The 56,537-nt window shown below is 66.9% G+C and carries 52 protein-coding genes and 3 tRNA genes (2 of these 55 only partly in view); 39 read left to right on the forward strand and 16 right to left on the reverse strand.

Annotated elements, in window-relative coordinates; all coding sequences use genetic code 11:
- The 3 genes from ACSFA2_RS15410 to mfd all read right to left on the reverse strand — a co-directional run.
- On the reverse strand, positions 1–956 hold the 5' portion of the coding sequence (locus ACSFA2_RS15410; protein WP_435456183.1) for a tripartite tricarboxylate transporter substrate binding protein. Its footprint begins 16 nt before the window's first position; 956 of the gene's 972 nt are visible here — the first part of the coding sequence; it begins with the start codon at positions 954–956; its stop codon lies beyond the left edge, outside the window.
- A 152-nt stretch (positions 957–1,108) separates the two neighbouring features.
- The gene (gene serB / locus ACSFA2_RS15415) at positions 1,109–1,819 is read right to left on the reverse strand and encodes a phosphoserine phosphatase SerB (RefSeq protein WP_435456184.1); all 711 of its coding nucleotides are present in this window, start codon (positions 1,817–1,819) and stop codon (positions 1,109–1,111) included.
- A complete protein-coding gene (gene mfd / locus ACSFA2_RS15420) occupies positions 1,816–5,298 on the reverse strand; it encodes a transcription-repair coupling factor (protein WP_435456185.1) in 3,483 nt (1,160 codons plus the stop codon). Before mfd ends, serB begins: the two co-directional genes overlap by 4 nt.
- Before the next feature lie 116 nt (positions 5,299–5,414).
- On the opposite strand from mfd, the gene ispD reads away from it, so the two are divergent.
- Together ispD and ispF are read left to right on the forward strand one after the other, a co-directional pair.
- On the forward strand, positions 5,415–6,131 hold the full coding sequence (gene ispD / locus ACSFA2_RS15425) for a 2-C-methyl-D-erythritol 4-phosphate cytidylyltransferase (protein ID WP_435456186.1): 717 nt from the start codon (positions 5,415–5,417) through the stop codon (positions 6,129–6,131).
- The gene (ispF, locus tag ACSFA2_RS15430; RefSeq protein ID WP_435456187.1) at positions 6,128–6,613 is read left to right on the forward strand and encodes a 2-C-methyl-D-erythritol 2,4-cyclodiphosphate synthase; all 486 of its coding nucleotides are present in this window, start codon (positions 6,128–6,130) and stop codon (positions 6,611–6,613) included. Before ispD ends, ispF begins: the two co-directional genes overlap by 4 nt.
- A gap of 11 nt (positions 6,614–6,624) precedes the next feature.
- On the opposite strand, the gene ACSFA2_RS15435 is transcribed toward ispF, so the two are convergent.
- Positions 6,625–8,031, reverse strand: coding sequence for a sensor histidine kinase (locus ACSFA2_RS15435; protein ID WP_435456259.1), 1,407 nt, complete (start codon positions 8,029–8,031; stop codon positions 6,625–6,627).
- Positions 8,032–8,113: 82 nt separating this feature from the next.
- Positions 8,114–8,845, reverse strand: coding sequence for an osmolarity response regulator transcription factor OmpR (gene ompR, locus ACSFA2_RS15440; protein ID WP_262075457.1), 732 nt, complete (start codon positions 8,843–8,845; stop codon positions 8,114–8,116).
- Positions 8,846–9,017: 172 nt separating this feature from the next.
- Here ompR and ACSFA2_RS15445 point away from each other — a divergent pair, with 172 nt between their 5' ends.
- The 8 genes from ACSFA2_RS15445 (at position 9,018) to rimO (ending at position 16,207) form a co-directional block, all read left to right on the forward strand.
- Positions 9,018–9,386, forward strand: coding sequence for a hypothetical protein (locus ACSFA2_RS15445; protein WP_435456188.1), 369 nt, complete (start codon positions 9,018–9,020; stop codon positions 9,384–9,386).
- Positions 9,387–9,450: 64 nt separating this feature from the next.
- Positions 9,451–10,137, forward strand: a complete 687-nt coding sequence (locus ACSFA2_RS15450) for an SIMPL domain-containing protein (RefSeq protein ID WP_435456189.1) — start codon at positions 9,451–9,453, stop codon at positions 10,135–10,137.
- Between the two features lie 126 nt (positions 10,138–10,263).
- Positions 10,264–11,211 (forward strand): alpha/beta fold hydrolase, encoded by a 948-nt coding sequence (locus ACSFA2_RS15455; RefSeq protein ID WP_435456190.1) that lies wholly within the window; start codon positions 10,264–10,266, stop codon positions 11,209–11,211.
- Positions 11,212–11,307: 96 nt separating this feature from the next.
- Positions 11,308–13,449: a RelA/SpoT family protein gene (locus tag ACSFA2_RS15460; protein WP_435456260.1), complete on the forward strand. Its 2,142-nt coding sequence runs from the start codon at positions 11,308–11,310 to the stop codon at positions 13,447–13,449.
- 50 nt (positions 13,450–13,499) lie between these two features.
- Positions 13,500–13,576: transfer RNA gene (locus ACSFA2_RS15465), tRNA-Val, on the forward strand.
- Positions 13,577–13,724: 148 nt separating this feature from the next.
- Positions 13,725–14,087 carry a hypothetical protein gene (locus ACSFA2_RS15470; protein WP_286645748.1) on the forward strand — a complete coding sequence of 121 codons (363 nt, stop codon included), beginning with the start codon at positions 13,725–13,727 and terminating at the stop codon, positions 14,085–14,087.
- Between the two features lie 99 nt (positions 14,088–14,186).
- Positions 14,187–14,720, forward strand: a complete 534-nt coding sequence (phaR, locus tag ACSFA2_RS15475; RefSeq protein ID WP_435456191.1) for a polyhydroxyalkanoate synthesis repressor PhaR — start codon at positions 14,187–14,189, stop codon at positions 14,718–14,720.
- Between the two features lie 80 nt (positions 14,721–14,800).
- Positions 14,801–16,207: a 30S ribosomal protein S12 methylthiotransferase RimO gene (gene rimO, locus ACSFA2_RS15480; protein ID WP_435456192.1), complete on the forward strand. Its 1,407-nt coding sequence runs from the start codon at positions 14,801–14,803 to the stop codon at positions 16,205–16,207.
- An 87-nt stretch (positions 16,208–16,294) separates the two neighbouring features.
- Here rimO and ACSFA2_RS15485 read toward each other — a convergent pair.
- Positions 16,295–16,379: transfer RNA gene (locus tag ACSFA2_RS15485), tRNA-Leu, on the reverse strand.
- Positions 16,380–16,540: 161 nt separating this feature from the next.
- Positions 16,541–16,625, reverse strand: a tRNA-Leu gene (locus ACSFA2_RS15490).
- Between the two features lie 81 nt (positions 16,626–16,706).
- On the opposite strand from ACSFA2_RS15490, the gene rnr reads away from it, so the two are divergent.
- Together rnr and ACSFA2_RS15500 are read left to right on the forward strand one after the other, a co-directional pair.
- Positions 16,707–18,962, forward strand: coding sequence for a ribonuclease R (gene rnr / locus ACSFA2_RS15495; protein ID WP_435456261.1), 2,256 nt, complete (start codon positions 16,707–16,709; stop codon positions 18,960–18,962).
- Positions 18,963–18,981: 19 nt separating this feature from the next.
- Entirely contained in the window at positions 18,982–19,743 is a 762-nt protein-coding gene (locus ACSFA2_RS15500) for an SDR family oxidoreductase (RefSeq protein ID WP_435456193.1), read from the forward strand.
- Positions 19,744–19,755: 12 nt separating this feature from the next.
- Here the strand turns inward: ACSFA2_RS15500 and ACSFA2_RS15505 are convergent, their stop codons facing one another.
- Genes ACSFA2_RS15505 through ACSFA2_RS15515 form a run of 3 tightly spaced genes read right to left on the reverse strand, consistent with a single transcriptional unit; the run spans position 19,756 to position 23,874 of the window.
- Complete coding sequence (locus ACSFA2_RS15505) at positions 19,756–21,213, reverse strand: NAD(P)H-hydrate dehydratase (protein ID WP_435456194.1); 1,458 nt, start codon at positions 21,211–21,213, stop codon at positions 19,756–19,758.
- A 28-nt stretch (positions 21,214–21,241) separates the two neighbouring features.
- Positions 21,242–22,492, reverse strand: a complete 1,251-nt coding sequence (locus ACSFA2_RS15510) for a D-amino acid dehydrogenase (RefSeq protein WP_435456195.1) — start codon at positions 22,490–22,492, stop codon at positions 21,242–21,244.
- Positions 22,493–22,548: 56 nt separating this feature from the next.
- The gene (locus tag ACSFA2_RS15515; RefSeq protein ID WP_435456196.1) at positions 22,549–23,874 is read right to left on the reverse strand and encodes an amidase; all 1,326 of its coding nucleotides are present in this window, start codon (positions 23,872–23,874) and stop codon (positions 22,549–22,551) included.
- A gap of 184 nt (positions 23,875–24,058) precedes the next feature.
- Here ACSFA2_RS15515 and rpsB point away from each other — a divergent pair, with 184 nt between their 5' ends.
- The 21 genes from rpsB to ACSFA2_RS15620 all read left to right on the forward strand — a co-directional run bounded on the left by rpsB (position 24,059) and on the right by ACSFA2_RS15620 (position 45,644).
- Complete coding sequence (rpsB, locus tag ACSFA2_RS15520) at positions 24,059–24,814, forward strand: 30S ribosomal protein S2 (protein WP_435456197.1); 756 nt, start codon at positions 24,059–24,061, stop codon at positions 24,812–24,814.
- Between the two features lie 79 nt (positions 24,815–24,893).
- On the forward strand, positions 24,894–25,817 hold the full coding sequence (gene tsf, locus ACSFA2_RS15525) for a translation elongation factor Ts (protein ID WP_435456198.1): 924 nt from the start codon (positions 24,894–24,896) through the stop codon (positions 25,815–25,817).
- 95 nt (positions 25,818–25,912) lie between these two features.
- Positions 25,913–26,635 carry a UMP kinase gene (gene pyrH / locus ACSFA2_RS15530; protein WP_435456199.1) on the forward strand — a complete coding sequence of 241 codons (723 nt, stop codon included), beginning with the start codon at positions 25,913–25,915 and terminating at the stop codon, positions 26,633–26,635.
- 13 nt (positions 26,636–26,648) lie between these two features.
- Complete coding sequence (gene frr / locus ACSFA2_RS15535) at positions 26,649–27,209, forward strand: ribosome recycling factor (RefSeq protein WP_435456200.1); 561 nt, start codon at positions 26,649–26,651, stop codon at positions 27,207–27,209.
- Complete coding sequence (gene uppS, locus ACSFA2_RS15540) at positions 27,209–27,940, forward strand: polyprenyl diphosphate synthase (RefSeq protein WP_435456201.1); 732 nt, start codon at positions 27,209–27,211, stop codon at positions 27,938–27,940. Before frr ends, uppS begins: the two co-directional genes overlap by 1 nt.
- The gene (locus ACSFA2_RS15545; RefSeq protein ID WP_435456202.1) at positions 27,940–28,785 is read left to right on the forward strand and encodes a phosphatidate cytidylyltransferase; all 846 of its coding nucleotides are present in this window, start codon (positions 27,940–27,942) and stop codon (positions 28,783–28,785) included. Before uppS ends, ACSFA2_RS15545 begins: the two co-directional genes overlap by 1 nt.
- The gene (gene ispC, locus ACSFA2_RS15550; protein WP_435456203.1) at positions 28,782–29,972 is read left to right on the forward strand and encodes a 1-deoxy-D-xylulose-5-phosphate reductoisomerase; all 1,191 of its coding nucleotides are present in this window, start codon (positions 28,782–28,784) and stop codon (positions 29,970–29,972) included. Before ACSFA2_RS15545 ends, ispC begins: the two co-directional genes overlap by 4 nt.
- A 45-nt stretch (positions 29,973–30,017) precedes the next feature.
- The gene (gene rseP, locus ACSFA2_RS15555; RefSeq protein WP_435456204.1) at positions 30,018–31,397 is read left to right on the forward strand and encodes an RIP metalloprotease RseP; all 1,380 of its coding nucleotides are present in this window, start codon (positions 30,018–30,020) and stop codon (positions 31,395–31,397) included.
- A 37-nt stretch (positions 31,398–31,434) separates the two neighbouring features.
- The gene (bamA, locus tag ACSFA2_RS15560) at positions 31,435–33,828 is read left to right on the forward strand and encodes an outer membrane protein assembly factor BamA (protein ID WP_435456205.1); all 2,394 of its coding nucleotides are present in this window, start codon (positions 31,435–31,437) and stop codon (positions 33,826–33,828) included.
- Positions 33,828–34,367, forward strand: a complete 540-nt coding sequence (locus ACSFA2_RS15565; protein ID WP_435456206.1) for an OmpH/Skp family outer membrane protein — start codon at positions 33,828–33,830, stop codon at positions 34,365–34,367. Before bamA ends, ACSFA2_RS15565 begins: the two co-directional genes overlap by 1 nt.
- Before the next feature lie 10 nt (positions 34,368–34,377).
- On the forward strand, positions 34,378–35,355 hold the full coding sequence (gene lpxD / locus ACSFA2_RS15570; RefSeq protein WP_435456207.1) for a UDP-3-O-(3-hydroxymyristoyl)glucosamine N-acyltransferase: 978 nt from the start codon (positions 34,378–34,380) through the stop codon (positions 35,353–35,355).
- Between the two features lie 7 nt (positions 35,356–35,362).
- Positions 35,363–35,812 carry a 3-hydroxyacyl-ACP dehydratase FabZ gene (gene fabZ / locus ACSFA2_RS15575; protein WP_286645766.1) on the forward strand — a complete coding sequence of 150 codons (450 nt, stop codon included), beginning with the start codon at positions 35,363–35,365 and terminating at the stop codon, positions 35,810–35,812.
- A gap of 13 nt (positions 35,813–35,825) precedes the next feature.
- A complete protein-coding gene (gene lpxA, locus ACSFA2_RS15580) occupies positions 35,826–36,614 on the forward strand; it encodes an acyl-ACP--UDP-N-acetylglucosamine O-acyltransferase (RefSeq protein ID WP_435456208.1) in 789 nt (262 codons plus the stop codon).
- Between the two features lie 11 nt (positions 36,615–36,625).
- Positions 36,626–37,774, forward strand: a complete 1,149-nt coding sequence (gene lpxB / locus ACSFA2_RS15585) for a lipid-A-disaccharide synthase (protein ID WP_435456209.1) — start codon at positions 36,626–36,628, stop codon at positions 37,772–37,774.
- Entirely contained in the window at positions 37,746–38,468 is a 723-nt protein-coding gene (rnhB, locus tag ACSFA2_RS15590) for a ribonuclease HII (RefSeq protein ID WP_435456210.1), read from the forward strand. The genes lpxB and rnhB overlap by 29 nt, the downstream gene beginning before the upstream one ends.
- A complete protein-coding gene (locus ACSFA2_RS15595) occupies positions 38,465–39,244 on the forward strand; it encodes a TrmH family RNA methyltransferase (protein ID WP_435456211.1) in 780 nt (259 codons plus the stop codon). The genes rnhB and ACSFA2_RS15595 overlap by 4 nt, the downstream gene beginning before the upstream one ends.
- A 146-nt stretch (positions 39,245–39,390) precedes the next feature.
- Positions 39,391–40,575, forward strand: coding sequence for a glutamine-hydrolyzing carbamoyl-phosphate synthase small subunit (carA, locus tag ACSFA2_RS15600; protein ID WP_435456212.1), 1,185 nt, complete (start codon positions 39,391–39,393; stop codon positions 40,573–40,575).
- A complete protein-coding gene (gene carB / locus ACSFA2_RS15605; protein ID WP_435456213.1) occupies positions 40,568–43,795 on the forward strand; it encodes a carbamoyl-phosphate synthase large subunit in 3,228 nt (1,075 codons plus the stop codon). Before carA ends, carB begins: the two co-directional genes overlap by 8 nt.
- Positions 43,796–43,803: 8 nt before the next feature.
- On the forward strand, positions 43,804–44,673 hold the full coding sequence (locus ACSFA2_RS15610; protein WP_435456214.1) for a Kdo hydroxylase KdoO: 870 nt from the start codon (positions 43,804–43,806) through the stop codon (positions 44,671–44,673).
- Positions 44,674–44,740: 67 nt separating this feature from the next.
- Positions 44,741–45,217, forward strand: a complete 477-nt coding sequence (gene greA, locus ACSFA2_RS15615) for a transcription elongation factor GreA (RefSeq protein ID WP_435456215.1) — start codon at positions 44,741–44,743, stop codon at positions 45,215–45,217.
- 7 nt (positions 45,218–45,224) lie between these two features.
- Positions 45,225–45,644 (forward strand): DUF4149 domain-containing protein, encoded by a 420-nt coding sequence (locus ACSFA2_RS15620; protein ID WP_435456216.1) that lies wholly within the window; start codon positions 45,225–45,227, stop codon positions 45,642–45,644.
- 30 nt (positions 45,645–45,674) lie between these two features.
- Here ACSFA2_RS15620 and ACSFA2_RS15625 read toward each other — a convergent pair whose 3' ends face one another.
- Positions 45,675–46,439 (reverse strand): glycosyltransferase, encoded by a 765-nt coding sequence (locus ACSFA2_RS15625; RefSeq protein ID WP_435456217.1) that lies wholly within the window; start codon positions 46,437–46,439, stop codon positions 45,675–45,677.
- Entirely contained in the window at positions 46,439–46,918 is a 480-nt protein-coding gene (locus tag ACSFA2_RS15630) for a YhbY family RNA-binding protein (RefSeq protein WP_435456218.1), read from the reverse strand. Before ACSFA2_RS15630 ends, ACSFA2_RS15625 begins: the two co-directional genes overlap by 1 nt.
- A gap of 50 nt (positions 46,919–46,968) precedes the next feature.
- On the opposite strand from ACSFA2_RS15630, the gene ACSFA2_RS15635 reads away from it, so the two are divergent.
- From ACSFA2_RS15635 to ACSFA2_RS15660, 6 genes are all read left to right on the forward strand, one after another.
- A complete protein-coding gene (locus tag ACSFA2_RS15635) occupies positions 46,969–47,637 on the forward strand; it encodes an RlmE family RNA methyltransferase (RefSeq protein WP_435456219.1) in 669 nt (222 codons plus the stop codon).
- Positions 47,638–47,800: 163 nt separating this feature from the next.
- Entirely contained in the window at positions 47,801–49,720 is a 1,920-nt protein-coding gene (ftsH, locus tag ACSFA2_RS15640; RefSeq protein ID WP_435456220.1) for an ATP-dependent zinc metalloprotease FtsH, read from the forward strand.
- Between the two features lie 62 nt (positions 49,721–49,782).
- The gene (gene folP, locus ACSFA2_RS15645) at positions 49,783–50,655 is read left to right on the forward strand and encodes a dihydropteroate synthase (RefSeq protein ID WP_435456221.1); all 873 of its coding nucleotides are present in this window, start codon (positions 49,783–49,785) and stop codon (positions 50,653–50,655) included.
- A complete protein-coding gene (gene glmM / locus ACSFA2_RS15650) occupies positions 50,652–51,983 on the forward strand; it encodes a phosphoglucosamine mutase (protein WP_435456222.1) in 1,332 nt (443 codons plus the stop codon). Before folP ends, glmM begins: the two co-directional genes overlap by 4 nt.
- Complete coding sequence (locus ACSFA2_RS15655) at positions 51,980–52,528, forward strand: MOSC domain-containing protein (protein ID WP_435456223.1); 549 nt, start codon at positions 51,980–51,982, stop codon at positions 52,526–52,528. Before glmM ends, ACSFA2_RS15655 begins: the two co-directional genes overlap by 4 nt.
- Positions 52,529–52,539: 11 nt before the next feature.
- The gene (locus tag ACSFA2_RS15660) at positions 52,540–53,004 is read left to right on the forward strand and encodes a GNAT family N-acetyltransferase (protein ID WP_435456262.1); all 465 of its coding nucleotides are present in this window, start codon (positions 52,540–52,542) and stop codon (positions 53,002–53,004) included.
- Positions 53,005–53,011: 7 nt separating this feature from the next.
- Here the strand turns inward: ACSFA2_RS15660 and ACSFA2_RS15665 are convergent, their stop codons facing one another.
- The 4 genes in view from ACSFA2_RS15665 to ACSFA2_RS15680 are tightly spaced (at most 59 nt apart) and all read right to left on the reverse strand, a layout consistent with a single transcriptional unit that may run on beyond the window.
- Positions 53,012–54,283 carry an acyl-CoA dehydrogenase family protein gene (locus ACSFA2_RS15665; protein ID WP_435456224.1) on the reverse strand — a complete coding sequence of 424 codons (1,272 nt, stop codon included), beginning with the start codon at positions 54,281–54,283 and terminating at the stop codon, positions 53,012–53,014.
- A 46-nt stretch (positions 54,284–54,329) separates the two neighbouring features.
- Complete coding sequence (locus ACSFA2_RS15670) at positions 54,330–55,418, reverse strand: phosphotransferase (protein ID WP_435456225.1); 1,089 nt, start codon at positions 55,416–55,418, stop codon at positions 54,330–54,332.
- 16 nt (positions 55,419–55,434) lie between these two features.
- Entirely contained in the window at positions 55,435–56,154 is a 720-nt protein-coding gene (locus ACSFA2_RS15675; protein ID WP_435456226.1) for a Crp/Fnr family transcriptional regulator, read from the reverse strand.
- A 59-nt stretch (positions 56,155–56,213) separates the two neighbouring features.
- Positions 56,214–56,537, reverse strand: the end of a protein-coding gene (locus ACSFA2_RS15680) for an oxepin-CoA hydrolase, alternative type (RefSeq protein ID WP_435456227.1). Its footprint extends 456 nt past the window's final position; the window shows 324 of its 780 coding nt (coding positions 457–780); its start codon lies beyond the right edge, outside the window — the gene reads right to left on this strand; its stop codon occupies positions 56,214–56,216.

Genomic DNA, 56,537 nt, shown 5'->3' on the forward strand with positions numbered 1-56,537 from the left:
ACGGCCTTCATGGCCGCAGCGGACGCGGCGTCCTTCTCGGCCATGAACTTGGCGAAGTCGCCGCGGTCGGCGTAGAGCGCGCCGAAGCCGCGCTGCGCGAGGAAGTCCTGGTAGCCCTTGCCGTCGTAGATTTTCTTGAGCGCTGCCGCGAGCTTGTCGGTCATGTCCTTGGGCAGGCCCTTGGGGGCGGCGATGCCGCGCCAGGCGCCGATGTTCCACAGCGTGCCGTCCGCCGCCTTGTAGAGGGGCACCTTGGGGAAGATGCCGTCGGGCTTGGAGCCCATCAGCACCAGCGCGTTGACCTTGCCGGCCTCGATCAGCGCCCGCGCCTCGGGCAGCGAGCACGACACCACGTCGACCCCGCCCGCCAGCAGGTCCTGCAGGCCGGGTGCGGCGCCCTGGCTCGGCACCCAGGCGATGGCGTTGCCCGGCAGCTTGTTGTCGACCAGCCATTGCGCCAGCCCCAGGTGCCAGATGCCGCCCTGGCCGGTGCCACTGGCCTTGAGCTTGCCGGGGTTCGCCTTGGCGGCGGCGAGCAGGTCCTGCGCCGATTTGATGGGCGAGTCGGCACGTACCATCACGGCGTTGGCGTCGAAGTTCATCAGCGCCAGCGGCGTGTAGTCTTCACTCGACAGCTTCGTGAGGCCGGCGTGCCGCATCATGCCGATCTCCACCGTCAGGATGCCGATCGTGTAGCCGTCGGGCGGGGCCGACGCGATGGCCTGGTGGCCGACCACGCCGCTGCCGCCGGTGCGGTTCACCACGTTGATCGGTTGTTTCAATTCCTGCTCGAGCTCCGCGGCGATGATGCGCGCCACCGCGTCGGTGCCCCCGCCCGCGCCCCAGGGCACGATCAGCGTGATGGGGCGTTCGGGGTAGGCCGCGAAGGCCAGACCGGGGAAGGTGGCGGCGACCGCGGCCGCAGCCAGGACGCTCAAGGATTGACGGCGCTTCATGGTGTCTCCTGCTCTGTGGATCGAGATGTCCCGCCGCATTCTTCGATGCGACAGGGCATTCCAACATCCGGGAGAGCTGACCGGCACCTGAACAACCCTAGGTGTAGCGCGCGTCGTTTTCCCTTAAGGAGAAACCGGTTTCGTCCTGGCCTTCAGCGCAACACCTCGAGCAGTCGGTCGAGTCCGCCTTCGTTGATCGCCACCATGGCCTGCTCGCGGACCCTGGGCTTGGCATGGAACGCGACCGACAGGCCGGCCTCGCCCATCATCGGCAGGTCGTTGGCGCCGTCGCCGACGGCAATGCATTCCTGCGCCGACACGCCCAGCAGCGAGGCCACCTCCAGCAGCGTGCGCCGCTTCTCGGCACCGTCGCAAATATCACCCCAGCTCTGCTGCACCACGCGGCCGATGAGCTTCCCGTCTGCCTCGTCGAGCAGGTTCGATCGCGCGAAGTCGATGCCCAGCCGGTCCTTCACGCGGTTGGCGAAGAAGGTGAAGCCGCCCGAGACCAGCAGCACCTTCAGACCGGCCGTCTTGCACGCGGCGACCAATTCGCTGGCGCCCGGGTTGAGCTGCAGCCGCTCGTCGTAGACCTGCTGCAGCGCCGACACCGGCACGCCTTCGAGCAGCGCCACGCGGCGGCGCAGGCTCTCCTTGAAGTCCTTGATCTCGCCGCGCATCGTCGCTTCGGTGATGGCAGCCACCTCGGCCTTCTTGCCGACGGCATCGGCGATCTCGTCGATGCACTCGATGTTGATCAACGTCGAGTCCATGTCGAAGGCGATCAGCTTGAAGTCGCCGAGCGCGAGCGGCGGCGTGAAGCGCTGCACCACGAGGCCGGGCGCGAATGTCATGGGGCTCATACGGGGGCGGGTTCCTGGTGGGTCTTGGGTTGGCCAAGGCTGCGCAGCACGTCGCGCACCATCTGCGCACGGTCTTTCGGTTCCTTGAGTTCGCGCTCGATGCGCAGCTTCTCGTTGCCGGCCAGCTTGATGTGCTTGTTCTTCTGGATCAGCTGGATGATCGCCATCGAATCGATGGGCGGGTCCTTCTTGAAGGTGATGTTGATGACGCCCGGCGCCGCATCGACCTTCACCACGCCGTAGGGCCGCGCCAGCACGCGCAGGCGGTGCGTGTCGATCAGCGTCTGCGCCTGCGGCGGCAGCTTGCCGAAGCGGTCGACGATCTCTTCGAGCAGCGTGTCGATCTGGTCCGGCGTCTTGGCGGTCGCGAGCTTCTTGTAGAACGACAGGCGCAGGTGCACGTCGCCGCAGTAGTCGTCGGGCAGCAGGGCGGGGGCGTGCAGGTTGATCTCGGTCGTGACCGACAGCGGCGCCAGCAGATCGGGCTCGTGCCCGGCCTTGAGCGAGCGCACGGCTTCGCTCAGCATCTCGTTGTAGAGCTGGAAGCCGATCTCCATCATGTTGCCACTCTGGTTCTCGCCCAGCACCTCGCCGGTGCCGCGGATCTCCAGGTCGTGCATCGCGAGGTAGAAGCCCGAGCCCAGTTCTTCCATCTGCTGGATCGCGTCGAGCCGCTGCGAGGCCTGCTTGGTCAGGCCTTCGATGTCCGGCACCATGAGGTAGGCATAGGCCTGGTGGTGCGAGCGCCCGACGCGGCCGCGCAGCTGGTGCAATTGGGCCAGGCCGAACTTGTCGGCACGGCTCATGACGATGGTGTTGGCGGTCGGCACATCGATGCCGGTCTCGATGATGGTCGAGCACAGGAGGATGTTGTAGCGCTGCGCCACGAAGTCGCGCATCACGCGCTCCAGCTCGCGCTCGGGCATCTGGCCGTGGGCCACGGCGATGCGCGCCTCGGGCAATATCTCCTCCAGCTTCTGGCGCCGGTTCTCGATGGTCTCGACCTCGTTGTGCAGGAAGTAGACCTGTCCGCCGCGCTTGAGCTCCCGCAGCACGGCTTCGCGGATCACGCCGTTGCCTTCGGTGCGCACGAAGGTCTTGATCGCCAGCCGGCGTTGCGGCGCGGTGGCGATCACGCTCAGGTCGCGCAGGCCTTCCAGCGCCATGCCCAGCGTGCGCGGAATCGGCGTGGCGGTCAGCGTGAGCACGTCGACCTCGGCGCGGATGGCCTTCATCGCCTCCTTGTGGCGCACGCCGAAGCGATGTTCCTCGTCGATGATGAGCAGGCCCAGGTTCTTGAAGTCGATCGAGGGCGACAGCAGCTTGTGCGTGCCGACCACGATGTCGACGCTGCCGTCGGCCAGGCCCTTGGCCGCGGCGCTGATTTCCTTGGTGGAGCGGAAGCGGCTCATCTCCGCCACCTTCACCGGCCACTTGCTGAAGCGGTCGACCAGCGTCTGGTAGTGCTGCTCGGCCAGCAGCGTGGTCGGCGCGAGGAACGCCACCTGCTTGCCGCCGGTGATGGCGATGAAGGCGGCGCGCAACGCGACCTCGGTCTTGCCGAAGCCCACGTCGCCGCAGACCAGCCGATCCATCGGCTGCGGCGAAATCATGTCCTGAATCACGGCGTGGATCGCAGCCTTCTGGTCGGCCGTCTCGTCGAAGCCGAAGTCGTTCGCGAACACCTCGTAGTCGGCCGCCGAGTAGCGGAAGGCGTGGCCCTGGCGCGCGGCGCGGCGGGCGTAGATGTTGAGCAGCTCGGCAGCCGAGTCTCGAATCTGCTCGGCGGCCTTGCGCTTGGCCTTGTCCCACTGGCCCGAGCCCAGCTTGTGCAGCGGCGCCTCGTCGGCACTCACGCCGGTGTAGCGGCTGATCTGGTGCAACTGGCTCACCGGCACATAGAGCGTGGCCTTGTCGGCGTATTCCAGGTGCAGCATCTCCTGCAGCAGCGGGTTCCCGTCGGCGTCCTTGCCCTGGTCGAGGTCCATGTTGATCAGCCCGCGGTAGCGGCCGATGCCGTGCGCGGTGTGGACTACCGGGTCGCCGACGTTGAGCTCGCTCAAGTCCTTGATCAGCGCCTCGACGTCGCTGACCTGCTCCTGGCGCTTGTTGCGGCGGCGCGTGGTCGGCGCGGCGGCGAACAGCTCGGTCTCGGTGACGAAGTCGATGTTGCGTTCGCGCCAGGCGAAGCCCGAGGCCAGCGCTGCCGTCGCGATGCCGATCTTCTCGGCGTCGTCGGCCTCGAACTCGGCCAGCGACTCGAAGGCCGGCGGGCTGATGCCGCTGGCGCGCAGAAAGTCGAGCAGGCTCTCGCGGCGGCCATCGCTCTCGGCGATCAGCAGCAGGCGGCTGGGCGTCGCGCGGATGTAGTCCTTGAGCTTGGTCAGCGGGTCTTCGGCACCTCGCACCACGGCGAAGGGCGGCAGCGTGTCGAACTCGGCATACGGCGCCTCGGTGGCCGCACCGCGGATCGCGAGCTGCGCATACGGCTTGGCGCGGCTGTAGAACTGTTCGCCGTTGAGGAACAGCGATTCGGGCGGCAGCGCCGGCCGCTCCGGGTCGCCGCGCACCAGGCGGTAGCGCTCGGCGGCGTCCTGCCAGAAATGCTGGAAGGCCGGTTCGAGGTCGCCGTGCAGCACGACGGTCGCATCGGTGCCCAGGTAGTCGAACACCGTGGCCGTCTCCTCGAAGAACAGCGGTAGGTAGTACTCGATGCCGGCGGTGGCCACGCCGTTGCCCATGTCCTTGTAGATGCGGCTCTTGGTCGGGTCGCCCTCGAGCAGTTCGCGCCAGCGGCTGCGAAAGCGCGCACGGGCGTCGTCGTCCATCGGGAACTCGCGCCCGGGCAGCAGGCGCACCTCGGGCACGGGGTAGAGGCTGCGCTGCGTGTCGGGGTCGAAGGTGCGGATGGTGTCGATCTCGTCGTCGAACAGGTCGACGCGGAAGGGCACCAGCGAACCCATCGGGAACAGATCGATCAGCCCACCGCGCACCGCGTATTCGCCCGGGCTCACCACCTGCGTCACATGGCTGTAGCCGGCCAGAGTGAGCTGCGCCTTGAGCTTGGACTCTTCCAGCTTCTGCTTGGTCTTGAAGTGGAAGGTGTAGCCGGCCAGGAAGGCGGGCGGCGCGACGCGGTAGAGCGCCGTGGTCGCCGGCACCAGCACCACGTCAGCCTCCTTCTGGCTGATGCGCCAGAGCGTGGCGAGGCGCTCGCTGATCAGGTCCTGGTGCGGCGAGAAGCTGTCGTAGGGCAGCGTCTCCCAGTCGGGGAACAGGGCACAGCGCAGCTCGGGCGCGAAGAAGGCGATCTCGTCGATGAGCCGCTGCGCGTCGTTGGCGTCGGCGGTGAAGATCGCCGTCGCGCGGCCGGCCTTCTTTTCGCGTTCGGCCAACTGGGCGAGCAGCAGCGCATCGGCCGACAGGGGAGGGCGCGGCAGCGTGAATCGCTTGCCGGCAGGGAGAGCGGGGAGATCCATGAAGTGCTTCGAGAAATGCAGAACACCCCGCGTCGGGTGACGAGGGGTGTTGAGAGACGCTGCAATTCTAGAATGGCAGCCCCTTTCCTGCCCGCCGCGCGCCGCGCGACCTTCCGATGCACGCCTCCCGCTTCTACGTCCTCATTCCCAGCGCCGGCTCGGGCAGCCGCGCCGGGGGCGAGACGCCCAAGCAGTACCGGCGCATCGCCGGCCAGCCGGTGGTCGCGCACACGCTGGAGGCGTTCCGGGCGCTGCCGGGTCGCTTCGCCACCGTGGCCCTGGTGGTGGCACCGAACGACCGGGCCGTCGAGGCCGCGCTGCCGCGTTTCCCCGGCGCTGGCGAGGCGCTGCTGCGGGTCGGCGGCGCCAGCCGGGCGGCCTCGGTACGCAACGGCCTGGTCGCGCTGCGCGACGCCGGCGCCTCGCCGCACGACTGGGTGCTGGTGCACGATGCGGCCCGCTGCCTGATCACGCCGACGCAGATCGAATCCTTGCTGGCCGCGTGCGAGCACGACGCCGTCGGCGGCCTGCTGGCACACCGGTTGGCCGACACGTTGAAGTCGGCATCGCCGGACGGCCGCGTGGCTGCCACCCTGGCGCGCGCCGACAAGTGGCTGGCGCAGACCCCGCAGATGTTCCGCATCGGCATCCTGCTCGACGCATTGGAGAAGGCGGGCGACGCGGTCACCGACGAGGCCAGCGCCATCGAGGCACGCGGCCTGGCGCCACTGCTGGTCGAGGGCAGCGCACAGAATTTCAAAGTCACCTACGCCGAAGATTTCGCACTGGCCGACGCCGTGCTGCTCGCGCGTCGCAACCAGGGCATCGCATGACTTCCTTCGACATCCGCGTGGGCGAGGGCTGGGACATCCATCAGCTCGTGGCCGGGCGCAAGCTCGTGCTCGGCGGTATCGAGGTGCCGCACAGCACCGGCCTGCTGGGCCATTCCGACGCCGACGTGCTGTTGCACGCGATCACCGATGCGTTGCTGGGCGCGGCCGGGCTGGGCGACATCGGGCGGCATTTTCCGGACACCGATGCGCAGTTCCGCGGGGCCGACTCCGCCGTGCTGCTGGCCGAGGCCGCGCGCCGCGTGCGCGCGGCCGGCTGGCAGATCGGCAATGTCGACAGCACCGTGATCGCGCAGGCGCCGAAGCTGGCGCCGCACATTCCGGCCATGTGCGCGCGCATCGCCCAGACGCTGGACGTCGCGCCTGACCGGGTCAACGTGAAGGCCAAGACCGCCGAGAAGCTGGGCCCGGTGGGCGAGGGCCGTGCGATGGAAGCGCGCGCCGCGGTGCTGCTGCACCGTTGAACCCCGGCTGATCAGCCCTTCTTGCCCGGCACGGTGACCGTCTTGGGCGGCATCGCGCGCGGCATCCGGATGTGCGCCGCGAAGCCGCGCCCCGGCGTGCTGGTGAGCGCGAACGTGCCGCCCATGCGCTCGATGTTCTTCGCGACGATCGACAGGCCGAGGCCGGCGCCCGCGGCGGACGTACGCGCCGCGTCGCCCCGGAAGAAGGGCTTGGTCAGCTGCGACAGCGTGGCCGCCGCAACGCCCGCGCCGTGGTCGCGCACCTTGATGAGCACCGCCTCGTCGTGGGCCTGGGCCTGGATCGTCACGTCGGCCACGCCGGTCGCGGGGGTCTTGCCGTAGCGCCTTGCGTTCTCGACCAGGTTCGAGATCACGCGCTGCAGCTCGACCTCGTCGGCCATCACGCGCAGGTCGTACGGCACATCGACCTTGATCTTCATGTCGTCGTACTCCTGTACGGCGTAGGTGCAGGCGTCGACCACGTCGCGCAGCAGCACCGGCTTGAAATCGACGTGGTCGGGGCGTGCGTAGTCGAGGAACTTGTCGATGATCGCGTCGAGCTGCGCGATATCGGCCGCCATGTGGTTGCGGGCGTCCTCGTCGGCCACGCTCATCTCGGTCTCCAGACGCAGCCGTGCGAGCGGCGTGCGCAGGTCGTGCGAGATGCCGGCCAGCATGATGGCGCGGTCCTGCTCGATCTTCGCCAGCTGGTCCGCCATGCGGTTGAAGCCGATGTTGACCGCGCGGATCTCGTTGGTGCGGGCCCGTTCGTCGAGCCGGTGCGCCTCGTATTCGCCTTCGCGCACCTGCCGGGTGGCGCGCGAGAGCTGCTTGAGCGGCCGGTTGATGAAGCGCGTGATGAGCGCGGCGCCGGCCAGCGACAGCACCATCGCCGTGATCAGCCACACCAGCCAGGTGCGTCCGCCCACGCGGCTGAAACGCGTCGGGTCCAGCAGCAGCCAGTAGGTGTCGCTCTCGATCGTGAAGCCGATCCACAGGCCGGGTTCGTCGTTGACCCGGCTGGCCACGGTCGTGCCCTCGCCCAGCTGGTCGATGAGCTCCTCGGTCACACGCTGGTCGAGCGCGCCGCTGGTGTAGGGCGCGAAGCGGTCGTTCGGTTCGCGCGGCAGGATGCGCACGCCCTCCTGGTCGGCCAGGGTCTTGATCAGCGAGACGCGGGTGATCGCGTCGGAGTAGACCAGCGCGGCGCGCGTCAGGTTCACCAGCGAGGCGATCTGGTGCGCGGTCTGGATGGCGCGCGGCTCGTACTCGAGCGCGCGGAAGGTCTGCAGCCAGGCGACCGTGCAGCCGAAGAGCAGCAGCGCCAGCAGGAAGAAGGTGCGCCAGAAAAGGCTGAAGCCGAGCTTCAGCCCGACGCGCCGCTTGGTCTGAGGCGTGCCCTCGAGCGGGCTCGGCATCGTGACCTGCGGGCCATCGTCGGAAAAGGGGGCCGGCTGGGTCGTCCGGGGGCCGGTGGCCTCCGCATGCATGCGGAGCGCTTCAGGCCGTGCCGTCCGGCACGAACACGTAGCCCACGCCCCACACCGTCTGGATGTAGCGCGGCGCGGCCGCATCGGACTCCACGAGCTTGCGCAGGCGCGAGATCTGCACGTCCAGGCTGCGGTCGAAAGGCTCGAATTCGCGGCCGCGGGCCAGTTGCGCCAGCTTCTCGCGCGACAGCGGCTGGCGCGGGTGGCGCACCAGCGCCTTGAGCATGGCGAACTCACCGGTGGTGAGCGACAGCTCCTCGCCGTCCTTCTTGAGGGTGCGCGAGCCGAGGTCGAAGGTGAAGGGGCCGAAGCTCACCGTCTCGTTGTCGGTCGACGGCGCACCGGGCGCCTCGAGCGGCGGGCGGCGACGCAGCACCGCGTGGACACGGGCCAGCAGTTCGCGCGGGTTGAAGGGCTTGCCCAGGTAGTCGTCGGCGCCGACTTCGAGGCCGACGATGCGGTCGACGTCCTCGCCCTTGGCGGTGAGCATGATGATCGGGGTGCGGTCATTGGCAGCGCGCAGGCGCCGGCAGACCGACAGGCCGTCTTCGCCGGGCATCATCAGGTCGAGCACGATCAGGTCGACCGTGTCGCGCAGCAGGATGCGGTTGAGTGCCTTGCCGTCCTCGGCCACGATGACCTCGAAACCTTCCTGGGTCAGGTAGCGGCGGAGCAGGTCGCGGATGCGCGCGTCGTCGTCGACGATGACGACCTTGTCGGTACGTGCGGGAGTCTGATTCATTTCTGCAACGGAGATTTGTAACAGGCGCGATTCTGAAGGCGTTGCGTCGCCATTCTTTGGCTTTGCGTGTTTGTCTGACACTAAGTTACACAACTTGCCTGCGCTGGCGGGGCGTTCGTTTTGGCTTCAAACGTTGATGGCACAGTGATGCTGTCACCGCTCTTGGCCATCCATGAAATCGTCGATTCCTGTCCGTTCGCTGCCCGTTGCGCTGGTTTTTTCCGCCTGTTCGATGTCGTGGGCCGCGACGGGGTTTGTGCAGGTTGGCGGCGCGACGCGCCACGAAGTGCGCCAGGCGGTGCAGGCACACCGTGCCGCGCAGCGCGAAGAGGTGCAGCGCGAGGAGGCGTCCGCCGGGCGCCGCCTCACCCCGGCCGAGCTGGCCGAGCTGCGTAGCCAGGTCCGGCAGCAGTGGTCGCCACGCTACGATGCACCGCATGTCACCATGCCGTCGCCGGCGGCGGAGGCTTCGCAGCCCGCGGAACCTCAGCCACCGACGCCGATGCGCGCGTTGACCTTGCCGCGCAGCCAGCGGCAGTGACCGCCACCCGCCGGCCCGTTCTGGGCCGGCTTTCACCATCGAAGGGAATGTCTTGAGAACAATGATGAAGTTGATGACCGCCTGCGCGGCCCTGGCCTGTGCCGGTGTGGCCCTGGCCGACATGCCGCCGCCGCAGAACGTGCTGCAGCTGTCGGCCAGCGGCACGGTCGAGGTCCAGCAGGATCTGTTGAGCATGACGCTCAGCACCACCCGCGATGCCCCCGAGGCTGCCACTGTCCAGAACCAGCTCAAGGCGGCGCTGGATGCCGCGTTGGCCGAGGCGCGCAAGAGCGCGCAGCCGGGGCAGCTCGACGTGCGCACCGGCAACTTCACGCTGTCGCCGCGCTACACCCGCGAGGGCAAGATCAACGGCTGGCAGGGCTCGACCGAGCTCGTGCTGGAAGGGCGCGACTTCCCCCGCATCACGCAGACCGCCAACCGCATCACGACGCTGACGGTCGGCGGCGTCGGCTTCGGCCTGAGCCGCGAGCAACGCGCCCAGGTCGAGACCGAGGCGCAGTCCATCGCCATCGAGAACTTCAAGCAGAAGGCCGGCGAGCTGGCCAAGGGCTTCGGCTTCGCCGGCTACACCCTGCGCGAGGTGTCGGTGAACGCGAACGAGGGCGGCCCGATCCGACCGCGGATGATGGCGGCGCAGGCCAAGTCCCTCTCTGCCGATGCGCCGGTGCCGGTCGAGGCGGGCAAGACGAGCGTCGTCGTGAACATCTCGGGCGCAGTGCAGCTGAAGTAGACCTCACCCATCGGCTGCGCTGCGGCGAAGGCCGGTCGTCGTCGCGCAGGACGATCGCCGCCGGGATGAATTAGGATGCAACGAGACCATTCTCCGCAGCCGTTCGCCCCTGTTTCTGTCCCGTTCATGACCGAGCCCACTCTCTTCTTCGTCGATTGCGCGGATGCGCAAGGGGGTCATCGAATGGGCTGCTGGCAGTGGGGCGATGCGCACAGCGCGAACGTCGTGCTGTGCGTGCACGGGCTCACCCGGCAGGGCCGCGATTTCGACGTGCTTGCGCAGGCGATCGTCGCGCGCACGGGCGGCGATGTGCGCGTCGTCTGCCCCGATGTCGTCGGCCGCGGCGAGAGCGACTGGCTGGTCGACCCGAACGCTTACCAGGTGCCGCTCTATGCCGCCGACATGTTGGCCCTGCTCGCGCAGCTGCAGGCCGATCGCGCCATCGCGCGGCTCGACTATGTCGGTACCAGCATGGGCGGGCTCATCGGACTGGTGCTCGCGGGCAACCCGGCGCTCGCCTTGCCGGCGCCGATCCGTCGCCTGGTGATCAACGACGTCGGGCCGACGATCGATGCGGCGGCCTTGCAGCGCATCGGCCTGTACCTTGGCAACGTCGGGTGCTTCGCCTCGCTGCAGGAGGCCGCCGACGCCATGTGGGCGATCTCGCAGAGCTTCGGTCCACACGCGCCGGACGAGTGGCTGGCGCTGTCGCGCGCCATGGTCGTTCCGGCGAGCCGGCGTACGGCCGACGGCTCGGCCAAGCAAGCGGGCGATGCCACCGACGCGCCGCTCGTCCTTCACTACGACCCCGCGATCGCTGTACCTTTCCGGGCCATCACGCCGGAGGCTGCAGCGCAGGGCGAGGTGCTGCTGTGGTCGCTCTACGATGCGATCCACGCCGCGACGCTGCTGACGCGCGGCGCGCAATCCGACCTGCTGTCGCACGACACTGCGCTGGCCATGACGCAGCGCGGCCCGAAGGCCCGGCTGGTCGAGTTCGCCGGCGTCGGGCATGCGCCCACCTTCGTGAAGCCCGACCAGGTCGCGGCCGTCACCTCTTTTCTGTTCGACTGAGTGAAACGCGATTCCTCCAATCTTCCGGCACGCATCGCGGCCGACGCCGTGGTCGACTACCCGCTGTCGGCCGCGACGGCGGAGCGCAGCCCCGTCATGGAGAACATGCTGGCACGCGCGCGGGCCTTCGCCGAGCCGCTGATCGCGGACGAGACGCTCGACACCGGTGAGAACACCCTGGCGCACGCCGATGCAGTCGCTGCCATCGTGGCGCACATGGGCGGCTCCGAGGCCATGCAGGCGGCCAGCTACCTGGTGTATTCCTGCCAGCACCTGAATCGTCCGCAGGAAGTCATCGCCAAGGTCTTTGGCGACAACTTCGCGGCGTTGGCGGTGGAGACCACCAAGCTCGTGCAGGTGCAGGCGCAGGCGCGCGGCGCCGCGTTGAGCGCCCACGGGGCCGATGGCGGCGGTGCACAGACCGAGAACGTGCGCAAGATGCTGCTCGCGTTCTCGCGCGACCTGCGGGTGGTGATGCTCCGTCTGGCCTCGCGGCTGCAGACATTGCGCCATGCGGCCGCCATCAAGACGCCGGTGCCCGAGAGCGTCGCGCGCGAATCGCTTCAGGTCTTCGCGCCTCTGGCCAATCGGCTGGGCATCTGGCAGGTCAAGTGGGAGATCGAGGACCTGTCCTTCCGCTTCCTCGAGCCCGAGACGTACAAGCTCATCGCCCAGCTGCTCGACGAGAAGCGCGTGGAGCGCGAAGGCTACATCGAGCAGTTGCGCACACAGCTCGAGGAAGAGTTGAAGGGGCAGGGCATCGCGGCCACCGTACAGGGCCGGCCGAAGAACATCTACAGCATCGTGAAGAAGATGCGCGGCAAGTCGCTCGACTTCGCGCAGGTCTTCGACATCCTGGCGCTGCGCGTCGTTGTGCCGGACGTGAAGGACTGCTACGCCGCGCTGGCCTGGGTGCATTCGCACTTCGAGCCGATCGACGAGGAGTTCGACGACTACATCGCGCGGCCTAAGCCCAACGGCTACCAGTCGCTGCACACGGTGGTGCGCAAGGTCGTGGATGGCAAGGCCGGCAAGCCGATCGAGATCCAGATCCGCACGGAGGAGATGCACGACCACGCCGAGCATGGCGTGGCGGCGCACTGGGCCTACAAGGAAGCCGGGCCGAAGGGCTATGCCGGCGTGTGGTCCAGTGGCGAGTACGACGCGAAGATCGCGGTGCTGCGCCAACTGCTCGCCTGGGAGCGCGACCTGTCCGGCGGCCAGCAGGGCCAAGGCCTGTTCGACGACCGCATCTACGTGCTGACGCCGGACGCCGCGATCGTCGAGTTGCCGCAGGGCGCAACCGCGGTCGACTTCGCCTACACCGTGCACACCAGCCTGGGCCATCGCTGCCGGGGCGCACGCATCGACGGCACCATGGTGCCGCTCAACACACCGCTGCAGAACGGCCAGACGGTCGAGATCATCGCGGCGAAGGAGGGCGGGCCGTCGCGCGACTGGCTCAATGCCGAACTGGGCTACCTCGCCAGCCACCGTGCCCGCGCCAAGGTGCGCGCGTGGTTCAACGCGCAGATCACGCACGAAACCATCGCCAAGGGTCGCGAGGCCGTCGAGAAGGTGCTGCAGCGCGAAGGCAAGACCTCGACGCGGCTGGAAGACCTCGCGTCGCAGCTCGGCTTCAAGTCGGCCGATCATCTGTTCGAAGTCGTCGGCAAAGACGAGTTCTCGCTGCGCAACATCGAGACCTTGCTGCGCCCCCCCGAGCCTGCGCCAGGGCCCGACGACGGCGTGCTGTTGAAGAAGTCGCGCGCCAGCGACCACGCCGGCAAGGGCGGCGTGCTGGTCGTGGGCGTGTCGTCGTTAATGACGCAGTTGGCCAAGTGCTGCCGACCGGCGCCACCGGACGCCATCGGTGGCTTCGTCACGCGCGGCCACGGCGTGAGCGTGCACCGCAGCGATTGCAGCAATTTCCGCACGATGGCCGGGCACAACCCCGAGCGTGTGATCGACGTCGAATGGGGCCGGCCGAAGGTAGAGGAGGGCTCGCTCTACGCGGTCGATGTGGCCGTGGAGGCGGCCGACCGGCAGGGCCTGCTGCGCGATATCTCGGACGTGTTCGCGCGCGAGAAGATGAACGTCATCGGTGTGCAGACGCAGTCGGTCAAGGGCACCGCCTGGATGACGTTCACCGTCGAGATCCCCAACACCGCGCGACTCTCGCAGGTGCTGAAGGTGGTGTCCGCGGTGCCGGGTGTGAGATCTTCACGTCGCCGTTGAAAAAGCGCGTTTTTGCCTGCTATACTCGTAGGCTTCTCGGACACATCCTTAGGCGCGTAGCTCAGCTGGTTAGAGCACCACCTTGACATGGTGGGGGTCGTTGGTTCGAGTCCAATCGCGCCTACCAATTTTCGATCAATGACCCGGCCAACCACCGGGCTCACATCGAACCGATACCTCGGGTTTTGCTTGAGGTCTATCCCCTTCGAATGAATGGCATGAACCGTACCGAATGTGGTACCTTGAATGCCATTCCCCGACCTCCACGTGTTCCGATGAGTTCCGCCCCCGTGACCGATCCCGCGCAAGAAGAACTGCGTGTGGCTGCTTTGTTGCGGCATGCACCGCTCGAGTTCGCACGGGTGGTCTACGGACTCAACGATCAGGCCAATGGTCGCGCCGCGACGATGGCGGCCGAGGATGTCGCACGCACCGTGCGCCAGGGCACGCCGGTGACGCGCGAACGCGCTGAGCAGCGGGCACGCGCCTACCTGCCAAGCGCCGGGCACGAGCACTGCCCACGGTGCTGGGTCTTCAACGGCATCAAGAGCCCGCTGCACTACCGCGAGCAAAGCGAGGAACGCCCCGAGTCCGCGCTCTGCAAGGTATGCGGCGCGGAGTACGTCACTGCACTTTGAGGCGATGCGCCGGTCAGGGTTAACCTTGGCGCGGTGCAGCAAAAGCGCTCCCTAGAATCGTTCGCGCGCCATCGGCGTGAACACGTGAAGGAGTCCTCAGTGCAGAGCAAGAAGTCCGGTACCAAGCCGGTGCAGCGCGTGATCAAGAAGTACCCGAACCGAAGGCTCTACGACACGGACACTTCCACCTACATCACGCTGGCCGAGGTCAAGAAACTCGTGATGCAGAGCGCGCCCTTCGTGGTGCGCGACGCCAAGACCGGCGACGACCTGACCCGCAGCATCCTGCTGCAGATCATTCTGGAAGAAGAGGCGGGCGGCGCCCCGATGTTCACCGAGCCGGTGCTCGCCAGCATCATCCGCTTCTATGGTCAGGCCATGCAGGGCTACATGGGTCCGTACCTGGAGAAGAATATCCAGGCGATGACCGAGGTGCAGGCCCAGTTGGCCGAAAAGGCCGAGGAGCTGACGCCCGAGATGTGGGCGCGCTTCATGACCGTCCAATCGCCGATGCTGCATGGGCTGATGGGCAACTACGTCGAGCAGTCCAAGAGCATGTTCGTGCAGATGCAAGAGCAGATGCAGAAGAACACCGAGCAGGTCTTGGGCGCCTTCGGCATCAAGCGGCCCTGAAAAGCCGAAATGCAACGCTGCTTGGCCCCGTGGGAGGCCTCGCAGCCGATGGACATTGGTTTAACTGGGACAATAGGGCAATGAGTGAAGTTGCCTCCCCCGAACGAACCGTCACACCGGCCGCCCCCAAGGTCGGCTTCGTGAGCCTGGGCTGCCCCAAGGCCCTGACGGATTCCGAATTGATCCTCACGCAGCTGAGCGCCGAGGGCTACCAGACATCCAAGACTTTCGAAGGCGCCGACCTCGTCATCGTCAACACCTGCGGCTTCATCGACGATGCGGTCAGGGAAAGCCTCGACACCATCGGCGAAGCGCTGGCCGGCAACGGCCGGGTGATCGTCACGGGCTGCCTGGGCGCCAAGACCGGTGAGGACGGCGGAAACATGGTTCGCCAGATGCACCCCAGCGTGCTCGCCGTGACCGGGCCGCATGCCACGCAGGAGGTGATGGACGCGGTTCATGCGAACCTGCCCAAGCCGCACGATCCGTTCATCGATCTCGTACCGAACGCTTTTGGCGTGGCCGGGATCAAGCTGACGCCGCGGCACTATGCGTACCTGAAGATCAGCGAGGGCTGCAACCACCGTTGCACCTTCTGCATCATTCCGTCGATGCGTGGCGATCTGGTGTCCCGGCCAGTCGGTGATGTGTTGAGCGAGGCGAAGGCCTTGTTCGAAGGCGGCGTGAAAGAGCTGCTCGTCATCAGCCAGGACACGTCCGCCTATGGCGTGGACGTGAAGTACCGCACCGGGTTTTGGGACGGCAGGCCGGTGAAGACGCGGATGCTGGAACTGGTTCGCACCCTCGGCGAGATTGCCGAGCCCTACGGTGCCTGGGTGCGGCTGCACTACGTGTACCCGTACCCGAGCGTCGACGAGGTGATCCCTTTGATGGCGAGTGGCCAGGTGCTGCCCTACCTCGACGTCCCGCTGCAGCACAGCCATCCCGATGTGCTGCGCCGCATGAAGCGGCCCGCGAGTGGCGAGAAGAATCTGGAGCGCATCGCGCGCTGGCGCGAGATGAGTCCGGAACTCGTCATCCGCAGCACCTTCATCGCCGGCTTCCCGGGTGAGACCGAGGAAGAATTCGAGCATCTGCTGGACTTCATCCGCGAGGCGGAGATCGACCGCGCCGGATGCTTCGCCTACAGCCCGGTGGAAGGCGCCGCAGCGAACGCGATCCCGGGCATGCTGCCGCTGGAAGTGCGCGAGGCGCGTCGGGCCCGCTTTATGGAAGTGGCCGAGGCGGTGTCGACGGCGAAACTGCGTCGGCGCATCGGCGCGACGATGCAGGTGCTGGTCGACTCGGCGCCAGGCATGGGCCGCAAGGGGGGCGTGGGCCGGACTTACGCCGATGCACCCGAGATCGACGGCACGGTACGACTGCTGCCCCCCGAGAAGATCAGCAAGACGCTGAAGGTCGGTGAGTTCACGCGTGCCCGCATCGTCGGCGTCGAGGGGCACGACCTGATTGCGCTGCCCATCTGATGTCGAAGCCGTTCGGAAGGGCCATGAAAAAAGCCACCGGAGACCGGTGGCTTGATTCGGCTGACCTGGCGGAGGTCAGCGTTGACTTGGTGCCCAGAAGAGGACTCGAACCTCCACGATGTTACTCGCTAGTACCTGAAACTAGTGCGTCTACCAATTCCGCCATCTGGGCTTCACACCTGCCGAAGCAGCTGTGGTTCGCTTTTCAGCGAAGCCTCAAATTATATCCTGCTTTTTCGACTGGGCTGCTCGTGGCCTGGCGAACGGGCATGAAAAAAGCCACCGGAGACCGGTGGCTTGAATCGAATGACCTGGTAAAGGTCTGTTTAAACTTGGTGCCCAGAAGAGGACTCGAACCTCCACGATGTTACTCGCTAGTACCTGAAACTAGTGCGTCTACCAATTCCGCCATCTGGGCTTCACGACTGCAAGAAGCAGTCATGTTTTGAATTTCAGGAAAGAAGGAGATCATATCAAAAATAATGGCACTTCCAGCAGCCTGCTGGATGAACTCGAAGGCACTGTTCAAGGGCATCGCGACGGGCACGGCTTCGTGCAGCGCGACGACGGCGAAGCAGACATTTATTTGCCTCCCAACGAGATGCGCGCGGTGCTGCACAAGGACCGCGTCAAGGCGCGCGTGGTCCGGCAGGACCGGCGCGGCCGTCCCGAAGGACGCGTGGTCGAGATCATCGAGCGCCCCGAGCAACCGATCATCGGCCGGTTGCTGCATGAAGGCGGCGTCTGGCTCGTCGCTCCCGAGGACAAGCGCTACGGTCAGGACGTCCTGATCCCCAAGGGCGCCACCGGCACGGCCAAGGTCGGCCAGGTGGTGGTGGTGCAACTCACCGAACCGCCGGCACTTTTCGGGCAGCCCGTGGGCCGCGTCAAGGAAGTGCTGGGCGAGATCGACGACCCGGGCATGGAGATCGAGATCGCGGTGCGCAAATACGGCGTGCCGCACGAGTTCTCCGAGGCAGGTCTCGCCGAGGCGAGGGCGCTGCCCGACAAGGTGCGTCCGCAGGATAAGAAGGACCGTGTCGACCTGACCGACGTGCCGCTCGTCACCATCGACGGCGAAGACGCCCGCGACTTCGACGATGCGGTGTACTGCGAACCTGCCAAGGTGGGCCGCGGTAAAGGCTGGCGGCTGCTGGTCGCCATTGCCGACGTCAGTGCGTATGTGCAAACCGGCTCGCCGATCGACATCGATGCCTACGACCGCGCGACCAGCGTGTACTTTCCGCGCCGCGTCATCCCGATGCTGCCCGAGAAGCTGTCGAACGGCCTGTGCTCGCTGAACCCCGAGGTCGAGCGGCTGTGCATGGTGTGCGACATGCTGGTCGCGGCCGACGGCGAGGTCTACGCCTACCAGTTCTACCCGGCAGTGATGTTCAGCCATGCGCGCTTCACGTACACCGAAGTGGCGGCGATCCTCGGCAACACGCGCGGCCCCGAGGCGGCCAAGCGCAAGGACCGCGTCAAGGACCTGCTGAACCTGTCCGATGTCTACAAGGCGCTGCTCAAGCAGCGCGCCAAGCGTGGCGCGGTCGACTTCGAAACAACCGAAACGCAGATCGTCTGCGACGACGCGGGTCGCATCGAGAAGATCGTGCCGCGCACCCGCAACGAAGCGCACAAGATCATCGAAGAAGCGATGCTTGCGGCCAACGTGTGCAGCGCCGACTTCATTGCCGGCAGCAAGCACCCGGGCCTCTTCCGCGTGCACGAAGGTCCGACCACCGAGAAGAAGGAAGTCCTGCGCGGCTACCTCAAGGCGATGGGCGTGGGCCTGTCGATCACCGACGATCCGAAGCCGGGCGAGTTCCAGGCGATTGCCGAAGCGACCAAGGAACGCCCCGACGCGCAGCAGATCCACACGATGCTGTTGCGCTCGATGAGTCAGGCGATCTACACGCCGATCAACAGCGGCCACTTCGGTCTGGCCTACGAGGCCTACACGCACTTCACCAGCCCGATCCGGCGCTATCCGGATTTGCTGGTGCATCGTGTGATCAAGGCGATCCTCAACAAGCACAAGTACACGCTGCCGATGCTGCCGACGCCGGGCGAGGCGCATGCCAAGCTGGCCAAGCGGCTGGCCTCGCGCGTGAAGGTGCCGACGAACAAGCCGCAGAAGGCGGTCGTCGCGCCCACCAAGGAAACACTGGCCTGGGAAGCCGCCGGCCTGCATTGCAGCGCCAACGAACGGCGCGCCGACGAAGCCAGCCGCGACGTCGAGGCCTGGCTCAAGTGCAAGTACATGCGCGAGCACCTGGGCGAGGAATACGGCGGGGTGGTGAGTTCGGCGACGACCTTCGGCATCTTCGTCACGCTCGATGCGATGTACGTCGAAGGCCTGGTGCACATCACCGAGCTCGGCGGCGAGTACTTCAAGTTCGACGAGATGCGCCAGGAGCTGCGCGGCGAGCGCACCGGCATCCGCTACGCCATCGGCACGCGGGTGCGTGTGCAGGTCAGCCGCGTTGACCTGGACGGCCGCAAAATCGACTTCCGCCTGGTGCGCGAAGGCGAGGAACTGACCGCGCGGGCCATGAAGGACAAGGGCGTCGCTTCCGGTGCGCCGGTCAAGGCCTCGGCCAAGCGCAGCTCACGCGGTGGTGGCAAGAGCGCCGAGGCGGTGTCCCTGCCGGTCGAACGCGCCGAGGGTGCGCAGTCGGCCATGCAGGCCTTCAAGTCGGCCGTGAAAAAGGCCGCCAACAAGATGAAGGGGCGCAAGCCCCGCCGTGGATGAACGAAGGAGACAGAAAGACATGACACAGAACACCTCACCTCGCACCGCGATCGTCACCGGTGCCGGCACCGGCATCGGCCGTGCCGCTGCGCTGGCGCTGCTGGCCGACGGCTGGAACGTCACCCTGGCGGGCCGCCGGGTCGAGCCGCTCGACCAGGTCGCCGAAGAATCAGGCGCCGCCTCGCGCGCTTTCGCCGTGTCGACGGACGTCGCCAACGCCGCCTCGGTCGAGGCCTTGTTCGCGGCCACGGTGGCGCGTTTCGGTCGGGTCGACCTGCTGTTCAACAACGCCGGCGTGGGCAACCCGCCCGGCCCGTTCGAGGACTGGACACCGGCCCAATGGCAAGGCGTGGTCGACATCAACCTGACCGGCATGTTCTTCTGCATCCAGCAGGCATTCCGCGTGATGAAGGCGCAGACGCCGCGCGGCGGCCGCATCATCAACAACGGGTCCATCTCGGCAACCACGCCGCGGCCGAATTCGATCGCCTACACGGCCACCAAGCACGCGGTTGAGGGTCTGACCAAGACCGCGTCGCTCGACGGTCGCAAGTACGACATCGCGGTCGGCCAGGTGGACGTGGGCAATGCCATGACCGAACTTGCCGCGCGCATGGCCAAGGGCGTGCCGCAAGCCAATGGCGAACTGGCGATCGAGCCGCTGATCGACGTGAAGATCGTCGGCCAGTCGGTGCTCTACATGGCCAACCTGCCGCTGGAAGCCAACGTGCTGTTCCATACGATCATGGCGACGAAGATGCCCTTCGTCGGGCGCGGCTGAGGGCCTGAGGCTTCAGCGCGCAGGCGCGCCGCGGGCCAGCGCCCCGGCCGTCAGTGCCAGGTCCGCCGGCCAGCGGTCGGCTGCATCGCCATGCCGCCACACGGCTGCGCGCGCAGAGGCCTGCGCGGTTGACCCGGCTGCCAGCCCTGCGCCCACCATGCCGGCCAGCACGTCGCCGGTGCCGGCCGTCGCCAACCGGGCGTTGCCGCCGACGTTGATGCGCGGCGTCTCGCCCGGTGACGCGATGACCGTGCCCGATCCCTTGAGCACCACCGTGCACGCGAAGCGATCGGCCAGCGCTGCCGCGGCCTGCAGGCGATCGGCCTGAACCTGCGTTGTGTCGACCCCGAGCAGCCGCGCCGCCTCGAGTGGATGCGGTGTGAGGACGGTGTGCCGCCCGCGCGCCGCGCGTTGGCGGAGCAGGGTCTGCAGCGACGTGTCGCGTGCGATGGCGTTGAGGGCGTCCGCGTCGAGCACCAACGCGCCCGCCGTCGACAGCACGCGCGGCAGCACCGCCCGCACGGCGTCATCGCCACCACAGCCGCAGACGACGCTCAGCTGCGCCATCTCCAGCGCGGTCGGGCGGCGGAACATCAGCTCCGGGTGCCGCATGTCGAGCATCACGGCCGTGTCGTCCAATGGGGCGAGGTAGACGCGGCCGGCGCCCGCATGCAGCGCGGCCGACGCGGCGAGCAGGGCCGCCCCCGCCATGCCCGGCGCACCGCCGATGACCGCCACGTCGCCGTAGCTGCCTTTGTGGCTGGCGTGCGCCCGCAAACCCTCTTCGGGGCGCTCGTTCAGGCGTGCTGCCGGTGCTTCATGGCCGGCGGTGCCACCCAGATCGTCGAACCACACCTCGCCCGCGGCATCCCGACCCTGCGCCGTGAACAGGCCCGGCTTGCGGGTCAGCAGCGTGAGGCAGAAACGCGGGCCCCTCGGTGCGGCGAGGTGCGGGCCAGCCCATGCGCCCGTGTCCGCGTTCAGGCCCGACGGCAGGTCCACGCTCAACAGCGGCCCCGCGCTCGCGTGCATGCGCGCGAGCCACTCGGCCATCACGCCCTCGGGCGGGCGCCCGGCGCCGATGCCGAGCAGTGCGTCGATGGCCAGGTCGCAGGCAGCGGGTGGCGAATCGGTGAAGGTGACGCCTTCGGCGCGGGCGCGCTCCAAGGAGGCGCGTGCGTCAGCGGGCAGGCGTTGCGCATCGCCCGCATGGGTGACGACCGGGTGGAAGCCACGGCGCTGCAGTTGGGCCGCCGCCTCGAAGCCATCGCCGCCGTTGTTGCCGGGGCCGCAGGCGATCCAGACCGTCCGTGCATCGGGCGCCAGGGCCATGGCGAGCTTGGCGACGGCGCGTCCGGCCCGCTGCATCAGCGTGTGGGGCGGCAACGCGGCCACGGCGACTTGCTCGATGCGGCGCGTCGCGGCGATGTCGAAGAGCGGCGCGTCGGCCTTGGAGGTGATGCGTTGCATGCCGCCGATTGTGCGACGGCGCCCCAGCTCAGAGCAGCCGCTCGATGCCCAGGCCTTCCAGATCGATCCCGGCGTCCTGCCCGGCGACGAGGTCGGCCAGCACCCTGGCGCTCCCGCAGGACAGCGCCCAGCCGCTCGAGCCGTGCCCGAGGTTGAGCCAGACGCCCGGCACGCCACTTGGCCCGATCACCGGCGGACCGTCGGGGAGCATCGGCCGCGCCCCTTTCCATTGCTGAACACCGGTCTGCAGCGTGGCCGCGCCGGGAAACCAGTCGTGCAGTACCTTGTAGAGCGTCTGCAGCGCCGCCGGATTCATCGTGTCGAGCGAGCCGCCGATCTCCGCGCTGCCGGCCACGCGCACCCGCAGGCCCATGCGGGAGATGGCGACCTTGTAGCGCTCGTCCATCACGGCGCTGCGCGGCGCGTTGAGGGGTTCGCGGATGTGGGCCGTCACCGAGTGGCCGTACACCGGTGCCAGCGGCATGCGGATGCCCAGGGGCCGCAGCAGCGCCGCCGAGGCGACGCCGGCGCAGACCACGATGGCGTCGTAGGTGACCGCCTCGGAGCCGGCGGCCAGCGCGAGCGAGCGGGGTGCCGTGCGGCTCAGCGGCGCGATGTCGCAGTTGAAGTGGAATTGCGCGCCGAGCGCCTCGGCTTCGCGCTTGAGGAGCAGGGCGAACTGGCGGCAGTTCGCCACCTCGTCCTCGGGCAGATGGATGGCGCCGGCCAGTTCGGTGTCGGTGCTGAGGGCCGGTTCGATCCGGCGGGCCTCGTCGGCATCGATCTCCCGGAACACGCTGCCGGCGTTGCGCAGCACCTCCAGGCCCGGTTGCACCAGCTTGCGCTCGCGCCTGGAGCGCAGCAGCACGAGGTAGCCGTCGCTGCGCTCGTAGCTCAACTCGCGCGCCTCGCTGATCTCGTGGAGCCGGGTGCGGCTGTAGAAAGCCAGGCGCTGCATGCGCGCGCGGTTGGCCAGGTAGGTCTCGAGCCTGCAGGCGCGCTGCCAGTGCGCCATCCAGCGCAGGTCGCGCGCCGCGATCGGCCAGCGCACCTTGATCGCGCCATGGGTGGAGAGCAGCGAACGCAGCACCTTCAGTCGCATGCCCGGTGCGGCCCAGGGGGTGACGTAGCCCGGCGCGACAACGCCCGCATTGGCAAAGCTGGATTCCTCGGCCGCGGCACCGCGACGCTCGAAGACGGTGACGTCATGGCCGTCACTGGCCAGTTCCCAGGCGGTGGTGACGCCGATGATGCCGGCGCCCACGATCGCGATTTTCATTGAATCTTCGGTGAAGGAATGGCGCCGACCGCAGGGCGCGGCCGCAGCGCAGGGCGCTATTGTTGCAGCGCGCGCTCCGCCTGGGCAGCAATGGCGAGCACGGCGTCGTCGTGCAGCGACGCATGCCAGAGCATCAGGCCGACCGGCGCGTCGCCTGGTGCCTGGCAGGGGATCGAGATCGCGCAGCCGTCGAGCATGTTGATGACCGACGGGTTGCGCAGCAGCAGGCCGTTGACGCGGAAGAATTCGGCATCGCGTTCCGAGCCCGGCGCCACGCTGGCGATCGCCGGCGCGGTGATCGGCACGGTCGGCGACAGCACGGCATCGAAGCCCTCCAGCGCAGCTTCCATACGGGTGATCCAGGCGCAGCGTGCCCGAACGAGATCGAGGTACTCGTAGGCCTTCATCGTCGCGCCCTTGAGGATGCGCTGCGCCACGCGCGGGTCGTAGCCGGCACCGCTGCGTTCCAGCAGCAGCCGGTGCCATGCATAGGCTTCAGGTGCCGAAAAGCCGCCGGTGGCATTCATGGCCGGCAGGTCGGCCAGTGGCGACAACGTGATCTCCTCGATCTGCGCACCGGCTGTCCGCAAGGTGGCGAGCGCCGCGTCGAAGGCGCGGCCCACGGCTGGCTCGACCTCGTCGAGAAAGAGGTTCTGGACGACCGCGAGACGCCAGGTGGACAGGGGTTTGTCGCTCGGGGCGACGCGGCGCCCGGCCAGCACTTCGTGCGCGGTGACCGCATCGCGCACCGAGCGCGTCATGGCGCAGACGGTGTCGAGCGTGGTCGACAGCGGGATCGCGCCTTCCGTCGGCACGAGGCGGGCGGTGCTCTTGAAGCCCACGATGCCGTTGAGCGCCGCCGGAATGCGGATGGAGCCGCCGGTGTCCGATCCCAGCCCGATGAAAGCAGCGCCGGTGGCGACCGACACGGCAGCCCCGGAGGACGAGCCACCGGGAATGCGCGGCGTGACCGCGTCGGACGCATTGGCCGGCGTGCCGTGGTGGGGGTTCACGCCGACGCCGGAGAACGCGAACTCGGTCATGTTCGTGCGGCCGATCAGGGCGCCGCCAGCGGCGCGCAGGCGCGCCACGGCGGGTGCATCCGCCGTGGCGGCGGGCCCGTGGGTCAAGACGACCGAACCTGCCGGCGTCGGCTGGCCCGCTACATCGAACAGATCCTTGACCGAGAAGGCGAGACCGGCGAGGGGCAGCGCGCGATCAGCCGCGGCAGCCTCCCGGCGCGCCTCGTCGAACAGCGTCCGCGTGAAGGTGTGCCGATTGGCCGGCGATTGCGCGGCAGCGATGGCGTGCTCGATTTCGGTGCGCGCATCGGACGTTCCCGCCTCGATGACCAGGCGGGTGGCGTGCAGATCAGGGTGCATGGAAGAGGTAGATGGGATGGGGGAAGGGGCGTGCTACACTCTTTGGGTTTCGCCAAGCGGGATTTCACAGTTCCACCACGGCGCGAACACATCCGCAAACCAGCCCACTCAAGGTGTCGCATCCTCCCAAAACAGAGGCCGCGAAACGGGCTGGATTTTAGACCCAACCTTTGGAGTTATTCCTATGTCGACAACCATGCGCGAAATGCTGGAAGCCGGTGTCCATTTCGGTCACCAAACCCGCTTCTGGAACCCCAAGATGGCCCCGTTCATCTTCGGCCATCGCAACAAGATCCACATCATCAACCTGGAAAAATCGCTTCCGATGTTCCAGGATGCGACGAAGTACGCCAAGCAACTCACCGCCAACCGCGGCACGATCCTGATGGTCGGCACCAAGCGCCAGGCCCGTGAAATCGTCGCGGCCGAAGCGCGCCGCGCCGGCGTGCCTTTCGTCGATACCCGCTGGCTCGGCGGCATGCTGACCAACTTCAAGACCGTCAAGACCTCGATCAAGCGTCTGAAGGAAATGAAGGCTCAGCAGGAAACCGGCCTCGATGCGCTGAGCAAGAAGGAACAACTGACCTTCTCGCGTGAAATCGAAAAGCTCGAAAAGGACATCGGCGGCATCCAGGACATGACCGCGCTGCCCGACGCCATCTTCGTGATCGACGTGGGCTTCCACAAGATCGCCGTGGCCGAAGCCAAGAAGCTGGGCATCCCGCTGATCGGCGTGGTGGACTCCAACCATTCGCCCGAAGGCATCGACTACGTGATTCCCGGCAACGACGACTCGTCCAAGGCCGTCATGCTGTACGCCCGCGGCATCGCCGACGCGATCATCGAAGGCCGCAACAACGCGGGCAACGACGTGGTCAAGGCCGTGCAGGAAGCCGGCAGCGACGAATTCGTGGAAGTCGAAGAGGGCGCTTCCGCCTGATCGCATTCACGCGAGCCTTGAAGAAGGGGCTTTTTGGCCCCTTTTTTTGATCTGATTTTTTGAATACGGAGAACGAACAATGGCTGCAATCACCGCAAGCATGGTGGGCGAACTGCGCGCGAAGACCGACGCGCCGATGATGGAATGCAAGAAGGCCCTGACCGAGGCTGACGGCAACATGGAAAAGGCCGAAGAACTGCTGCGCATCAAGCTCGGCAACAAGGCCGGCAAAGCCTCGGGCCGCATCACCGCCGAAGGCGTGGTCACGGCCTTCGTCGACGGCAATGCCGGCGGCATGATCGAGATCAACTGCGAAACCGACTTCGTCACCAAGAACGACAGCTTCCTCGCGCTGGCCAACGCCGCTGCGATGCTGGTTGCCAAGAACAGCCCGGCCGATCTGGCCGCACTGGGCGCGCTGCCCTACGAGCAAGACGGCTTCGGCCCGACGCTCGAGGACGTGCGCAAGGGCCTGATCGGCAAGATCGGCGAGAACATGAGCTTCCGCCGTTTCAAGCATTTCGGCGGCAGCGGCAAGCTGGCGTCGTACCTGCACGGCACGCGCATCGGCGTGATGGTGGAATTCGAGGGTGACGACGCTGCCGCCAAGGACGTGGCCATGCACATCGCCGCCATGAAGCCGGTCGCCATTTCGAGCAGCGACGTGCCTGCCGAATTGATCGAAAAAGAACGCGCAGTCGCCGCCGGCAAGGCCGAGGAAGACCGCAAGACCGCCGAAGCCGAAGGAAAGAAGACGCAGCCCGCCGACATCGTTGCCAAGCGCATCGAGGGCGGCGTGCAGAAATACCTCAAGGAGGTTTCGCTGCACAACCAGCCGTTCGTCAAGAACGACAAGCAGACGGTCGAGCAGATGCTCAAGGCCGTCGACACCACGATCAAGGGCTTCACGCTCTATGTCGTGGGTGAAGGCATCGAGAAGAAGGTCGACGACTTCGCTGCCGAAGTGGCCGCCCAGGTCGCTGCCGCCAAGGCGGCTGCCTGAGTCTGCCTGCCTGCACGACGGCGCGCCCGCCGCGCCGTCGTTTACCGACCGCCACGTCTTACACTCGCCCCGCTCACCACTCCAAGGAATTGCCCATGCCCGATGCCCGCCCAGCCCACAAGCGAATCTTGTTGAAGCTGTCGGGTGAGGCGCTGATGGGCGACGACGCCTTCGGCATCAACCGCGCGACCATCGTTCGGATGGTGCAAGAGGTGGCCGAGGTCGTGAACCTGGGCGTGGAGGTGGCGGTGGTCATCGGTGGCGGCAACATCTTCCGCGGTGTGGCGGGCGGCTCGGTCGGGATGGACCGTGCGACCGCCGACTACATGGGAATGCTCGCGACCGTGATGAACGCGCTCGCACTGGCCGACGCCATGGACAAGCAGGGCCTGATCGCCCGCGTGATGTCCGCGATCGCCATCGAGCAGGTGGTCGAACCCTACGTCCGCCCCAAGGCCTTGCAGTACCTCGAAGAGGGCAAGGTCGTGATCTTCGCCGCGGGCACCGGCAACCCCTTCTTCACCACCGACACCGCCGCCGCACTGCGCGGTGCCGAGATCGGCGCTGAGCTCGTGCTCAAGGCGACCAAGGTCGACGGCGTCTACACCGCCGACCCGAAGAAGGACCCGACCGCGACCCGCTATGCGTCGTTGAGCTTCGACGAAGCCATCGCGCAAAATCTCGGCATCATGGACGCCACCGCGTTCGCGCTGTGCCGTGACCAGAAGCTGCCCATCAAGGTGTTCTCGATTCTCAAGAACGGCGCGCTCAAGCGCGTCGTGATGGGCGAGGATGAAGGCACCTTGGTGCACGCCTGAGGAGACTTTTGAAATGACCATTGCAGACATCCGCAGTGCGACCGACGTGAAGATGAATCAGTCGATCGCCGCCTTCCAGAACAACCTCACCAAGATCCGCACCGGCCGCGCCAACCCGGCGCTGCTGGATTCGATCCACGTCGACTATTACGGCTCGACGGTGCCGCTGAGCCAGGTGGCGAACGTGTCGGTACTCGACTCGCGCACCATCAGCGTCCAACCGTGGGAAAAGGGGATGGGCGCCAAGATCGAGAAGGCCATCCGCGAAAGCGACCTGGGCCTGAACCCGGCGTCGATGGGCGAACTCATCCGTGTGCCGCTGCCCGCCATGAGCGAAGAGCGTCGCAAGGAAATGACCAAGCTGGTTCGCAACGAGGGCGAGAGCGCCAAGATCGCCACGCGCAACCTGCGCCGCGACGCGAACGAAGCGGTCAAGAAGCTCGTGAAGGACAAGCTGGCGTCGGAAGACGACCAGAAGCGCGCCGAAGCCGAGATCCAGAAGGTCACCGACCGGCACATCGCCGAGATCGACCGCCTGATCGCGGCCAAGGAAGCCGAGATCATGGCGGTCTGATGAGCGCTGCGCCCGCGGTGCCTCACCACATTGCCATCGTCATGGATGGCAACGGTCGCTGGGCCACGCGGCGCTTCCTGCCGCGCGTCGCGGGGCACAAGCAGGGCGTTGAATCGCTCCGGCGTTGCGTCAAGGCCTGCGCCGACCGGGGCGTCGGTGTGCTCACCGTCTTCGCCTTCTCTTCCGAGAACTGGAACCGTCCCGTCGAAGAGGTCTCGGGCCTCATGGAATTGATGGTCGGCGCGCTGGCACGCGAGGTTCCGAAACTCAAGGAGGACGGTGTCCAGCTGCACTTCGTGGGCGAACGCGGCGGCTTGTCCGACAAGATGGTGGGCGGCTTGCTGCAGGCCGAAGCGGCCACGGCACAGAACCATCGGCTGGTGCTCAATGTGTGCTTCAACTACGGTGGTCGATGGGACATCGCGCGCGCGGCCGCCGAGCTCGCGCGGCGCGGTGAGCCCCTGACCGAGGCCAGCCTCGACCGCGCCATGGCGCTGGCCCATGTGCCCGACCCGGACCTGTTCATTCGCACGGGTGGCGAGCAGCGGCTGTCGAACTTTCTCCTGTGGCAGAGCGCCTACGCAGAACTCTTCTTCAGCGACAAGCTGTGGCCCGAGTTCGATGAGAAGGCGCTCGACGAAGCGATCGCTGTCTTTCAGAACCGTGAACGGCGCTTCGGCAAGACCTCGGCGCAGCTGAACGCGTCGCCGACCGACCGGCAGATCGCCTGATGCTCAAGCAACGAATCATCACCGCGGTGGTGCTGCTGGCGATCCTGCTGCCGGCGCTCTTTTATCCGTCCGCCACGCCCTTCGCCTGCGTCATGCTGGTGATGATCGGTGCGGCCGCCTGGGAATGGGGCCGGCTCAACGGCTACGGTCCGCGCATGTCCGTGTTTCTCGGCATCGAGATGGTGATGCTGTGCGTGCTGTCCTGGTGGCTCGGGCTGCTGGAGCAGCGGCTGATGGGCGTCTGGCTGGCGGCGAGCGCGGCCTGGGTGCTGGGCGGTGCGCTTCTGTTGCGTGGGGCTGTGCCGGGTTGGCCGCGGATCCCGCGCGCCGTGCGTCTGGTTGGCGGATTGCTGGCGCTGTGGGTGGCGTGGATGGCCGCCGTGCAGGCACGCATCTGGGGCATCAACTTCCTGCTGTCGCTGCTGGTCCTGGTCTGGGTGGCCGACGTCTTCGCGTATTTCGCCGGCCGGCGGTTCGGCCTCAGGTTCACACGCAACAAGCTCGCCCCCTCGATCAGTCCCGGCAAGAGCTGGGAAGGTGTGTGGGGCGGCATGGTGGGCGTGCTGGTGCTGGCACTGGCCTGGGTCTGGGCCGATGCGTCGGCGCAGGCCACGGTCGCGAGCCTCTACACACGGCTGGCCGAGCGCGGCTGGTGGCTGCTGCTGATCGGCGTGCTGTTCCTGGCCGCCATGAGCGTCGTCGGCGACCTGGTCGAGTCGCTCGTCAAGCGCAGCGCCGGCGCCAAGGACAGCAGCAACCTGCTGCCGGGCCATGGTGGCGTGCTCGATCGAGTGGACGCGTTGCTGTCCACGCTGCCAATCGCCATGATGCTGGCTTCGCTGTGAACCCGGTGCCACGACAACGCGTCACGGTGCTCGGCTCGACCGGCTCGGTTGGCGTCAGCACGCTGGACGTGATCGCGCGGCACCCGGAGCGCTTCGAGGTGTTCGCGCTGTCCGCCGCCACGAAGGTCGACGAGATGCTGGCCCAATGCGCCCGCTTCATGCCGCGTTTCGCGGTGATGGCAAGCGCGCCGCATGCCGATCGGCTCGCGGCATTGCTGCGCGACAACGGTTTGGCGACGCGTGTGCTGCAGGGGGAGGGCGCGCTGGAAACCATCGCCGCGCACGAGGACGTCGACAGCGTCATGGCGGCGATCGTCGGCGCGGCCGGCCTCGGGCCTTGCCTGGCGGCGGCGCGTGCCGGCAAGCGGCTGCTGCTGGCGAACAAGGAAGCACTCGTGGTGGGCGGCGAGCTCTTCATGGACACCGTGCGGGCCGGCGGCGCGACCCTGCTGCCGATCGACAGCGAGCATTCCGCCATCTTCCAGTCGCTGCCCGAAGACCCGGGCACCTGGGCCGAGCGCATCGACAAGATCATCCTCACGGCCTCGGGCGGCCCGTTCCGCACGCGACAGGCCGACACGCTGGCGAGCGTGACGCCGGAACAGGCCTGTGCGCACCCCAACTGGGTGATGGGGCGCAAGATCTCGGTCGATTCGGCGACCATGATGAACAAGGCGCTCGAGGTGATCGAGGCACGCCATCTCTTCGGCGTGACGCCGGAGCAGATCGAAGTGGTGATCCATCCGCAGAGCGTGGTGCACTCGATGGTGCAGTTCACCGATGCGTCGGTGATCGCGCAGCTTGGCACGCCCGACATGCGCGTACCGATTGCGGTCGGACTGGCCTGGCCGCATCGCATCGAGAGCGGCGCCGCGCGCCTGGACTTCCGCACCATGGGAGCGCTGACCTTCGATCCGCCGGACGACGCACTCTTCCCCGGGCTGGCCCTGGCCTGGCATGCATTGCGGGCAGCGGCGGGCACGACCGCCGTGCTGAATGCAGCCAACGAGGTCGCGGTCCAGGCGTTTCTCGACCGACGGCTGCGTTTCGACCGCATTCATGCGGTGAACATGGAAACTTTGGAAGCGATCGCCCCCTCGAAGCCTGGATCGCTAGCCGATCTGCTGGCAATCGATGCCCTGGCGCGTTCCGCAGCCAACGCAGCGGCCATGCGTTTCGCGGCCTGACCGGGCCGCGGCCCGTCTTCCTTCACGCTCACCAGGGAGTCCCCGATGCTCACGGTTCTTGCCTTCATCGTCGCGCTGGGCGTGCTGATCGCCGTGCACGAATACGGCCACTACCGTGTGGCGGTGGCCTGCGGCGTCAAGGTGCTGCGCTTCTCGGTCGGCTTCGGCCACACGCTGTTCCGCTGGAAGCCCAAGCGTCAGCGGCCGGGCCAGGACACGGAATTCGTCATCGGCGCCTTCCCGCTGGGCGGCTACGTTCGCATGCTCGACGAGCGCGAAGCGCCGGTGCCGCCGGAAGAGCGCCATCTCGCTTTCAACACCCAGCCGCTGCGTTCGCGCGCGGCCATCGTTGCCGCAGGGCCGCTGGCCAACCTGCTGCTCGCAGTGGCGCTGTATGCCGTGGTCAACTGGATCGGCGTGCAGGAACCGGCCGCCGTGCTGGGGCGACCAGTGGCGGCATCGCTGGCCGAGCAGGCCGGCCTGCGGGGCGGTGAGCAGATCACGCGCGCGGGTTTCGACGGCGAGCTCGCACCGGTGGCGTCGTTCGAGGACCTGCGCTGGCGCATGACCCGCGGTGCACTCGACGGCCGCGACCTCACGATGGAGGTGGCGGGCGAGGGCGGTCGTCCGGCGCGCACGCTCGTGCTGCCGCTCGGCCGTCTCGACGCGAAGGATGCCGATGCCCAACTGTTCCGCAAGATCGGCGTGATCTCGCCGTTGACGCGGCCGGAGCTGGGCGAGCTGGTCGCCGGCGGGCCGGCGGAGCGGTCAGGGCTGCGCCAGGGCGACCTGGTGCGTGCCGTGGGGGCCACGGCGGTGGTCGACGGTCAGCAGTTGCGCGAACTCATCCGGGCTTCGGTCGACGGCGCGCAACCACGGACCCAGTCCTGGCAGATCGTTCGTGCGGGGCGCGAAATGGCCATCGACGTGACGCCCGAGGTCCGCGAAGACAACGGCGCGATGGTCGGGCGCATCGCCGCCTACGTGGGCGCACCGCCGGTCATGCTGACCGTGCGGCAGGGCCCGGTCGAGGGGCTGTGGCGCGGCGTCGTGCGCACCTGGGAGGTCTCGGCGCTCACGGTGCGCATGATGGGCAAGATGGTGATCGGCGAAGCGTCGCTCAAGAACCTGAGCGGGCCGCTCACGATCGCCGACTACGCCGGCAAATCCGCCAGTCTTGGATTCACCCAGTACCTGGTGTTCCTGGCGCTCATCAGCGTGAGCCTCGGCGTGCTGAACCTCATGCCGCTGCCGGTCCTCGATGGGGGACACCTGATGTATTATCTTTGGGAAGGCCTGACCGGCAGAAGCGTGTCCGATGCGTGGATGGAACGGCTTCAGCGGGGAGGGGTGGCGTTGTTGCTCGTGATGATGTCCATCGCACTTTTCAACGACGTCAACCGGCTCTTCGGGCTCTTTGGTTAACTCTCGCCGGCCCTTCGTGCGCCGGAGCAACTCACTCATGAACACTTCAAACAGTCGCTTCCGTCTGCGCAGCGTGGCCGCGCTCATCGCCAGCACGCTCGCTGCCACGGCAGCCTGGGCCATCGAACCCTTCACCGTTCGCGACATCCGGGTCGAAGGCCTGCAGCGCGTCGAGCCGGGGACGATCTTCGCCTCGCTGCCGCTGCGCGTGGGCGACACCTACAACGACGAACGTGGCTCGGCCGCGATCCGTGCGCTGTTCGAACTGGGGCTGTTCAAAGACGTGCGGCTGGACGTCAACGGCGGCGTGCTGGTGGTGATCGTCGAAGAGCGCCCCACGGTGGCCGATGTCGACTTCGTCGGTACCAAGGAGTTCGACAAGGCTGCGCTCCTGAAGGCACTGCGCGAAGTGGGCCTGGCCGACGGCCGACCCTACGACAAGGCGCTGACCGACCGCGCCGAGCAGGAGCTCAAGCGCCAGTACGTGAGCCGCAGCCTCTACAACGCCGAGGTGGTGACGACGGTCACGCCGATCGAGCGCAACCGGGTGAACCTGTCCTTCACCGTGACCGAAGGCGAATCGGCACGCATCCGCGAGGTGCGTGTGGTGGGCAGCAAAGCCTTCAGCGAATCGACACTGCTCGGTCTGTTCGACCAGGACAGCGGTGGCTGGATGAGCTGGTACACCAAGTCGAACCAGTACTCGCGCGCCAAGCTCAACGCCGACCTCGAGACGCTGCGGTCGTACTACCTGACACGCGGCTACCTCGAGTTCCGCATCGATTCGACCCAGGTCGCCATCTCGCCGGACCGGCAGGATCTGACCGTGACCGTCAACATCACCGAAGGTGAGAAATTCGTCGTGTCGGGCGTGAAGCTGCAAGGCAACTACCTGGGTCGCGAAGAAGAATTCAAATCGCTGGTGACAATCAAGCCGGGCGAGCCCTACAACGGCGAACAGTTGACCGAAACGACCAAGGCGTTCACCGACTACTTCGGCACCTTCGGCTATGCCTTCGCGCGCGTCGAATCACAGCCCGAGATCGACCGGGTCAACAACCGCGTGCAACTCGTGCTTCAAGCCGAGCCGGCGCGCCGCGTTTACGTGCGCCGTGTCAGCGTCGGCGGCAACAACAAGACGCGCGACGAGGTCATCCGCCGCGAGTTCCGCCAGTACGAGGCGTCCTGGTACGACGGTGACAAGATCAAACTGTCGCGCGACCGCGTCGACCGCCTGGGTTTCTTCACCGACGTGAACGTCGAAACCCAGGAAGTGGCGGGCTCGCCCGATCAGGTCGATCTGACCGTCACCGTTGCCGAAAAGCCCACGGGTTCGCTGCAGCTGGGCGCCGGCTTCTCCAGTGCGGAAAAGGTGTCGCTGACTTTCGGCATTTCGCAAGAAAACGTGTTCGGATCGGGCAACTTTCTGGGTGTGCAGGTGAACACCAGCAAGTACTACCGCACCATCTCGTTGACTGCCACCGACCCGTACTTCACATCGGACGGCATCTCCCGCACCTTCAGCCTCTTTCATCAGACCACACGCCCCTATTACGATCGTGACGGGGACTACAAGTTGGTGAGCGAAGGTGGCAGCATCAAGTTCGGCGTGCCGTTCAGCGAAGTCGACACCGTGTTCTTTGGCGTGGGCCTGGAACGCTTCACGTTCCAGCCTGGGTCGACGTTCGCAGGCGCTACGCCGCAGGCCTACCGCGACTACTTCAACTGCAATTTCGACGCCGCCAGCAACACCATCACTGGTTGCGCTGACGACAGCAAGTGGGGGATTCCGGTGACGATCGGCTGGGCGCGGGATGATCGCGACAGCGCGCTCGTTCCCACAAAGGGTCGTGTGCAGCGTGCCAACGTGGAGTGGGGCGCCGGCGGGGACTTGAAGTACCTCAAGAGCAGCTACCAATACCAGCAGTATTTCCCGCTCAGCAAACAGTACACGCTGGCCCTCAACGGCGAAGTCGGCTACGCCAAGGCGCTGGGCGGCAGTACCTATCCGATCTTCAAGAATTTCTATGCCGGTGGCTTGGGATCGATCCGCGGCTTCGAGCAGAACTCGCTCGGACCCCGCGATGCGGTGACCGAAGCGGCACTGGGCGGCACCAAGAAGGCCATCTTCAACGCCGAACTGAGCACGCCGTTCCCGGGCGCTGGCAACGATCGCACGCTGCGCCTCTATGGGTTCTTCGACGCTGGCAACGTGTTCAGCGATCGCAGCACGCAAACCGATGCACAGTGGGCGGCCCAGAAGAAAATCCGTGCGTCCGTCGGCCTGGGCATCAGCTGGATTTCGCCGCTCGGACCGCTGCGCGTCGCCTATGCCAAGCCGGTACGTTCCCAGAAGGAAGAGGACGCGGCGGCCGGCGTCTACAAGGATAGAATGCAGAGCTTCCAATTCCAGATCGGTACCTCTTTCTGATGAACCATTCGTACCGCGCCGTCGGCGCGCTGCTGCTTTCCGTGGTCGCTTCGTTTGCCGTGCAGGCCCAGGAAAGCTTTCGCATCGGCTTCGTCAACCCCGATCGCGTGCTGCGCGAAGCGCAGCCCGCGAAGGCTGCGCAGGCCAAGCTGGAATCGGAATTCCAGAAGCGCGAACGCGACCTGACAGCACAAGGCGATGCGCTCAAGGCGGCATCGGAGAAGTTCGAACGCGAAGCGCCGACGCTGCCCGAGAGTCAGCGCACGCAGCGTCAACGTACGCTGGTCGACCAGGACCGTGAATTCCAGCGCAAGCGTCGCGAGTTCCAGGAAGACCTCAACGCCCGCAAGAACGAGGAGCTGCAGCAGGTCTACGACCGTGCCAACCGCGTGGTCAAGCAGGTGGCCGAAGCCGAGAAGTACGACGCGATCCTGCAGGAAGCGATCTACATCAATCCGAAGCACGACATCACCGAGAAGGTGATCAAGGCGCTGAACGCTTCTTCCGCTGCGCCGGCCGCCACCAACGGCGGCAAGTAGCCGCATTCGCGTGGCGTTGCGGCTCGGAGCCATCGTCGATACCCTCGGGGGCGAGCTCACCGGCGACCGCGAGACCTGCATCGAGCGGCTGGCGCCCCTGCAGTCTGCCAGTGGCGACGCGCTCAGCTTCCTGAGCCATCCCAAGTACCGCAAGGAACTGGCGGCTTCCCTTGCAGCTTGCGTGATCGTATCGCCCGCCATGCGCGAGGTCGCAGCCGCACGCGGCGCCTTCATCGTCACGCCCGACCCTTACCTTTACTTTGCGCGCCTGACGCAGCTCTGGAAGAAGGCGCATGCGCGTCCAGAGCCGGTCCAGGTGCATCCCAGTGCGGTGATCCACGCCGAAGCCGTGGTTCACCCGAGCGCGTCGATCGGCGCGCTGTGCGTGATCGAGCGGGGCGCCCGCATCGGCGCCGATACCGTGCTGAAGTCGCGCGTGACGGTCAGCGAGGATTGCCACATCGGTGCGCGCTGCCTGTTGCACCCTGGCGTGGTTATCGGTGCCGATGGCTTTGGCCTGGCGCCACACGACGGCGCATGGGTCAAGATCGAGCAGCTCGGGGCGGTGCACATCGGGGACGACGTCGAGATCGGCGCCAACACCTGCATCGACCGCGGGGCCTTGGAGGACACGGTCATCGAGGACGGCGTGAAGCTCGACAACCTGATTCAGATCGGCCACAACGTGCGCATCGGCAAGCACACGGCCATGGCCGGATGCGTCGGCGTGGCGGGGAGTGCCGTGATCGGCGCCCATTGCACCGTGGGTGGCGGGGCGATCGTGCTCGGTCACCTGACACTGGCCGACGGCGTGCACATCTCGGCGGCCACGGTGGTCACGCGATCGATCCTCAAGCCCGGGCAGTACACGGGTGTGTTTCCCATCGACGACAATGCCGCCTGGGAAAAAAATGCTGCCACGCTGAAGCAACTGCACGGTCTGCGTGATCGGCTGAAGGCGCTGGAAAAAAAAGACGACGCAGGATAGAAAAATTATGACGACGACGCTCGATATCCACCAGATTCTCAAACTGCTTCCACACCGCTACCCCTTTCTTCTGGTGGACCGCGTGCTCGACATGGAAAAGGGCAAGCGCATCACGGCACTGAAGAACGTGACCATGAACGAGCCCTTTTTCAACGGCCACTTTCCGCACCGCCCGGTGATGCCTGGCGTGTTGATGCTCGAAGCGATGGCGCAGGCGGCGGCGCTGTTGTCCTTCAAGTCACTCGACATCGTGCCCGACGACAACACGGTCTATTACTTCGCTGCCATCGACGGCGCCCGCTTCAAGCGGCCGGTCGAGCCCGGCGACCAGCTCACGCTGGAAGTCGAGATCGAACGCATGAAGGCCGGTATCTCCAAGTTCAAGGGCCGCGCGCTGGTCGGCAGCGAGCTCGCCTGCGAGGCGACGCTCATGTGCGCCATGCGCCAGATCAACTGAGGTGCCGCAGGGGATGACGCAGGTTCACCCGACGGCGATCGTCGACCCGAAGGCCGAGCTCGACGCGTCCGTCGTGGTCGGGCCGTACGCGGTCATTGGTCCGTCCGTGCGGATCGGCGCCGGCACCACCATCGGCGCGCACTGCGTCGTGGAGGGCCGCACGACCATCGGCCGCGACAACCGGGTCTTCCAGTTCGCGTCGCTGGGTGCCGCGCCGCAGGACAAGAAATATGCGGGTGAACCGACCGAACTGGTGATCGGCGACCGCAACACGATCCGCGAGTTCTGCACCTTCAACCTCGGCACTGTCCAGGATGGCGGCGTGACCCGCATCGGCGACGACAACTGGATCATGGCTTATGTGCACATCGCGCACGACTGCCAGGTCGGCAACCAGGTGACGATGGCCAACAACGCCACGCTCGCCGGGCACGTGGAGGTGGGCGATTGGGCCACGGTCGGCGGCCTCACGGGCGTGCTGCAGCGCATGCGCATCGGCGCCCACGCGATGATCGGTTTCGCCAGCCACGTGGGCAAGGATGTCCCGCCCTTCATGGTGGTCGACGGCAACCCCTTGGCCGTGCGCGGCGTGAACCTGGTGGGACTGCGCCGTCGCGACTTCTCGACCGGCCGCATCGCCGCCATCCGCGAGATGCACAAGCTGATCTATCGGCAGGGCAAGACGCTGGAAGAGGCGCGCGCCGCCATCGCCGCGTTGGCCGCCCAGGCGCCGGAGGCAGCCGCGGATGCGACGCTGATGGACACCTTCCTCGCCACCTCCGCCAGCGGCATCGCGCGCTGAGCGAGCACGGCATGGTCGACGCAGCAACGCGGCAGTTCGCGATGGTCGCCGGCGAGCCTTCGGGCGATCTGCTGGCCGGCCTCCTGCTCGACGGACTGCGTGCGCGCTGGCCCGGCATGCAGGCAGCCGGTATCGGCGGCCCGCAGATGCTGGCGCGTGGCTTCGAAAGCTGGTGGCCGCAGGAGAAACTGGCGGTGCGCGGCTACATCGAAGTGCTGCGCCACTACGCTGAGATCGCGGGCATCCGGCGCCAGTTGAAGTCGCGGCTGCTGCGCGACTGGGCCGATCTCTTCATCGGCATCGACGCGCCCGATTTCAACCTCGACCTGGAAGCCGGGCTGCGCAGTCGCGGCATGAAGACGGTGCATTTCATCTGCCCGTCGATCTGGGCCTGGCGCGCCGACCGGATCGAGAAGATCCGCGCCGCCGCCGACCACGTGCTGTGCATCTTTCCGTTCGAGCCCGCACTGCTGGCGGAGCAGGGCGTGTCGGCGAGCTACGTGGGCCATCCGCTGGCCAACGTGATCCCGATGCAGCCGGACCGCCTGGCCGCGCGGATGGCGCTCGACCTCGACCCGGCGGCGCGCGTGGTGGCGCTGCTGCCCGGCAGCCGGCGCTCCGAAGTGCGCTACCTCGCGTCGCGCTTCTTCCAGGCGGCGGCGCTGATGCATCGGCTGCAGCCGGACATCCGTTTCATCGCGCCGGTCATCCCGGGCCTGCGCGCCGAGGTCGAGGAAGCGCTCAAGGCCAGCGGCATGGCGGGCCAGGTTCGGCTGCTCGACGGCCTTTCGCACGCCGCGCTGGCGGCCTGCGATGCGACGCTGATCGCCAGCGGCACGGCCACGCTCGAGGCGGCGCTCTTCAAGCGGCCGATGGTCATCGCCTACAACATGAACCGCGTGTCGTGGCACCTCATGCACCGGCAGCAGCTGCAGCCGTGGGTCGGCCTGCCGAACATCCTGTGCAACGACTTCGTGGTGCCCGAACTGCTGCAGGAGGCCGCGACACCGCAGGCGCTGGCCGACGCCACCTTGCAATGGTTGGCCGAGCCGGCCAAAGTGGAGGCCCTGCAACACCGTTTCACCGCGCTGCACGCTGAACTGCTGCGCGACACCCCGACCCTTTGCGCCGATGCGATCGAGCAAGTTCTTGAAGGCTGAGCAAGCCGCGCTGCTGTGGGACGCGCCCGGGCTGCTGGCCGGCGTGGACGAGGCCGGCCGCGGCCCGCTCGCCGGTCCGGTCGTGGCGGCGGCCGTCATCCTCGACGACCGCCGGCCGATCCGCGGTCTGGCTGATTCCAAGACGCTGACGGCCCTCCAGCGCGAGCGGCTCCATGATCAGATCCTCGCCCAGGCGCTGTGCTGCTCGGTGGCGCACGCCACGGTGGAAGAGATCGACACGCACAACATCCTGCAGGCGACCATGATCGCGATGCGGCGCGCGGTCGAGGGCCTGCGGCTGAAGCCGGCCAAGGTGCTGGTCGACGGCAACCGGTTGCCGACGCTCGACGTGCTGGCCGAGGCCATCGTCAAGGGCGATGCGCGGGTCAAGGCCATTTCGGCGGCGTCGATCCTGGCCAAGGTGCACCGCGACCGACTCTGCGAGGAACTGCACCTGGAGTTTCCGCACTACGGCTTCGCCGGCCACAAGGGCTATGGCACGCCGGAGCATCTCGAAGCACTGAGGCGTCACGGCGCCTGCGTGCATCACCGGCGTTCCTTCTCTCCGGTCGCGGTAGCGCTCGCGCGTGCCGCAGCCATCGCATCGGCGCCGGCACCGATGGATGTGTCGGTGACCACGGTGCTTTACGGCGACGGCGTGCAACTGGCGGTCGACGTCCGGACCGGCTCATGAGCCAGCCCGAAACGAGCCACATCAGCTCGCGCGACAACCCGCTGCTCAAGGACCTGCGCAAGCTCGCGCAGGACCCCGGCGCCTACCGCAAGCTGGGCCGCGTCTGGCTGGAGGGCGACCACCTCTGCCGTGCAGCGCTGGTGCGCGGGGTGCGCCCCGCGCTGGGGGTCTTCGCCGAATCGTTCTGGCCACAGGCGCAGTTCGAATGGGCCAATGCCGCCGACAAGACCGTCGTCGTGGCCGATGCGCTGCTGGCGACCGCGAGCGGCCTGGAATCGCCGGCACCGATGGGCTTCGTGCTGCACCTGCCGATGCGCCCCGACCTGCAGTCCGATGCGCCGACGGTCGTGCTCGACCGCCTGCAGGACGCCGGCAACGTCGGCTCCGTGCTGCGCAGCGCCGCGGCCTTCGGCTTCACCCAGGTGGTGGCGCTCAAGGGCACGGCCGCGCTGTGGGCGCCCAAGGTGCTGCGCGCCGGCATGGGCGCGCACTTCGGCCTGCGGCTGATCGAAGGCGTGGACATCGACGTGCTCGACGGGCTGCAGGTGCCGCTGGTCGCCACCAGCTCGCACCAGGGCGGGTGGCTGCACAAGGCGGCGCTGCCGCATCCCTGCGCCTGGCTGATGGGCCATGAGGGGCAGGGGGTCTCGCCCGCGCTGGAGGCACGTGCGACGCACCACATTCGCATCGCCCAGCCCGGCGGCGAGGAGTCGCTCAACGTGGCGGCGGCAGCGGCGATCTGCCTTCACGCCAGCGCTGCAGCGGCCAAAAGCTGAGGGCGCGGCGGCTATAATCGGAGGCTTTCCCGCTCACACCCCGCCCACAGCGCACGCAAGCCTCACTTTCGACGAAAGCCGCAACCTTCCCATCGTGATGGGATGACTTGGTTTGCGCTTTGGGCGTCATCCATCCGGAGAACCCAGTGCTTTTGTCTCTTCAGGGAGCCTTCCCTCCCGCCATTCTGGCGCTCGCAGACGGCACGGTCTTTCTCGGCAACTCGATCGGAGCCACCGGCTCCACGGCCGGCGAAGTGGTGTTCAACACCGCCATGACCGGCTACCAGGAAATCCTCACCGACCCGAGCTACTGCCAGCAGATCGTGACGCTCACGTATCCGCACATCGGCAACTACGGCGTCAACGAGGAAGACGTCGAGGCCGACAAGATCCATGCTGCCGGGCTGATCATCAAGGATCTGCCGCTCATCGCGTCGAATTTCCGCCACACCGAGACGCTCAACCAATACCTGGTGCGCGGCAACACGGTCGCCATCGCCAACATCGACACCCGCAAGCTGACCCGCCATCTGCGCACCAACGGCGCGCAGAACGGTTGCATCCTGGGCCTGGCCGCTGGCGAGACGGTGTCGCAGGCGCTGACCGACAAGGCGATTGCCGCCGCCAAGGCCGCGCCCAGCATGGCCGGGCTCGACCTCGCCAAGGTCGTGTCGGTGCAACAGACCTACGAATGGAACCAGACCGAATGGAAGCTGGGCTCGGGCTACGGCGTGCAGATCACGCCGAAGTTCCACGTCGTTGCCTTCGACTACGGCGTCAAGAAGAACATCCTGCGCATGATCGCCCAGCGCGGCGCGCGCATCACGGTGGTGCCGGCGCAGACACCCGCGGCCGATGTGCTCAAGCTCAAGCCCGATGGCATCTTCCTGGCGAATGGCCCCGGTGACCCGGAGCCGTGCGACTACGCGATCAGCGCCGTCAAGGAATTGATCGAGACCGGCATCCCGACCTTCGGCATCTGCCTGGGCCACCAGATCATGGCGCTGGCCTCTGGCGCGAAGACCTTCAAGATGAAGTTCGGCCACCACGGCGCGAACCATCCGGTGAAGGACCTGGACAACGGCCGTGTGAGCATCACCAGCCAGAACCACGGTTTCGCGGTCGACGAGAAGTCGCTGCCCGCCACGCTGCGACCCACGCACATCAGCCTGTTCGACAACACGCTCCAGGGCCTGGCCCGCACCGACAAGCCGGCTTTCTGCTTCCAGGGGCACCCGGAAGCCTCGCCCGGCCCGCACGACATCGGCTACCTGTTCGATCGCTTCACGGCATTGATGGAAAAGCACAAAGCAGGAAACAAGAATGCCTAAGCGCACAGATCTCAAGAGCATCCTCATCATCGGCGCCGGCCCGATCATCATCGGCCAGGCCTGCGAGTTCGACTACTCCGGGGTGCAGGCCTGCAAGGCACTGCGCGAAGAGGGCTACAAGGTCATCCTGATCAACAGCAATCCCGCGACGATCATGACCGACCCGGCCACGGCCGACGTGACCTACATCGAGCCGATCACCTGGCAGACGGTCGAGAAGATCATCGCCAAGGAACGCCCCGACGCGATCCTGCCGACCATGGGCGGCCAGACCGCGCTGAACTGCGCGCTCGACCTGTGGCACCACGGCGTGCTCGACAAGTACAAGGTCGAGTTGATCGGCGCCAAGCCCGAAGCCATCGACAAGGCCGAGGACCGTCTGAAGTTCAAGGACGCGATGACCAAGATCGGCCTGGGTTCGGCGCGCTCGGGCATCGCCCACTCGATGGAAGAAGCCTGGACCGTGCAGAAGACGCTCGGCTTCCCGACCGTGATCCGCCCGAGCTTTACGCTGGGCGGCACCGGCGGCGGCATCGCCTACAACCCGGACGAGTTCGAGACCATCTGCAAGCGCGGCCTGGAAGCCTCGCCGACCAACGAGCTGCTGATCGAAGAGTCGCTGCTCGGCTGGAAGGAGTACGAGATGGAAGTGGTCCGCGACACGGCGGACAACTGCATCATCGTCTGCTCGATCGAGAACCTCGACCCGATGGGCGTGCACACCGGCGACTCGATCACGGTGGCGCCGGCGCAGACGCTCTCTGACAAGGAATACCAGATCCTGCGCAACGCGTCGCTGGCCGTGCTGCGTGAGATCGGCGTCGACACCGGCGGCTCGAACGTGCAGTTCTCGATCAACCCGAAGGACGGCCGCATGGTCGTCATCGAGATGAATCCGCGCGTGTCGCGCTCGTCGGCGCTGGCGTCGAAGGCCACCGGCTTCCCGATCGCCAAGGTCGCGGCCAAGCTCGCCGTGGGCTACACGCTCGACGAGCTGCGCAACGACATCACCGGCGGTGCCACGCCGGCATCGTTCGAACCGTCGATCGACTACGTGGTCACCAAGATCCCGCGTTTCGCCTTCGAGAAATTCCCGCAGGCCGACTCGCGCCTGACCACGCAGATGAAGTCGGTGGGCGAAGTGATGGCCATGGGCCGCACCTTCCAGGAATCGTTCCAGAAGGCCCTGCGCGGCCTCGAAGTGGGCGTCGACGGCCTGAACGAGAAGACGCAGGACCGGGAAGTGCTCGAAAAGGAGTTGGGCGAACCCGGCCCCGAGCGCATCTGGTACGTCGGCGACGCCTTCGCCATGGGCCTCTCCGTGGACGAGGTGTTCGCGTTGACCAAGATCGACCCGTGGTTCCTGGTGCAGATCGAGGAGATTGTGAAGATCGAGCTCGAACTGGAAACCAAGTCGCTCGACGAGATCGACAAGGACACGCTGCTCGCGCTCAAGAAGAAGGGCTTCTCCGACCGCCGCCTCGCGCGGCAGCTGAAGACCACCGACACCGCCATCCGCGAGAAGCGCCGCGCCCTGGGCGTGCGCCCGGTGTACAAGCGCGTGGACACCTGCGCGGCCGAGTTCGCGACCAACACGGCCTACATGTACTCGACGTATGAAGACGAGTGCGAAGCCGACCCGACCGACAAGAAAAAGATCATGGTGCTCGGCGGCGGCCCCAACCGCATCGGCCAGGGCATCGAGTTCGACTACTGCTGCGTGCATGCCGCGCTCGCCCTGCGCGAAGACGGCTACGAGACCATCATGGTCAACTGCAATCCGGAAACCGTGTCGACCGACTACGACACCAGCGACCGTCTGTACTTCGAGCCGCTGACCCTTGAGGACGTGCTCGAGATCGTCGACAAGGAAAAACCGCTCGGCGTGATCGTGCAGTACGGCGGCCAGACGCCGTTGAAGCTCGCACTCGACCTCGAAGCCAATGGCGTGCCGATCATCGGCACCTCGCCCGACATGATCGACGCGGCCGAAGACCGCGAGCGCTTCCAGCAACTGCTGCACACGCTGGGCCTGCGCCAGCCGCCGAACGCGACGGCCCGCGCCGAGCCCGAAGCGCTTGAGAAAGCCGCTGCACTCGGTTACCCATTGGTCGTGCGTCCGAGCTACGTGCTCGGCGGCCGTGCGATGGAGATCGTGCACGAGCAGCGCGACCTGGAGCGCTACATGCGCGAAGCCGTCAAGGTCAGCAACGACTCGCCGGTGCTGCTCGACCGCTTCCTGAACGACGCGGTCGAATGCGATGTCGACTGCATCCGCGACGCCGAAGGCGGGACGCTGATCGGCGGCGTGATGGAACACATCGAACAGGCCGGCGTGCACTCGGGCGACTCGGCCTGCTCGCTGCCGCCCTACAGCCTGAGCCAGGAGACCATCGGCGAACTCAAGCGCCAGAGCGCGGCGATGGCCGAAGCGCTGAACGTGGTCGGCCTGATGAATGTGCAGTTCGCGATCCAGCAGAAGGACGGCAAGGACGTCATCTACGTGCTCGAAGTGAACCCGCGGGCGTCGCGCACCGTGCCTTACGTGAGCAAGGCCACCGGCATCCAATTGGCCAAGGTCGCGGCACGTTGCATGGCGGGCCAGTCGCTGAAGTCGCAGGGCATGACCAAGGAAGTGACGCCACCGTACTTCAGCGTGAAGGAGGCGGTGTTCCCCTTCGTCAAGTTCCCGGGTGTGGACACCATCCTCGGCCCCGAGATGAAGTCGACCGGCGAAGTGATGGGCGTGGGCAAGACCTTCGGCGAAGCCTTCGTGAAGTCGCAACTGGGCGCCGGGACCATCCTGCCGAAGTCGGGCAAGGTCTTCATCTCGGTGAAGAACAACGACAAGGCGCGTGCGGTGGAAGTCGCGCGCGGCCTGGCCAAGCTGGGCTTCGAGCTGATCGCCACCAAAGGCACCTCGGCCGCCATCGCCGCCGCGGGCATCGCCTGCGCCACCGTGAACAAGGTGACCGAAGGCCGCCCGCACATCGTGGACATGATCAAGAACAACGAGATCGCCATGGTGATCAACACCGTCGAAGAGCGCCGCAATGCGATCACCGATTCGCGGTTGATCCGGACCTCGTCGCTGGCCGCGCGCGTGACCACCATCACCACCATCTTCGGTGCGGAGGCTGCCGTCGAAGGCATGCGCCACATGGACGAACTCAGCGTGATCTCGGTGCAGGAGATGCACGCCCAGCTGGCGCGGGCCTGAGGTCGGTCGTGGAAACGCAGCTCGTCGAACTCGACCTGGCCGACTGGGCTGCGGCCACGCCGAACGACGACTGGATCGCGGCCCTCGAGGCCGGCAAGGTGCTGTACTTCCCGAAGCTCGGCTTCGAGGTGCAACCCGAGGAGCGCAGCCTGCTGACGCCGAGCCTGCTGGCACCAAAGGTGCGCAACATCAGCCTCGATGCCGCAGGCACGCTCAAGGGCGTGGCCGGCGACGAGGCGGTGCAGCGCGCCACGGCGGCGATGGTCGGGCGCTTCCGTGCCCAGGCCACGCAGCTCATCCACGGCCTGCTGCCGCACTACACGCCGGCGCTGCGCCTGGCGCCGACGAGCTACCGGCCGGCGCAGGTGGAGACGCGCGTACAGTCCTGGCGCGCCGACGACAAGCGCATGCACGTCGATGCCTTTCCGTCGCGGCCGAACTACGGCGAGCGCATCCTGCGGGTGTTCACCAACGCCAACCCCGACGGCGCGCCGCGCGTCTGGCGCGTGGGCGAGCCCTTCGAGACGGTCGCCAAGCGCTTCCTGCCGCGCGCCAAACCGTATTCGCGCTGGCAGGCGAAGGCCCTGCGCGCGCTGCGCGTGACCAAGTCGCTGCGCAGCGAGTACGACCACCTGATGCTGCAGCTGCACGACGCCATGAAGTCGGACCTCGACTACCAGCAGAACGGCCCGCAGCAGACCGTCCCGTTCCCGGCCGGCTCCGTGTGGGTGTGCTTTTCCGACCAGACCTCGCATGCCGTGATGTCGGGCCAGTACATGCTGGAGCAGACGCTGCACCTGCCGGCGGCCAGGCAATACAATCCAGACTCGAGCCCGCTCGCCATCCTGAGTCGGCTGACCGGACGTAGACTCGTCTGAGTCCCTCTCCCAACATGCACCGCCGAACGGCAGCGTTCGGCGGTTTCGTTTTCTGGAGCAACAGAACATGAACACCATTCCCGTGACCAAGCGCGGCGCAGAAAAGCTGCGCGAAGAACTGCATCGCCTCAAGACGGTCGATCGCCCGTGGGTGATCAATGCGATCTCCGAGGCGCGCGCGCAGGGCGACCTGAGCGAGAACGCCGAGTACGAGGTCGCCAAGGATCGCCAGGGCTTCATCGAAGGCCGCATCCAGGAGATCGAAGGCAAGCTCTCTGCCGCGCAGATCATCGACCCGACCGCGCTCGACGCCGGCGGCAAGGTGGTGTTCGGTGCGACCGTCGAACTCGAAGAGGAAAGCAGCGGCGACGCCGTGACCTACCAGATCGTCGGCGAGGACGAGGCCGACCTGAAGCAGGGCCTGATCAACATCTCCAGCCCGATCGCGCGTGCGTTGATCGGCAAGGAGGAGGGCGACACGGCCGCGGTCCAGGCGCCGGGCGGCGTGAAGAACTACGAGATCGTCGCGGTCAAGTACCTGTGAGCCGCGCGTGAAGGACCGCATCGCGTTGCTGCTCGCGGCCTTCTGGTGGGGCAGCCTGAGCACCATTGGTTTCCTGGTGGTGCCGATGCTGTTCGCCCGCCTCGGCAACCCGGCCGTGGCCGGCAATTTCGCCGGCCAGCTCTTCGAGGCGCAGAGCTGGATCGCCATTGCCTGCGGGCTGATCCTGCTGATCTATTTCCGTCAGCGGGCCGACCACCGTGGGTTCGATGCGCCGACGCGCGCCGCGATCGGCCTGGTGCTCGGCGCGCTGCTGCTGGCCTTGCTGCAGCAGTACGCCGTTGCGCCCCACATCCTGGCGCGCGACAACCTCAAGCTGTGGCACTCCGTCGGCAGCGGCATGTATTTGCTGCAATGGGCGTGCACGGGCGCGCTGCTGTGGCGCATGGGGCGCGGCACGGGCGCCTGAACGCATTCGTGAGGCGCGGCGGCTTGCTCGTCAGGCCGTCCAGTACTTGGCGATCCAGCGTGCAGGGCGGATGAACCGGAAGGCCCGGTTGCGTCGCCCTGCCAGCGCATCCGGCGGATTGCATTCGCCGTGGAACACCATCACGCGCGCGCCGTCCGGCACGAAGGGCTCCTGCCAGTAGTTGGTCGGCCAGGTCGGGATGCCGTGGTATTTGAAGCTCGGGCACCAGGCGTCGGGCCAGTACTGCAGCTTGCCCTGGGCGTGCAGGAAATCCGACAGATAGGCTTGCTCGTTGCGGAACTCCGCCTGCACCTTGTCCATGTTGGCGCGGAAGTGCGCCAGCACGTCGGCATGCGCCCCCAGCTCGAAACGGTAGACCGACGAGTTGCCGGTGATGCGCTCCGTGCGCCACGGCCGAGCGTAGTCGTGGATGATCAGGAAATCACCCGGCTGCTCGAAGAAGGCATCGAGACTGCCGACCACGACCACGTCGAGGTCGAGGAAGAGGGCGGTGCCACGCAAACCGTGCAAGTCCTGCTCGAAGGTCGTGAGCTTCTTCCACGCGCGGTCCGGCTGGCCCGCAGCCGGTTCCAGGTCGAGCGGCGGAATGGGCAGGCACTGCACCTCGCTGCGGATGCCCTTCGCATCGTCGGTCAGGCAGACGAAGTTGAAATCGCCGGTCAGATGCCGGCGCACCATCGCATAGAGACGATTGACGTAGTCGGGGCCGTACTTCGTGCCCCATTTCATGCAGAGGATGTGGCGCTGCCGCCCTGCGGCCTGGCGGGTCGGCATCAATCCGCCTGGTTGCGCTTCTTGGCCGACAACGGCCGCTTCGGCTTGGCACGCTTGATGGTGCCGCCGGGCGTGAGGCGCTGGTTGCCCAGCACGCGCAGCGTCTTGATTTCCGGGCGCTGACCAAAGCGCTTGCTGTACTTGACGATCTTCACGTCGCGCGGGCCGGGCATGCGGTCCTCGTCGACCTCCTTGACCTTCTCGGCCTTCGGGCGCCAGAGCACCAGCAGCTTGCCGATGTGCTGGATCGGCGCGGCGTCGAGTTCGTCGGCCAGCGTGGTCAACATGGCTTCGCGGGCCACGCGGTCGTCGGAGAAAACCCGGATCTTGATGAGGCCGTGGGCCTTGAGCGCGGCGTCGGCCTCTTTCTTGACAGCCGGGGTGAGCCCGTCGCCACCGACCATGACGATCGGATCGAGGTGATGGGCTTCGGCGCGGTGCACCTTGCGCTGCGCAGGGGTAAGTTGAATGGCTGTCATGGCCGTATTATCGCGAACCCTCGCCAAGCGAACCGAATACGACCCCGCCGATGAGCACCAAAACAACCGGCAAGAAGGTCAACAAGGCCTGGCTGCACGACCATATCAACGATCCCTGGGTCAAGCTTGCGACCCGGGAGGGCTACCGGGCGCGCGCTGCGTACAAGCTCAAGGAGATCGACGAGACGCTCGGTCTGATCAAGCCAGGGCACGTGGTGGTCGACCTGGGGTCGACCCCGGGCGCCTGGAGCCAGTACGCCCGGCGGCGCCTGTCCCCCGGCGGCGCCGCTGCCGGAACCCTGCACGGCACCATCATCGCGCTCGACCTTCTGCCCATGGAGCCGATCGAAGGCGTGAGCTTCCTGCAAGGGGATTTCCGGGAGGACGAGGTCCTGGCGCGCCTGGAAGAAGTCCTGGCCGGTCGCAAGGTCGATGTGGTCGTGTCGGACATGGCGCCGAATCTCTCGGGCATCGCCTCCGCGGATGCGGCACGGATCAGCCACCTGGTCGAATTGGCCATCGATTTTGCGCGGCAGCATCTCAAGCCTGAAGGCGCACTCGTCGCCAAGGCGTTTCATGGGGCCGGCTATGCCGAGCTGACCCAGTTGTTCAAGGAGAACTTCCGGGTGGCCAAGCCCATCAAACCGAAAGCCTCGCGCGACAAATCGTCTGAAACTTTCCTGGTCGGCATCGGCCTGCGCGGCAGCGACGCCCATTGATACCCGTTTCTCTGCCGCCCTGCGCGAGAAACCCGCGCCCATGCTGTGGCTGCTTGAGGGAAATCACGCGGTTTCGCAGCTTGAAAAGCCTAAAATGGACATCAATTGCGTGACCTGGGCGAATTTTCATTTCGCTGTCACGCGCTTTTGACTGGAGCTTCGTTTGAATAATCAGTGGTTTTCCAAGGTTGCCGTCTGGCTTGTCATCGCGATGGTGTTGTTCACTGTGTTCAAGCAGTTCGACACCCGCGGTGCCGCCAGCGCCGGCGCCGTCGGCTACTCCGACTTCCTCGAGGAAGTTCGCGGTAACCGCATCAAGAGCGCCACGATTCAGGAAGGACAGGGCGGCAGCGAGATCGTCGCGATCACCAACGACGATCGCCGTATCCGCACCACCGCCACCTACCTCGACCGCGGGCTGGTCGGCGACCTGATCGCCAACAACGTCAAGTTCGATGTCAAGCCGCGCGAAGAGGGCTCGCTGCTCATGACGCTGCTGGTCAGCTGGGGGCCGATGCTGCTGCTGATCGGCGTCTGGGTCTACTTCATGCGACAGATGCAGGGCGGCGGCAAGGGCGGGGCGTTCAGCTTCGGCAAGAGCAAGGCCCGCATGCTCGACGAGAACACCAACACCGTCACCTTCGCCGATGTCGCCGGTTGCGACGAGGCCAAGGAAGAAGTGAAGGAAGTCGTCGATTTCCTCAAGGACCCGGCCCGCTTCCAGAAGCTCGGCGGCCGCATTCCGCGTGGCCTGCTGCTGGTCGGCCCGCCCGGCACCGGCAAGACCCTGCTGGCCAAGTCGATCGCTGGCGAGGCCAAGGTGCCTTTCTTTTCGATCTCCGGCTCCGACTTCGTCGAGATGTTCGTCGGCGTGGGCGCGGCCCGCGTGCGCGACATGTTCGAGAACGCCAAGAAGAACGCGCCCTGCATCATCTTCATCGACGAAATCGATGCGGTCGGTCGTCAGCGTGGCGCCGGTCTCGGCGGCGGCAACGACGAGCGCGAGCAGACCTTGAACCAGATGCTGGTCGAGATGGACGGCTTCGAAACCAACCTCGGCGTGATCGTCGTGGCCGCGACCAACCGTCCGGACATCCTCGACGCTGCCTTGCTGCGTCCGGGCCGTTTCGACCGCCAGGTGTATGTCACGCTGCCGGACATCCGTGGCCGCGAACAGATCCTGGCCGTGCACATGCGCAAGGTGCCGCTGGGCCAGGACGTGAACCCCAACGTGATCGCGCGTGGCACGCCGGGCATGTCCGGCGCCGATCTGGCGAACCTCTGCAACGAGGCCGCGCTGATGGCCGCTCGCCGCAATGCGCGCGTGGTCGAGATGCAGGACTTCGAGAAGGCCAAGGACAAGATCTTCATGGGCCCCGAGCGCAAGAGCATGGTCATGCCCGAGGAAGAGCGCCGCAACACGGCCTACCACGAGTCCGGCCACGCCCTGATCGGCAAGCTGCTGCCCAAGTGCGATCCGGTGCACAAGGTCACCATCATCCCGCGCGGCCGTGCGCTGGGCGTGACGATGAGCCTGCCGGCGCAGGACCGCTACAGCTACGACCGCGAGTACATGCTCAACCAGATCAGCATGCTGTTCGGTGGCCGCATCGCCGAAGAGGTGTTCATGAACCAGATGACCACCGGCGCCAGCAACGACTTCGAGCGTGCGACCTCCATCGCCCGCGACATGGTCACGCGCTACGGCATGACCGACGCGCTGGGCCCGATGGTCTATGCCGAAAATGAAGGCGAAGTGTTCCTGGGCCGCTCGGTCACCAAGACCACGAACATGAGCGAGCAGACCATGGAAAAGGTCGACGGCGAAGTGCGCCGGATCATCGACGAGCAGTACAACCTGGCGCGTCGTCTGATCGAGGAAAACAGCGACAAGATGCACGCGATGGCCAAGGCCCTGCTCGAATGGGAAACCATCGACTCGGAACAGCTCGACGACATCATGGCCGGCCGCGAACCCCGTCCGCCCAAGGACTGGACGCCGCGCATTCCGCCATCGAACAACAACGGCGGCAGCGGCGGCACGCCGGCGGTCACTCCTGACCCGGCGCCCACCGCCGCCTGAGCACCGATGCGAGGGTGCAGACCGACGGGGCCTTGGGCCCCGTTTTTTCTTGGAGCGGCGCGATGACGACGACCTGGCGCACCAGCCGGTTCCTGATCGATCTGGCACGGCCCCAGGTGATGGGTATCGTCAACGTGACGCCAGACTCCTTCTCGGACGGCGGCGCCCATGCATCGACGCAAGCCGCGCTGCGCCATTGCGAAGAACTGCTGCGGCAGGGCGCGGACATCCTCGACATCGGTGGCGAATCGACGCGGCCCGGCAGCCCGGCCGTTTCGCTGGACGACGAACTGGCCCGCGTGATTCCCGTGATGCGCGAAGCGGTGCGCCTGGGTGTACCGCTGTCCATCGACACCTACAAGCCCGAGGTGATGCGCGCAGTGCTGGACCTCGGCGCCGACATCGTCAACGACATCTGGGCTTTGCGCCAACCGGGCGCGGTGGCGGCCGTGGCGCAGCACCCGTCCTGCGGCGTCTGCCTGATGCACATGCACAGAAACCCGCAGACGATGCAGGTGGCGCCGATGGCGGGCGACGTGGTGCCGGTGGTCGCCACATTCCTGATGGAACGAGCCAACGCGTTGCGTGATCTGCGGATCGCACCCTCGCGCATCGTGCTCGATCCCGGCATCGGCTTCGGCAAGACGGTGGCGCAGAATTTCGCTCTGCTGGCGCGGCAGCGCGAACTGCTCGCTGCGGGCTACCCGGTGCTCGCCGGCTGGTCGCGCAAGTCCTCGCTCGGTACGGTCACCGGCATCGAGGCCGCCGATGCGCGGATGGTGCCGAGCGTGGCGGCGGCGTTGCTGGCCGTGGAGCGCGGGGCAGCGGTCGTGCGCGTGCACGACGTGCGCGACACCGTCGCGGCGCTGGCTGTCTGGCGCGCCATGCGCGAATCCGAACAACAAGACTTTCCACAAGAAAAAACAACGACATGACACGACAGTATTTCGGCACCGACGGCATCCGCGGCACGGTGGGCCAGCCACCCATCACACCGGACTTCGTGCTGCGCCTGGCGCATGCCGTGGGGCGCGTGCTCAAGAAGACCGAGAAGCGCCCGACCGTGCTGATCGGCAAGGACACGCGCATCTCCGGCTACATGCTGGAGTCGGCGCTCGAATCGGGCTTCAATTCCGCAGGCGTCGATGTCGTCCTGCTCGGCCCGTTGCCGACACCCGGCGTGGCTTACCTGACGCGTGCACAACGGGCCAGCCTCGGCGTCGTCATCAGCGCCAGCCACAACGCCTTCCCGGACAACGGCATCAAGTTCTTCAGCGCCCAGGGCACCAAGCTGAGCGATGAGTGGGAACTCGCGGTCGAGGCGGCGCTGGAAGAAGCGCCCGTGTGGGCCGATTCCGCGCAGTTGGGCAAGGCGCGCCGCCTGAGCGATGCGGCCGGCCGCTATATCGAGTTCTGCAAGAGCACCTTCGCGCACGACCTGAGCCTGCGCGGCCTCAAGCTGGTGATCGACGCGGCACACGGCGCGGCCTACCAGGTGGCGCCCAACGTGTTCCACGAGCTGGGGGCCGAGGTGAGCAGCATCGGCTGCGCGCCGGACGGGCTCAACATCAACAAGGACGTCGGTGCGACGCATCCGCAGGCGCTGATCGAGGCGGTGAAGGCGAAGGGTGCCGACTACGGCATCGCGCTCGACGGCGACGCCGACCGGTTGCAACTGGTCGACGCCACTGGCCGGCTCTTCAACGGCGACGAGCTGCTCTACCTGATGGTGCGCGAGCGCATCGCGCGCGGCGAGAAGCCGCAGGGCGTGGTCGGCACCCTGATGACCAACAAGGCGATCGAGGTGGCGCTGCGCGGGCAGGGCATCGAGTTCGTCCGCGCCAAGGTCGGCGACCGCTACGTGCTCGAAGAACTCGAGAAGCGCGGCTGGCTGCTGGGCGGCGAAGGCTCCGGCCATCTGCTGGCGCTCGACCGCCACACCACCGGCGACGGCATCGTGAGCGCACTGCAGGTGTTGCAAGCGTGCGTGCGCAGCGGCAAGACGGTCGGCGAACTGCTGGCCGACGTCGTGCTCTTCCCGCAGACGCTGATCAACGTGCGCCTTCGGGAGGGCCAGGCCTGGCAATCCAACGCTGCGCTGAAGACCGAAACGCAGCGCGCCGAAGCCGAGCTCGGCGACGCCGGCCGCGTGCTCATTCGCGCGAGCGGCACCGAGCCGCTGGTGCGCGTGATGGTCGAGGCGCGCGATGCGGCGCAGGCCGAAGCGTGCGCGCGTCGTCTGGCCGCCACGTTGCAGGCATGACGTCGGCGCCGTCGGTGCGCGCGGTGCATGCCAGCACGTTGCACAGCTTTTCCAAGTTCACCGAATCGGCGATCCGACTGGTCGCCGGACTCGGCGTGGAAGGCGATGCGCACGCCGGCACCACGGTGAAGCACCGATCCCGCGTCGCTCGCAACCCCCAGGCGCCCAACCTGCGGCAGGTCCACCTGCTCCACGCCGAGCTGTTCGACGAACTGATGGCCGCCGGCTTCGCGGTCTGGCCGGGTGAACTGGGCGAGAACGTCACGACGCACGGCATCGACTTGCTTGGACTGCCGACCGGCACGCGGCTGCGCCTGGGCGACGAGGCCGTCGTCGAGTTGACCGGCCTGCGCAACCCCTGCAGCCAGATCGACCGCTTCCAGGCCGGGCTGATGGCGGCCACGCTTGCGCGCGATACCGACGGGCGCCTGGTGCGCAAGGCCGGTGTCATGGCGATCGTGCTGCAGAGTGGCGTCGTGCAAGCGGGTGATTCGATCCGCATCGACCTGCCGTCCGGCGAGGTCCAACCTTTGGAGCCCGTGTGATCGATATCGTGATGGCCGACTATGGCAACCCGGCGCATGCACGCGCCCTGGTCGACTTGCTCGACGCGTACGCCCGCGACCCTGCCGGCGGTGGCACACCGTTGACGGACGCGGTGCTGGCCGGACTGCCGACCGCCCTCGCGGCCCGTCCGCAAGCGTTCAGCGTGATCGCGTTCGACGGCCAGCAGCCGGTCGGGCTGGCGAACTGCATCGAAGGCTTTTCCACCTTTGCCTGCCGTCCGCTGGTCAACGTGCACGACGTGGTCGTTCTGCAGAGCCACCGCGGCCAGCGGATCACGCAGCGCATGCTGGCGCGTGTCGAGCAGGAGGCGGTTGCGCGTGGCGCCTGCAAGCTCACGCTCGAGGTGCTGCAGGGCAATGCGCCGGCGCTGCGGGCTTATGAGCGCGAAGGCTTCGCCGGCTACCAGCTCGACCCGGCCTTCGGCGCGGCGGTGTTCATGCAGAAGAAGCTGTAGCGCCTGTTCAGAAGCGCGTGACGGGCGCCTCGATCTCTTTCTTGTCGACCGCATAGCGGCCAAGCTCCCACTTGGCGATCGCGTTGCGGTGCACTTCGTCCGGGCCGTCGGCGAAGCGCAGCGTGCGCGCATGCGCATAGGCGAAGGCCAGCGGGAAGTCGTCGCACATGCCGCCGCCGCCGTGCACCTGCATCGCCCAGTCGATCACCTGGCAGGCCATGCTGGGGGCGACCACCTTGATCATCGCGATCTCGTTCTTGGCGACCTTGTTGCCAGCCACGTCCATCAGCCACGCAGCCTTGAGCGTGAGCAGGCGCGCCATGTCGATCTTGCAGCGCGCTTCGGCGATGCGTTCCTGCGTCACCGTCTGCGAGGCCACGGTCTTGCCGAAGGCGACGCGCGAGGAGGCGCGTCGGCACATCAGCTCGAGCGCGCGCTCGGCCAGGCCGATCAGGCGCATGCAATGGTGGATGCGTCCCGGGCCAAGGCGGCCCTGGGCGATCTCGAAGCCACGGCCTTCGCCCAGCAGGATGTTGTCGACCGGCACGCGGACGTTCTCGAAGGTCATCTCGACGTGGCCGTGCGGCGCGTCGTCGTAGCCCATCACGTTGAGCGGGCGCAGCACCGTGATGCCCTTGGCGTCGGCCGGCACGATCACCATGCTCTGCTGCGAATGGCGCGGTGCGTCGGGGTTGCTCTTGCCCATGGTGATGAAGACCGCGCAGCGCGGGTCGGCGGCGCCGGAGATCCACCACTTGCGGCCGTTGATCACGTAGTCGTTGCCGTCGCGCTCGATGCGGGTCGCCACGTTCGTCGCATCGCTCGATGCGACGTCGGGTTCGGTCATGGCGAAGGCCGAGCGGATCTCGCCTTCGAGCAGGGGCTTCAGCCAGCGCGCCTTGATCTGTTCCGAGCCGTATCGGGCGATGGTCTCCATGTTGCCGGTGTCCGGTGCCGAGCAGTTGAACACCTCGCTGGCCCATGGCACGCGGCCCATGATCTCGGCCAGCGGCGCGTATTCCTGGTTGGTGAGGCCCGCGCCTTCATAGCCCGACGCCGAGGCGCTGTCGACCGGCAGAAACAGGTTCCAGAGGCCGTCCGCCTTGGCCTTCACCTTGAGCTTCTCGATGGTTTGCAATGGCGTCCAGCGCTTGCCGGCCACGGTGTTGGCCGCGAGCTCGGCGCTACAGGCCGCTTCGTTTGGGTAGATGTGGTCGTCCATGAAGGCGCTGACGCGCGTCTGCAATGCCTTGGTCTTGGCCGAGTATTCGAAGTCCATGCTGTCTCCTAGGGTGAGTCGATCGTGTGCGTCGCCAAACGCGCGCTCAGGCCTTCTGTGCAAAGGCCCAGGCCATCTCCGCCATGGGCCGCGCGCCGCGGCCCGATGCCACCGCCTGTTCGCTCGACGCGGTGCCGGCCTCGACCCGCTTCGCGATGCCCTGCAGGATCGCGGCGATGCGGAACAGGTTGTAGGCGAGGTAGAAATTCCAGTCGGGTGCCAGTGCTTCGGGCGTGGTGATACCGGTGCGCTCGCAGTAACGGCGGATGTATTCGGCTTCCGTCGGAATGCCGAGGCTCGTCACGTCGACGCCGCCCAGCCCGCGGAAGGCGCCCGGCGGGATGTGCCAGGCCATGCAGTGGTAGCTGAAGTCGGCCAGCGGATGGCCGAGCGTCGACAGTTCCCAGTCGAGCACGGCGATGGCGCGCGGCTCGGTGGGGTGGAACATCACGTTGTCGAGCCGGTAGTCGCCATGCACGACCGAGCTCATCGATGCGTCGCGGGCGGTCGCCGGGATGTGCGCCGGCAGCCAGTCCATCAGACGGTCCATCTCGGGGATGGGCTGCGTGACCGAGGCGACGTACTGCTTGCTCCAGCGGCCGATCTGGCGCTCGAAGTAGTTGCCGGGCTTGCCGTAGTCGGCCAGTCCGCGCTCGGCGAATTTCACCGTGTGCAGGGCGGCGATCACGCGGTTGAGCTCGTCGTAGATCGCGCCGCGCTCGGCCTTGTCCATCCCGGGCAGGGACTGGTCCCACAGCACCCGGCCGCTCTTGAATTCCATGACGTAGAAAGCGCGCCCGATGACGGACTCGTCTTCGCACAGGCACAGCATGCGCGGCACCGGCACGTCGGTGCCGTCCAGTCCGCGCATCACCTTGAACTCGCGCTCCACCGCATGCGCCGAGGGCAGCAGCTTGGCCACCGGCCCCGGCTTGGCACGCATCACGTAGCTTTGACCGGGCGTGATGAGCTTGTAGGTCGGGTTCGACTGCCCGCCCTTGAACATCTCGACCGTGAGCGGACCCTGGAAGCCGTCGAGGTGGGCGTCGAGCCACGTCGTCAGCGCGCCGACATCGACGCTGTGTTGCGGCGCGACAGCGCGCGTTCCGATGAAGCTGCTGAAGTCCTGGGTCATGGGGGGCAACGACGGGTTAGAGGTCGGCCTCCGCGATGCGCATGAGCCCGGCACGGTCGAGCACGACCAGACCACCCGGTTCGATGCGCAGCACGTTCTCGCGCTCCATCGCCTTGAGTTCCTGGTTGACCCGCTGGCGCGACGCGCCGAGCAGCTGCGCGAGTTCTTCCTGCGCCAGGTGCAGGCCGATGCGCAGCTGGCTGCCGTCGGCCAGACTGGGTACGCCGTAGCTGCGCACCAGGTGCGTGAGCTGTTTGGCGAGCCGGGCCCGCAAGGGGAGGGTGTTGAGGTCCTCGACCAGCCCGAAGAGCTGACGGATGCGACGCGCCTGCAGACGCATCAGCGCTTCGTACAGCTCCACGTGCGTGGCGAGGATCTTCTGGAAATCCGCACGGGCCACGTTGAGCGTGGTCGTGTCGCCGTGCGCATAGGCATCGTGCGTGCGACGGTCCCCGTCGAACATCGCCACGTCGCCGAACCAGATGCCGGGTTCCACGTAGGTCAGTGTCACCTGCTTGCCCGCGACGGTCGTCGAGCTCACGCGCACCGCGCCCTTGGCGCACGCGATCCATCCTTCGGGCGGATCGCCGCGGGCGGCCAAGAGGTCGCCGTCCTTGTGACGTCTGACAAATGCGCATCGGAGGATGTCGTGCCGCAGCGAGGGTGAGAGGGATGAGAACCAGCGACCGCTGTTGATCGCTTCGCGTTCGTCGATGGTAAGAATGGGCTCGTCCATGGGGCTGTCCTGTCGGCGACTGAGGGGCTGCAGAGGTGTCTCGGGAGCGACGCGCGGCGTCACTCGTAGCGCGGCGTTTCTTTTGCGAGGAAGGCCGAGATGCCGACGCCCGCGTTGGCGTGGTGCAGGTTGCGCACGAAGTGGTCGCGCTCCTGCGCAAGATGCGCCGACAGCGTGGCGCTTCGCGCTTCGTTGAGCAGTTCCTTCATGCTGGCGATCGCGTTCGGCGCCTTCGCATCGAGCCGTGCCGCGAGGCGCAACGCGGTCGACAGCGCCTGGCCGTTGTCGGCCAGTTCATTGACGATGCCGGCGGCATGCAGCCGTGCCGCGGCGATGCGCTCCCCGCCCATCAGCCATTCGCTCGCCAGGTGCCGCGGCAGCGC

Source organism: Variovorax cryoconiti, assembly GCF_051216395.1.
Lineage (GTDB): Bacteria > Pseudomonadota > Gammaproteobacteria > Burkholderiales > Burkholderiaceae_C > Variovorax.

Bases quoted from the DNA above. Each gene is read 5' to 3' on its own strand.
- serB (WP_435456184.1), bottom strand. From the start codon at position 1,819: ATGAGCCCCATGACATTCGCGCCCGGCCTCGTGGTGCAGCGCTTCACG.
- mfd (WP_435456185.1), bottom strand. From the start codon at position 5,298: ATGGATCTCCCCGCTCTCCCTGCCGGCAAGCGATTCACGCTGCCGCGC.
- ispD (WP_435456186.1), top strand. From the start codon at position 5,415: ATGCACGCCTCCCGCTTCTACGTCCTCATTCCCAGCGCCGGCTCGGGC.
- ispF (WP_435456187.1), top strand. From the start codon at position 6,128: ATGACTTCCTTCGACATCCGCGTGGGCGAGGGCTGGGACATCCATCAG.
- ACSFA2_RS15435 (WP_435456259.1), bottom strand. From the start codon at position 8,031: ATGCCGAGCCCGCTCGAGGGCACGCCTCAGACCAAGCGGCGCGTCGGG.
- ompR (WP_262075457.1), bottom strand. From the start codon at position 8,845: ATGAATCAGACTCCCGCACGTACCGACAAGGTCGTCATCGTCGACGAC.
- ACSFA2_RS15445 (WP_435456188.1), top strand. From the start codon at position 9,018: ATGAAATCGTCGATTCCTGTCCGTTCGCTGCCCGTTGCGCTGGTTTTT.
- ACSFA2_RS15450 (WP_435456189.1), top strand. From the start codon at position 9,451: ATGAAGTTGATGACCGCCTGCGCGGCCCTGGCCTGTGCCGGTGTGGCC.
- ACSFA2_RS15455 (WP_435456190.1), top strand. From the start codon at position 10,264: ATGACCGAGCCCACTCTCTTCTTCGTCGATTGCGCGGATGCGCAAGGG.
- ACSFA2_RS15460 (WP_435456260.1), top strand. From the start codon at position 11,308: ATGGAGAACATGCTGGCACGCGCGCGGGCCTTCGCCGAGCCGCTGATC.
- ACSFA2_RS15470 (WP_286645748.1), top strand. From the start codon at position 13,725: ATGAGTTCCGCCCCCGTGACCGATCCCGCGCAAGAAGAACTGCGTGTG.
- rimO (WP_435456192.1), top strand. From the start codon at position 14,801: ATGAGTGAAGTTGCCTCCCCCGAACGAACCGTCACACCGGCCGCCCCC.
- ACSFA2_RS15500 (WP_435456193.1), top strand. From the start codon at position 18,982: ATGACACAGAACACCTCACCTCGCACCGCGATCGTCACCGGTGCCGGC.
- ACSFA2_RS15505 (WP_435456194.1), bottom strand. From the start codon at position 21,213: ATGCAACGCATCACCTCCAAGGCCGACGCGCCGCTCTTCGACATCGCC.
- ACSFA2_RS15510 (WP_435456195.1), bottom strand. From the start codon at position 22,492: ATGAAAATCGCGATCGTGGGCGCCGGCATCATCGGCGTCACCACCGCC.
- ACSFA2_RS15515 (WP_435456196.1), bottom strand. From the start codon at position 23,874: ATGCACCCTGATCTGCACGCCACCCGCCTGGTCATCGAGGCGGGAACG.
- rpsB (WP_435456197.1), top strand. From the start codon at position 24,059: ATGTCGACAACCATGCGCGAAATGCTGGAAGCCGGTGTCCATTTCGGT.
- tsf (WP_435456198.1), top strand. From the start codon at position 24,894: ATGGCTGCAATCACCGCAAGCATGGTGGGCGAACTGCGCGCGAAGACC.
- pyrH (WP_435456199.1), top strand. From the start codon at position 25,913: ATGCCCGATGCCCGCCCAGCCCACAAGCGAATCTTGTTGAAGCTGTCG.
- frr (WP_435456200.1), top strand. From the start codon at position 26,649: ATGACCATTGCAGACATCCGCAGTGCGACCGACGTGAAGATGAATCAG.
- uppS (WP_435456201.1), top strand. From the start codon at position 27,209: ATGAGCGCTGCGCCCGCGGTGCCTCACCACATTGCCATCGTCATGGAT.
- ACSFA2_RS15545 (WP_435456202.1), top strand. From the start codon at position 27,940: ATGCTCAAGCAACGAATCATCACCGCGGTGGTGCTGCTGGCGATCCTG.
- rseP (WP_435456204.1), top strand. From the start codon at position 30,018: ATGCTCACGGTTCTTGCCTTCATCGTCGCGCTGGGCGTGCTGATCGCC.
- bamA (WP_435456205.1), top strand. From the start codon at position 31,435: ATGAACACTTCAAACAGTCGCTTCCGTCTGCGCAGCGTGGCCGCGCTC.
- ACSFA2_RS15565 (WP_435456206.1), top strand. From the start codon at position 33,828: ATGAACCATTCGTACCGCGCCGTCGGCGCGCTGCTGCTTTCCGTGGTC.
- fabZ (WP_286645766.1), top strand. From the start codon at position 35,363: ATGACGACGACGCTCGATATCCACCAGATTCTCAAACTGCTTCCACAC.
- lpxA (WP_435456208.1), top strand. From the start codon at position 35,826: ATGACGCAGGTTCACCCGACGGCGATCGTCGACCCGAAGGCCGAGCTC.
- lpxB (WP_435456209.1), top strand. From the start codon at position 36,626: ATGGTCGACGCAGCAACGCGGCAGTTCGCGATGGTCGCCGGCGAGCCT.
- rnhB (WP_435456210.1), top strand. From the start codon at position 37,746: ATGCGATCGAGCAAGTTCTTGAAGGCTGAGCAAGCCGCGCTGCTGTGG.
- ACSFA2_RS15595 (WP_435456211.1), top strand. From the start codon at position 38,465: ATGAGCCAGCCCGAAACGAGCCACATCAGCTCGCGCGACAACCCGCTG.
- carB (WP_435456213.1), top strand. From the start codon at position 40,568: ATGCCTAAGCGCACAGATCTCAAGAGCATCCTCATCATCGGCGCCGGC.
- greA (WP_435456215.1), top strand. From the start codon at position 44,741: ATGAACACCATTCCCGTGACCAAGCGCGGCGCAGAAAAGCTGCGCGAA.
- ACSFA2_RS15625 (WP_435456217.1), bottom strand. From the start codon at position 46,439: ATGCCGACCCGCCAGGCCGCAGGGCGGCAGCGCCACATCCTCTGCATG.
- ACSFA2_RS15630 (WP_435456218.1), bottom strand. From the start codon at position 46,918: ATGACAGCCATTCAACTTACCCCTGCGCAGCGCAAGGTGCACCGCGCC.
- ACSFA2_RS15635 (WP_435456219.1), top strand. From the start codon at position 46,969: ATGAGCACCAAAACAACCGGCAAGAAGGTCAACAAGGCCTGGCTGCAC.
- folP (WP_435456221.1), top strand. From the start codon at position 49,783: ATGACGACGACCTGGCGCACCAGCCGGTTCCTGATCGATCTGGCACGG.
- glmM (WP_435456222.1), top strand. From the start codon at position 50,652: ATGACACGACAGTATTTCGGCACCGACGGCATCCGCGGCACGGTGGGC.
- ACSFA2_RS15655 (WP_435456223.1), top strand. From the start codon at position 51,980: ATGACGTCGGCGCCGTCGGTGCGCGCGGTGCATGCCAGCACGTTGCAC.
- ACSFA2_RS15660 (WP_435456262.1), top strand. From the start codon at position 52,540: ATGGCCGACTATGGCAACCCGGCGCATGCACGCGCCCTGGTCGACTTG.
- ACSFA2_RS15665 (WP_435456224.1), bottom strand. From the start codon at position 54,283: ATGGACTTCGAATACTCGGCCAAGACCAAGGCATTGCAGACGCGCGTC.
- ACSFA2_RS15670 (WP_435456225.1), bottom strand. From the start codon at position 55,418: ATGACCCAGGACTTCAGCAGCTTCATCGGAACGCGCGCTGTCGCGCCG.
- ACSFA2_RS15675 (WP_435456226.1), bottom strand. From the start codon at position 56,154: ATGGACGAGCCCATTCTTACCATCGACGAACGCGAAGCGATCAACAGC.